The organism is Limnothrix sp. CMB-01, assembly GCF_055193175.1.
This window is the reverse complement of record NZ_CM143720.1, coordinates 2,202,227-2,259,897: the sequence shown is the minus strand read 5'-3', so window position 1 is coordinate 2,259,897 and position 57,671 is coordinate 2,202,227. Positions and strand designations below refer to the sequence as shown.

General features: G+C 54.2%; 54 protein-coding genes (1 of these 54 cut by a window edge). 30 read left to right on the top strand and 24 right to left on the bottom strand.

Features of this window, described 5'->3' with window-relative positions:
• The first annotated feature begins 181 nt into the window (after positions 1-181).
• The 11 genes from ACZA91_RS09570 to ACZA91_RS09520 all read left to right on the top strand — a co-directional run bounded on the left by ACZA91_RS09570 (position 182) and on the right by ACZA91_RS09520 (position 10,482).
• Positions 182-1,501: an ABC transporter substrate-binding protein gene (locus ACZA91_RS09570; protein WP_463186420.1), complete on the top strand. Its 1,320-nt coding sequence runs from the start codon at positions 182-184 to the stop codon at positions 1,499-1,501.
• Positions 1,502-2,050: 549 nt separating this feature from the next.
• On the top strand, positions 2,051-2,389 hold the full coding sequence (locus ACZA91_RS09565) for an NADH-quinone oxidoreductase subunit K (protein WP_190526815.1): 339 nt from the start codon (positions 2,051-2,053) through the stop codon (positions 2,387-2,389).
• A gap of 422 nt (positions 2,390-2,811) precedes the next feature.
• Complete coding sequence (locus ACZA91_RS09560) at positions 2,812-4,422, top strand: cation:proton antiporter (protein WP_463186419.1); 1,611 nt, start codon at positions 2,812-2,814, stop codon at positions 4,420-4,422.
• Complete coding sequence (locus ACZA91_RS09555; protein ID WP_190355600.1) at positions 4,416-4,802, top strand: Na+/H+ antiporter subunit E; 387 nt, start codon at positions 4,416-4,418, stop codon at positions 4,800-4,802. Before ACZA91_RS09560 ends, ACZA91_RS09555 begins: the two co-directional genes overlap by 7 nt.
• A gap of 57 nt (positions 4,803-4,859) precedes the next feature.
• Positions 4,860-5,114, top strand: a complete 255-nt coding sequence (locus tag ACZA91_RS09550; RefSeq protein ID WP_099531615.1) for a hypothetical protein — start codon at positions 4,860-4,862, stop codon at positions 5,112-5,114.
• A gap of 2 nt (positions 5,115-5,116) precedes the next feature.
• Positions 5,117-5,413 carry a monovalent cation/H(+) antiporter subunit G gene (locus tag ACZA91_RS09545; protein ID WP_463186320.1) on the top strand — a complete coding sequence of 99 codons (297 nt, stop codon included), beginning with the start codon at positions 5,117-5,119 and terminating at the stop codon, positions 5,411-5,413.
• The gene (locus tag ACZA91_RS09540) at positions 5,410-6,141 is read left to right on the top strand and encodes a hydrogenase subunit MbhD domain-containing protein (protein WP_463186319.1); all 732 of its coding nucleotides are present in this window, start codon (positions 5,410-5,412) and stop codon (positions 6,139-6,141) included. Before ACZA91_RS09545 ends, ACZA91_RS09540 begins: the two co-directional genes overlap by 4 nt.
• Positions 6,141-6,803: a Na(+)/H(+) antiporter subunit B gene (locus tag ACZA91_RS09535; RefSeq protein WP_099531672.1), complete on the top strand. Its 663-nt coding sequence runs from the start codon at positions 6,141-6,143 to the stop codon at positions 6,801-6,803. The genes ACZA91_RS09540 and ACZA91_RS09535 overlap by 1 nt, the downstream gene beginning before the upstream one ends.
• 463 nt (positions 6,804-7,266) lie before the next feature.
• A complete protein-coding gene (gene ovoA / locus ACZA91_RS09530) occupies positions 7,267-8,775 on the top strand; it encodes a 5-histidylcysteine sulfoxide synthase (protein ID WP_463186317.1) in 1,509 nt (502 codons plus the stop codon).
• A 32-nt stretch (positions 8,776-8,807) separates the two neighbouring features.
• Positions 8,808-9,833 (top strand): L-histidine N(alpha)-methyltransferase, encoded by a 1,026-nt coding sequence (gene egtD / locus ACZA91_RS09525; RefSeq protein WP_463186314.1) that lies wholly within the window; start codon positions 8,808-8,810, stop codon positions 9,831-9,833.
• A 196-nt stretch (positions 9,834-10,029) separates the two neighbouring features.
• Positions 10,030-10,482, top strand: coding sequence for a DUF29 domain-containing protein (locus ACZA91_RS09520; protein WP_190534287.1), 453 nt, complete (start codon positions 10,030-10,032; stop codon positions 10,480-10,482).
• A gap of 136 nt (positions 10,483-10,618) precedes the next feature.
• On the opposite strand, the gene galE is transcribed toward ACZA91_RS09520, so the two are convergent.
• A complete protein-coding gene (gene galE / locus ACZA91_RS09515; protein WP_099531619.1) occupies positions 10,619-11,629 on the bottom strand; it encodes a UDP-glucose 4-epimerase GalE in 1,011 nt (336 codons plus the stop codon).
• A 34-nt stretch (positions 11,630-11,663) separates the two neighbouring features.
• Between galE and ACZA91_RS09510 the strand changes: the two genes are divergently transcribed.
• The gene (locus ACZA91_RS09510) at positions 11,664-12,923 is read left to right on the top strand and encodes a glycosyltransferase family 4 protein (RefSeq protein WP_463186418.1); all 1,260 of its coding nucleotides are present in this window, start codon (positions 11,664-11,666) and stop codon (positions 12,921-12,923) included.
• A 719-nt stretch (positions 12,924-13,642) separates the two neighbouring features.
• Positions 13,643-18,235 (top strand): PAS domain S-box protein, encoded by a 4,593-nt coding sequence (locus ACZA91_RS09505; protein ID WP_463186313.1) that lies wholly within the window; start codon positions 13,643-13,645, stop codon positions 18,233-18,235.
• A 110-nt stretch (positions 18,236-18,345) separates the two neighbouring features.
• On the opposite strand, the gene cysE is transcribed toward ACZA91_RS09505, so the two are convergent.
• The gene (cysE, locus tag ACZA91_RS09500; protein ID WP_463186311.1) at positions 18,346-19,197 is read right to left on the bottom strand and encodes a serine O-acetyltransferase; all 852 of its coding nucleotides are present in this window, start codon (positions 19,195-19,197) and stop codon (positions 18,346-18,348) included.
• Positions 19,198-19,286: 89 nt separating this feature from the next.
• On the opposite strand from cysE, the gene ACZA91_RS09495 reads away from it, so the two are divergent.
• A complete protein-coding gene (locus tag ACZA91_RS09495; RefSeq protein ID WP_463186308.1) occupies positions 19,287-19,433 on the top strand; it encodes a hypothetical protein in 147 nt (48 codons plus the stop codon).
• A 453-nt stretch (positions 19,434-19,886) separates the two neighbouring features.
• Positions 19,887-21,758, top strand: a complete 1,872-nt coding sequence (locus ACZA91_RS09490; protein WP_463186306.1) for a sensor histidine kinase — start codon at positions 19,887-19,889, stop codon at positions 21,756-21,758.
• On the opposite strand, the gene adhE is transcribed toward ACZA91_RS09490, so the two are convergent.
• The 6 genes from adhE to fabD form a co-directional block, all read right to left on the bottom strand.
• On the bottom strand, positions 21,755-24,388 hold the full coding sequence (gene adhE, locus ACZA91_RS09485; protein ID WP_463186304.1) for a bifunctional acetaldehyde-CoA/alcohol dehydrogenase: 2,634 nt from the start codon (positions 24,386-24,388) through the stop codon (positions 21,755-21,757). The two genes, ACZA91_RS09490 and adhE, sit on opposite strands and share 4 nt — an antisense overlap.
• Positions 24,389-24,568: 180 nt before the next feature.
• Positions 24,569-24,781: a hypothetical protein gene (locus tag ACZA91_RS09480; protein WP_463186302.1), complete on the bottom strand. Its 213-nt coding sequence runs from the start codon at positions 24,779-24,781 to the stop codon at positions 24,569-24,571.
• 12 nt (positions 24,782-24,793) lie between these two features.
• Positions 24,794-24,916 carry a hypothetical protein gene (locus ACZA91_RS09475; RefSeq protein WP_255512379.1) on the bottom strand — a complete coding sequence of 41 codons (123 nt, stop codon included), beginning with the start codon at positions 24,914-24,916 and terminating at the stop codon, positions 24,794-24,796.
• Positions 24,917-24,926: 10 nt separating this feature from the next.
• Positions 24,927-25,208, bottom strand: coding sequence for a hypothetical protein (locus ACZA91_RS09470; RefSeq protein ID WP_190355880.1), 282 nt, complete (start codon positions 25,206-25,208; stop codon positions 24,927-24,929).
• On the bottom strand, positions 25,205-25,498 hold the full coding sequence (locus tag ACZA91_RS09465; protein ID WP_190355879.1) for a type II toxin-antitoxin system RelE family toxin: 294 nt from the start codon (positions 25,496-25,498) through the stop codon (positions 25,205-25,207). The genes ACZA91_RS09470 and ACZA91_RS09465 overlap by 4 nt, the downstream gene beginning before the upstream one ends.
• Positions 25,499-25,684: 186 nt before the next feature.
• Positions 25,685-26,563, bottom strand: coding sequence for an ACP S-malonyltransferase (fabD, locus tag ACZA91_RS09460; RefSeq protein ID WP_463186298.1), 879 nt, complete (start codon positions 26,561-26,563; stop codon positions 25,685-25,687).
• Positions 26,564-26,781: 218 nt separating this feature from the next.
• Here fabD and ACZA91_RS09455 point away from each other — a divergent pair, with 218 nt between their 5' ends.
• From ACZA91_RS09455 to ACZA91_RS09440, 4 genes are all read left to right on the top strand, one after another.
• Positions 26,782-28,128 carry an efflux RND transporter periplasmic adaptor subunit gene (locus tag ACZA91_RS09455; RefSeq protein ID WP_463186296.1) on the top strand — a complete coding sequence of 449 codons (1,347 nt, stop codon included), beginning with the start codon at positions 26,782-26,784 and terminating at the stop codon, positions 28,126-28,128.
• Positions 28,128-29,333, top strand: coding sequence for an ABC transporter permease (locus ACZA91_RS09450; RefSeq protein ID WP_463186294.1), 1,206 nt, complete (start codon positions 28,128-28,130; stop codon positions 29,331-29,333). Before ACZA91_RS09455 ends, ACZA91_RS09450 begins: the two co-directional genes overlap by 1 nt.
• Positions 29,334-29,649: 316 nt before the next feature.
• Positions 29,650-30,870: a sensor histidine kinase gene (locus ACZA91_RS09445; RefSeq protein WP_463186292.1), complete on the top strand. Its 1,221-nt coding sequence runs from the start codon at positions 29,650-29,652 to the stop codon at positions 30,868-30,870.
• A gap of 6 nt (positions 30,871-30,876) precedes the next feature.
• The gene (locus ACZA91_RS09440; RefSeq protein WP_099531630.1) at positions 30,877-31,515 is read left to right on the top strand and encodes a response regulator transcription factor; all 639 of its coding nucleotides are present in this window, start codon (positions 30,877-30,879) and stop codon (positions 31,513-31,515) included.
• Positions 31,516-31,572: 57 nt separating this feature from the next.
• Here the strand turns inward: ACZA91_RS09440 and ACZA91_RS09435 are convergent, their stop codons facing one another.
• Both ACZA91_RS09435 and ACZA91_RS09430 read right to left on the bottom strand, forming a co-directional pair.
• Complete coding sequence (locus tag ACZA91_RS09435) at positions 31,573-32,451, bottom strand: class I SAM-dependent methyltransferase (protein WP_190534254.1); 879 nt, start codon at positions 32,449-32,451, stop codon at positions 31,573-31,575.
• A gap of 170 nt (positions 32,452-32,621) precedes the next feature.
• Entirely contained in the window at positions 32,622-33,446 is an 825-nt protein-coding gene (locus tag ACZA91_RS09430) for a DUF3800 domain-containing protein (RefSeq protein WP_190534251.1), read from the bottom strand.
• Positions 33,447-33,620: 174 nt separating this feature from the next.
• Here ACZA91_RS09430 and ACZA91_RS09425 point away from each other — a divergent pair, with 174 nt between their 5' ends.
• A complete protein-coding gene (locus ACZA91_RS09425; protein ID WP_463186417.1) occupies positions 33,621-34,589 on the top strand; it encodes a transposase in 969 nt (322 codons plus the stop codon).
• Between the two features lie 78 nt (positions 34,590-34,667).
• Here the strand turns inward: ACZA91_RS09425 and ACZA91_RS09420 are convergent, their stop codons facing one another.
• The 3 genes from ACZA91_RS09420 to ACZA91_RS09410 all read right to left on the bottom strand — a co-directional run bounded on the left by ACZA91_RS09420 (position 34,668) and on the right by ACZA91_RS09410 (position 39,939).
• Positions 34,668-38,105 (bottom strand): class I SAM-dependent DNA methyltransferase, encoded by a 3,438-nt coding sequence (locus tag ACZA91_RS09420; protein WP_190535411.1) that lies wholly within the window; start codon positions 38,103-38,105, stop codon positions 34,668-34,670.
• Positions 38,106-38,292: 187 nt separating this feature from the next.
• Complete coding sequence (gene psb29 / locus ACZA91_RS09415) at positions 38,293-39,039, bottom strand: photosystem II biogenesis protein Psp29 (RefSeq protein ID WP_099531634.1); 747 nt, start codon at positions 39,037-39,039, stop codon at positions 38,293-38,295.
• Positions 39,040-39,243: 204 nt separating this feature from the next.
• Complete coding sequence (locus ACZA91_RS09410) at positions 39,244-39,939, bottom strand: hypothetical protein (protein ID WP_463186288.1); 696 nt, start codon at positions 39,937-39,939, stop codon at positions 39,244-39,246.
• A gap of 118 nt (positions 39,940-40,057) precedes the next feature.
• Here ACZA91_RS09410 and ACZA91_RS09405 point away from each other — a divergent pair, with 118 nt between their 5' ends.
• Positions 40,058-40,555, top strand: a complete 498-nt coding sequence (locus ACZA91_RS09405; protein WP_099531636.1) for an HNH endonuclease — start codon at positions 40,058-40,060, stop codon at positions 40,553-40,555.
• Here the strand turns inward: ACZA91_RS09405 and sbcD are convergent.
• The 5 genes from sbcD to psbH form a co-directional block, all read right to left on the bottom strand.
• On the bottom strand, positions 40,552-42,009 hold the full coding sequence (gene sbcD / locus ACZA91_RS09400) for an exonuclease subunit SbcD (RefSeq protein WP_463186286.1): 1,458 nt from the start codon (positions 42,007-42,009) through the stop codon (positions 40,552-40,554). The genes ACZA91_RS09405 and sbcD overlap by 4 nt on opposite strands.
• Before the next feature lie 84 nt (positions 42,010-42,093).
• Positions 42,094-42,363 carry a DUF3146 family protein gene (locus ACZA91_RS09395; RefSeq protein ID WP_099531638.1) on the bottom strand — a complete coding sequence of 90 codons (270 nt, stop codon included), beginning with the start codon at positions 42,361-42,363 and terminating at the stop codon, positions 42,094-42,096.
• Between the two features lie 88 nt (positions 42,364-42,451).
• On the bottom strand, positions 42,452-43,153 hold the full coding sequence (gene pth / locus ACZA91_RS09390) for an aminoacyl-tRNA hydrolase (RefSeq protein ID WP_463186284.1): 702 nt from the start codon (positions 43,151-43,153) through the stop codon (positions 42,452-42,454).
• A 157-nt stretch (positions 43,154-43,310) separates the two neighbouring features.
• The gene (locus ACZA91_RS09385) at positions 43,311-43,643 is read right to left on the bottom strand and encodes a TatA/E family twin arginine-targeting protein translocase (RefSeq protein ID WP_099531640.1); all 333 of its coding nucleotides are present in this window, start codon (positions 43,641-43,643) and stop codon (positions 43,311-43,313) included.
• Between the two features lie 490 nt (positions 43,644-44,133).
• Positions 44,134-44,337 (bottom strand): photosystem II reaction center phosphoprotein PsbH, encoded by a 204-nt coding sequence (gene psbH / locus ACZA91_RS09380; protein ID WP_099531676.1) that lies wholly within the window; start codon positions 44,335-44,337, stop codon positions 44,134-44,136.
• Positions 44,338-44,669: 332 nt separating this feature from the next.
• Here psbH and psbN point away from each other — a divergent pair, with 332 nt between their 5' ends.
• The gene (gene psbN / locus ACZA91_RS09375; protein ID WP_099531641.1) at positions 44,670-44,810 is read left to right on the top strand and encodes a photosystem II reaction center protein PsbN; all 141 of its coding nucleotides are present in this window, start codon (positions 44,670-44,672) and stop codon (positions 44,808-44,810) included.
• A 94-nt stretch (positions 44,811-44,904) separates the two neighbouring features.
• Here psbN and ACZA91_RS09370 read toward each other — a convergent pair whose 3' ends face one another.
• On the bottom strand, positions 44,905-46,671 hold the full coding sequence (locus ACZA91_RS09370) for an alpha/beta hydrolase (protein ID WP_463186282.1): 1,767 nt from the start codon (positions 46,669-46,671) through the stop codon (positions 44,905-44,907).
• Between the two features lie 299 nt (positions 46,672-46,970).
• Entirely contained in the window at positions 46,971-48,539 is a 1,569-nt protein-coding gene (locus ACZA91_RS09365; protein WP_463186280.1) for a DASH family cryptochrome, read from the bottom strand.
• A gap of 152 nt (positions 48,540-48,691) precedes the next feature.
• On the opposite strand from ACZA91_RS09365, the gene ACZA91_RS09360 reads away from it, so the two are divergent.
• Positions 48,692-49,273, top strand: a complete 582-nt coding sequence (locus ACZA91_RS09360; protein ID WP_190355867.1) for a pyridoxamine 5'-phosphate oxidase family protein — start codon at positions 48,692-48,694, stop codon at positions 49,271-49,273.
• Positions 49,274-49,328: 55 nt separating this feature from the next.
• Here ACZA91_RS09360 and ACZA91_RS09355 read toward each other — a convergent pair whose 3' ends face one another.
• Both ACZA91_RS09355 and ACZA91_RS09350 read right to left on the bottom strand, forming a co-directional pair.
• Positions 49,329-50,021, bottom strand: coding sequence for an HAD-IA family hydrolase (locus ACZA91_RS09355; protein ID WP_190535397.1), 693 nt, complete (start codon positions 50,019-50,021; stop codon positions 49,329-49,331).
• Positions 50,022-50,184: 163 nt separating this feature from the next.
• Positions 50,185-50,529 carry an ArsR/SmtB family transcription factor gene (locus ACZA91_RS09350; protein ID WP_099531646.1) on the bottom strand — a complete coding sequence of 115 codons (345 nt, stop codon included), beginning with the start codon at positions 50,527-50,529 and terminating at the stop codon, positions 50,185-50,187.
• Positions 50,530-50,983: 454 nt separating this feature from the next.
• Between ACZA91_RS09350 and ACZA91_RS09345 the strand changes: the two genes are divergently transcribed.
• From ACZA91_RS09345 to ACZA91_RS09335, 3 genes are all read left to right on the top strand, one after another.
• A complete protein-coding gene (locus ACZA91_RS09345; protein ID WP_463186276.1) occupies positions 50,984-51,679 on the top strand; it encodes an MBL fold metallo-hydrolase in 696 nt (231 codons plus the stop codon).
• A 78-nt stretch (positions 51,680-51,757) separates the two neighbouring features.
• Positions 51,758-52,399, top strand: coding sequence for a rhodanese-like domain-containing protein (locus tag ACZA91_RS09340; RefSeq protein ID WP_463186274.1), 642 nt, complete (start codon positions 51,758-51,760; stop codon positions 52,397-52,399).
• Positions 52,400-52,633: 234 nt separating this feature from the next.
• Positions 52,634-53,551: a sulfite exporter TauE/SafE family protein gene (locus tag ACZA91_RS09335; RefSeq protein ID WP_463186416.1), complete on the top strand. Its 918-nt coding sequence runs from the start codon at positions 52,634-52,636 to the stop codon at positions 53,549-53,551.
• Positions 53,552-53,609: 58 nt separating this feature from the next.
• Here the strand turns inward: ACZA91_RS09335 and ACZA91_RS09330 are convergent, their stop codons facing one another.
• Complete coding sequence (locus ACZA91_RS09330; protein WP_463186272.1) at positions 53,610-54,431, bottom strand: HEAT repeat domain-containing protein; 822 nt, start codon at positions 54,429-54,431, stop codon at positions 53,610-53,612.
• Positions 54,432-54,756: 325 nt separating this feature from the next.
• Here ACZA91_RS09330 and ACZA91_RS09325 point away from each other — a divergent pair, with 325 nt between their 5' ends.
• Entirely contained in the window at positions 54,757-54,900 is a 144-nt protein-coding gene (locus tag ACZA91_RS09325) for a chlorophyll a/b-binding protein (protein WP_099531648.1), read from the top strand.
• 99 nt (positions 54,901-54,999) lie between these two features.
• On the opposite strand, the gene ACZA91_RS09320 is transcribed toward ACZA91_RS09325, so the two are convergent.
• A complete protein-coding gene (locus ACZA91_RS09320; RefSeq protein ID WP_463186270.1) occupies positions 55,000-55,227 on the bottom strand; it encodes a hypothetical protein in 228 nt (75 codons plus the stop codon).
• Between the two features lie 306 nt (positions 55,228-55,533).
• Here ACZA91_RS09320 and ACZA91_RS09315 point away from each other — a divergent pair, with 306 nt between their 5' ends.
• The 3 genes from ACZA91_RS09315 to ACZA91_RS09305 all read left to right on the top strand — a co-directional run.
• A complete protein-coding gene (locus tag ACZA91_RS09315; RefSeq protein ID WP_463186268.1) occupies positions 55,534-56,592 on the top strand; it encodes an N-acetylmuramoyl-L-alanine amidase in 1,059 nt (352 codons plus the stop codon).
• Between the two features lie 148 nt (positions 56,593-56,740).
• Entirely contained in the window at positions 56,741-57,316 is a 576-nt protein-coding gene (locus tag ACZA91_RS09310; protein WP_463183248.1) for an IS607 family transposase, read from the top strand.
• Positions 57,219-57,671: the 5' portion of an RNA-guided endonuclease InsQ/TnpB family protein gene (locus ACZA91_RS09305; RefSeq protein WP_463186415.1), read on the top strand. The gene runs 726 nt beyond the window's last position; the window shows 453 of its 1,179 coding nt (coding positions 1-453); its start codon is at positions 57,219-57,221; its stop codon lies beyond the right edge, outside the window. Before ACZA91_RS09310 ends, ACZA91_RS09305 begins: the two co-directional genes overlap by 98 nt.

Genomic DNA, 57,671 nt, shown 5'->3' with positions numbered 1-57,671 from the left:
TCATTCGATCAACTAATCTGATCAATTAATTTGATCAACCCAGGAGCAAACTCAGGGCCGAGACTCCTGGGCGATCGATTTGCTCGATCGAGCCAGAACGGGCTAAGACTAGGCCGCATTGGGTTTTCCAATTCTTGAGGAGTGAATGACCATGACTGCGATGCCCGAGCATCACGACCCCATGAAACCACAATTGACCTCGCGAGCCAGACAGCCGCGTCGCACCTGGCCCGCCCTGATGGCCGTGGCGGCCTTGACCAGTTTGCTCGGAGCCTGTGCCGGACAGCCCAACACATCCCCCGCCGGAGGCAGCCCGGAAGCCGCTGCGCCGGCCGATGGGCTGAAGTTGGGGGCCCTGTTGCCCACCACAGGCGATTTACAGTCGATCGGGCAACCCATGTCAGAGGTTTTGCCCCTGGCCGTCGAAACCATTAACGCCTGCGGGGGTGTGAACGGCAAACCCGTGAGCCTGGTGCTGGCCGATGACCAAACGGATCCGACCGTGGGCGTGGAAGGGATGACCAAGCTGGTGGAAGTGGACAAGGTGGCCGGGGTGGTTGGCTCCTTTGCCAGCAGTGTTTCCGGCGCGGCGGTGGATGTGGCCGTGCGCAACAAGGTGATGATGATTTCGCCCGGCAGCACCAGCCCCGTATTCACGGAACGGGCGAAAAAAGGCGAATTTCAAGGATTTTGGGCCCGAACGGCCCCGCCGGACACCTACCAGGCCGAGGCGCTGGCCAAGCTGGCCTTTGAGCGGGGCCACAAGCGAGTTGCCACGATCGTGATTAATAACGATTACGGCGTGGGCTTTGAGCAAAAATTCATCGCTGCGTTCAAAAAACTAGGCGGCACGGTGGTGAACGAAGCCAAGCCCACCCGCTATGACCCCAAGGCGGCCACCTTTGAATCGGAAGTGAACGCGGCCTTCAGCCAAAAACCCGACGCGGTGGCGGCAATTCTTTATGTGGAAAGCGGGGCCCTGTTGTTGAAGGCGGCCTATGAGCAGGGCCTGAGCAAGGGGGTGCAAATCATGCTGACGGACGGCATGAAAACGGACGACCTGGCGAAACAGGTGGGAATGGGATCCGATGGGAAACCGATTGTGGCCGGGGCGATCGGGACAGTGCCCGGAGCCGACGGTGAAAGCCTCACGGCCCTGACGGAGTTGGTGCAACGGAAGCTAAACAAGGCCCCCGCCGCTTTTGTGCCCCAAACCTGGGATGCGGTGATGTTGATGGCCCTGGCAGCCCAGGCGGCCGGCGAAAACACGGGCACAGGGATCCAAAGCAAGATTCGGGAAGTGTCTAGCGGCGACGGGGAAGCGGTTACCGATGTCTGCAAGGGGCTGGAGTTGCTGAAAGCGGGCAAGAAGATTAACTACCAGGGCACAAGCGGCAACGTGGACATTGACGAGAACGGCGACGTGGTGGGGAACTACGACGTTTGGAATGTGGAGAGTGACGGCAAGATTTCGATTAAGGGCAAGGTGAAGCTGCAATAGGGGGCGATCGAATCTCGTCAAACCCAATCAAGCTTCAACAAACTTCATATCACTGGGCACTGAGTGCCACTGGGGCGATCGAGCAGGCTGCAATGGGCCACTCGATCGCCCTATTGATTGCGGTGGCGTGCTTCCTGTCCCTGCCCCTTTCCAAACAGCACCCATTGATCCAGATTCAAATAGGAAAATTCAATCAAACAATTAAGTTTTTATGTCAGTCTCTAATTGACCAAGGCGATCAATCCTCAAGCGCTCCATAGTATAGTCGTTAAGTCAGTACTAAAAAAGAGTAATCAGATCATCTGGTTACAGCAACACCCTATTTAATTTGAATGGGCTAAGTAGGCCCAAGCCGTTTTTCATCGCCCTGGACATTTCCAACTTCTTTGCCCAGGCATTCCGTCAGAATATGATCGGATTGTTTTGTCTCAGCAATCTGTGCAACTTGCTCTAATCAATCTGTTCAATCTGTCCTAAGTCATCTTTCATTGCATTGGTTTGCTTTCAGAATTGCTGATTCAAATGACCTTCACCATAGAGTAATGAGCCATGTTAGAAGGATTTATTTTTGCCACTATTTTATTAGGATTTTTCGGGATGGTTTTAAAGAAAAATCTAGTCATGAAAATTGTCTCAATGGATGTCATGAGCACAGGTGTCATTGCCTACTATGTGCTTATAGCGGCGCGATCAGGTCTATTTACACCCATTTTGCAATCACCTCCCCGTGATGTGACCTATGCAGATCCAGTGCCCCAAGCGGTGATTTTGACGGCGATCGTGATTGGCTTTTCCATCCAAGCACTGATGCTGGTGGGCGTGATGAAGCTAGCGCGGGATAACCCAACCTTGGAAACAGCTGAAATTGAAAAAAACAATCAGCGATAGGCCGCTTACTGGTTTTTAAATCGATCCTCAATCAGGGATTTATCCAGATCAACTAGCAACTAATTTTCAGTTAATTGCGTTGAAATTAGTTTCAAGTAACTCATCTGAATTGATCCTGGTTTCATGGCTCTTAATTGGGTCGCCTATGGGTTCAGGTTTAAGTTCCAATTAACTTTGGGTTAAGTCTGAATTCACCCCTTGGTCAACTGTCCCGTTGGCCATTCATCACCCCACAAATGCTTGCTGAGTTGAGCGGCGTTGCTCGCCCAAACTCCGTCAATTCTCAGCATCTTCAATGGCTCAACGATGGTTCAGATGGCGCGATCGCGCACTGAGCTAATCCTCCCCTAGATTGAGTCGCTAATAGCCCCTTGATGGCTCATTCACCACCCCCAGAAGCCACCATGCTTGCATCTTCTATCTTGGAACCTTTAACCGTTGGCTGGGTTGTTTTTTCCCTGATGGTGGGGTTTGTAATTGCCCTGCTGCCCAAGCTCGATCGAGTCTTGTCCCTGCTGGTCGCCGTCACCTCAGCGGTTTATGCCGGGCTACTGTTAACCGCCAATGCTCCCTTACCGCTAACCCTCTTGGATCGGTTTGGGGTGACTTTGGTTGCCGATTCCTTGGCGGCTTTTTTCATTTTGACCAATGCAATCGTCACCCTCGCAGTCTTGTGCTATTCCTGGCAAAGCCCCAAAAAAGCTTTTTTCTACAGCCAATTATTAATGCTCCATGGCAGCCTCAATGCGGCATTTATTTGTGCTGATTTAGTCAGTATTTATATTGCTCTAGAGGTTAGCGGCATTGCGGCTTTTTTGCTCATTGCCTATCCCCGCAGCGATCGCTCCATTTGGGTCGCCCTGCGCTATCTCTTCATTAGCAATGCTGCCATGCTGTTTTACCTGGTGGGGGCAGTTTCTGTTTATCAACATCAACATTCCTTTGCCCTAGCAGGTCTTGCCAAGGCTCCACCGGAGGCGATCGCCCTTATCTTTTTAGGACTACTGGTGAAAGGTGGGGTTTTTATCTCCGGTTTGTGGCTACCGCTCACCCACTCAGAATCAGAAACCTCCGTTTCAGCCCTGCTTTCGGGAATTGCCATTAAAGCCAGCATTTTGCCTTTGTTACGCTGTGCCTTGGTGTCTGATGATTTGGATTTAATTGTCCGGATCTTTGGGGTCGCAACAGCCCTTTTAGGGGTTAGCTACGCCATGTTTGAAAAAGACACCAAACGAATGTTGGCTTTTCACACCATTTCGCAGTTGGGGTTTGTTTTGGCCGCGCCCTTGGTCGGTGGATTTTACGCCCTTACCCATGGTTTGGTGAAGTCCTGCTTGTTTTTATTGGCGGGTTCTTTACCCAGCCGCAACTTCAAGGTTTTAAAAAGTCAAACGATCGATCGCACCCTTTGGGTTGGGTTGCTGCTGGCTAGTTTATCGATTTCTGGGTTGCCCCTTTTGGCTGGCTTTGCGGCCAAGGCCTTAACCCTGAAAGAACTGCAACCTTGGCAAACCATGCTGATGAATGCAGCCGCGATCGGGACAGCCATTTCCTTTGCGAAATTCATCTTCCTCAAACCCGATGGATTCCCATCCTTTGGCAAGGCGATCAACAGTGACCAAGGGGCGGGTCAAATCACAGCCCATGCTCTGCCACAACCCGAAGTGGCCGTCATGGCTAGCGCAGCATTAGCTCCATCAAGTTTGGCTACCCAAAACCTAGATTTTTCTGGTACGAGTGCTGCCTATTTGGAACCCAAAGCAGCCGCCACCACTCCCAAATTTGGGCTTTGGATTGCTGTGAGTTTGCTACTCGGAAGCCTGGTGCTGGCCAATGGTTTTTATGGAGCGGCTTACACGGTGGATAGTGCCAGCAAGGCCGGTTTAACCATTGCCGCAGGCTGGCTGATCTATTGGGTTGTGATTCGTCAAAGCACTGTGAAATTACCTCAGGTGGCCGAAGAATTTGATCACCTGGTGGGGGCCATGAGTTTAACGTCTGTTGTGCTGTTTTGGATGGCATTGTCATGGTAAAGATCGGCCGGCTCGCAATTATTTTATTTCGCCTTCTGATTTGGTTGTTGCTAACAGCCGATGGCAGTGGGGTCAACCTCGCGATCGGGATTGTGGTTGCTGTGCTTTTGCCGCGTCAATCCTTTGCGCCCGATCGCCTCAAAGATTGGCTCACCGTTTTCTGGAAGATCGTGACCGCCATTCCCATGGCCTATATCGAATCCATTGAAATTATGTTCCGTCCCCATCGTCGGGAAAGCATTGTTTGGGAACAGGTTCCTCAGCGGCGATCGACCCAACTAATTTTTTTGGACATCTTTCTCATTACCTTCACCCCCAAAACCATCGTTTGCCGATACGACAAAGAAACCGGCTATGCCGTTCACAAAATTGATCCCTAGAGTTTGATTGCTTCGCCGTGACTGCTCAACTTCCTGACTCAGGTTGCTCAATTCACCATGACCAATGCCATTTTGATTGCCGCCATTTTGGCTTTGTTAATTCCAATTTATAAAGCCTGCACAGAAGAAGACGTTTGGCAAAAGATGTTGGCCCTGTCGAGTGTTTCCAGCAAGGTTTCAATCGCCATTTTGCTGGTTTCAGTGCAGCGAGATGATTGGTCGATCGGGGTCGTAGCCGTGATTGTGTTGAGCGTGGGCAATGCTGGATTAATGCTGCTGGCTAACGTTTTGAAACGAATGGGAGAAGCCTAAACATGACCTGGACAGAACTGTCTTTGGTTGATGGCATCAGCAATCTTTGTTTAGTGGGCGGGATGGTGTTTTGGTTTTGGGGCACAACCCAATTACTCACCCGTCGATCGGTGCTTTTTAAATTACACGGCTTATCGGTGTCGGACACCTTGGGATCTTTGGCGATCGTGTTTGGATTGTTATTAAAGATTCCCAATGAGTGGCCATTGCTCATTTTGGCCATGATTTGTTTGGCCGTTTGGAACACCATGTTGGGCTATGTTTTGGCCTACTGCTCCACCAGCGGAGATCAACCATGAATGAGTTGAACTGGGTTAATGACCTGCCAATTTATGTGATCACTGCGTTGTTGCCGCTCTCGGCAGCGATGGTAATTTTTCAATCGAATCCTTACCATGCACTGGTGATTCGTGGCATTTTGGGCGCTTTGGCGGCGGCTGTTTATGCGGTTTTGGGTGCTGCTGATGTGTCTTTAACGGAAGCACTGATGGGCACATTACTGGCAATTACCCTATATGCAATTGCTGTGCGATCGTCCTTGGTTTTGCAGTTAGGATATCTAGAAGATCCAACCATCGTTACCCCGCCTCATCTACTGCATTTAGACCCGGAAACCCACGCACCTGACTTAACCCAAGAGTCTGCCAATGGGGAATTAGATCCCACGGTGGTGGAATGTTTAGCAAATACATTCAAGCCCTTTTACCTTCGCATTGAATTGGTTCCCTATCCTAGCCTGACGGCACTCCAGCGAGCCTTGGGCGATCGGGAAGTTCATGCCATCTATGCGCCCACATTCAGTCTTTTAAGTGCCCCTGAAGACTCAACAGCACCTCAGCCCCATTCCGGAAAGCCACAACTCATCACCCGCGTTCAACGGCTCTACGAAATTATGCGGGAAAAGCCTCTGTCAGACTTGGCCACCATTACTTATCAGTCAGCACATCAGTCAGCCAATTTATTAGCCAATTTATCAACTGATTCGTCAGCCAACGTCACCCTTACCCAGGAGCGCAAACCCTCATGATTAAGTGGATTTATGTACTGGCAGGCTTAGCGCTCTATTGCAAAATGGTGTTGTTTCCCAACTATGCGCCAGATGTGATTGGAGCTGAAATTGTGCAGGCAGTGGTGACCGATAGCGGGGTTCCGAATGCTGTTTCGGGGATCATTTTTCGCAATCGGTTATACGACACCATTTTTGAGGTGGTGGTTTTTACAATTGCAATCATGGGATCGCAATTTCTATTGGCCAATGAAAATCCATCCTGCTCAATTCAACGCTTGGTGGATCAACCCTCGATCGTACTGGCGCGGTTAGGAGCCACGATCGCCGCCCTGGTCGCGATCGAGCTAGGAATTCGCGGTCACCTCAGCCCCGGCGGTGGTTTTGCAGCGGGCGTGGCGGGGGGCACTGCGATCGGCCTAGTGACCATTACCGCTTCGCCAGACTGGATGCAAAATCTTTATCAACGCTGGCGAGCCGCCACCTGGGAAAAAATTTCCGTGCTCGTTTTCATCGCCTTGGCTGTCGTCACCTTAGTTGGATATGAATTGCCCCACGGTGAGTTAGGAACCCTTGCCAGCGGCGGTTTATTACCGGTTTTAAACTTCTTGGTGGCGGTGAAAGTGGCCTTGGGATCTTGGGCGGCGCTGTTAGTTTTTATACGCTACCGTGGACTATTTTAGGTTTGGCTTTTACAGTTGAGTGATCCGACTGATCGTTTTCTGTGATGCTGCTGGCCGCCCCGATCGACCTTGGGAAGGGATGCTCAGACATGACCTGTAAAACGAATTGTTGACAGCGATTCTTCAAGGGAATTTCAATCACACTCTGTGAAGAAATGTTCAATCACACTTTGTGAAGAAATAGATCCCATAACGCTGAAGAATTGCTGAAGTTCCCCTTCAGGATCCAAAATCAGACTGAGGATGGAAACACAATTCCCCAAATCTTTGCCCTTGCCTCATTGAAATCCTAATTGGGCAAGACCCGCTGCAAAGCAAGCGACCTCAACCGATCCTTCTGGATCGGTTTTGACCGCAATGGGGAAAATTCAGTCTTGATTTTCAAGGGATGGCTCGGGTCATTGCCCAATGCTAAAACCATTGGAGATCAGATCATTTGAAATCGTCATGGTGATCTAGCCATATGACTGTTGCAACCAATCCGGCTGACATTCGGATGAATTCAGCCCCAACTGTGCCACGGTTAGACCGTTGTTGCTCGCAGGAACTGCTGCATTATTTTCAGGATGCCTGGGCTTTAGAAGATAAGCTGCTAAGCAGTTTGGCAGAGCCAGCAACCTTTTATTTACGACCAGATCCCCTACGCAACCCGCTGATTTTCTACTTAGGACATTCAGCGGTTTTTTATGTCAATAAATTAGTGCGAGTTGGTCTGTGGTCACAACGGCTGAACCCAGACTATGAGCAGTTGTTTGAAATCGGGGTTGATCCTAACACTGCTGCGGAATTGGATGCCGTCATTGGCGAGATTCAATGGCCAGAAGTGGCGGCTGTTTGGGACTATCGCGATCGGGTCAAGGCCACGATCGAGCAAGTGATTCAAACTGTTGATTTTGAATTGCCCATTCACCCCCAACATCCCCTTTGGGCCCTGTTGATGGCGATCGAGCATCAGCGGATTCACATTGAAACCTCTTCGATGTTGTTGCGCCAATTACCCCTCGATCGCCTGCGATGTCCGGCCGATTGGTCGATCGCCCCAACGGATTTGCCCGCGCCGCAAAATTTCATGCGCCTGATTCCCGGCGGCACAGTCACCCTCGGGAAATCCCCAACCGATCAAACCTATGGTTGGGATAGTGAATATGGTCGCCGCCCAGTGGAAGTGCCCAGCTTTTGGGCGAGCCAATTCCTCATCACCAACCAAGAGTATCAAGAATTTGTGGCAGCCGGTGGCTACCAAAATGCAGCCTACTGGTCGGCCGAGGGTTGGCAATGGCGCGAAATGCATCAGGTTTCCCACCCCAAATTTTGGATTCCGCAAGGCGATCACTACCGGTATCAATCGACCTTTTTTGAATGTGATTTGCCCCTCGCCTGGCCCGCAGAAGTGAATTATCACGAGGCGATCGCCTTCTGTCGCTGGAAGGGTGAAGGCGTGCGATTGCTCAGCGAGGCGGAATGGAATCGTGCATTGCAATGGTCAACAACAGAGGCACAAAACCCTGCGCAAGGTCATGATTTCCAGCCTTGGAATCAGCAAACAGATCCCCACTTCAATCGCCCTTTCATCCAAGATCTAGATCAAGATTTCGGGCAAGACTTTGGGCAAGCTTTCGGGAAAAATTCAGGCCCCATTGCTGAGTTGCCTCCCAATTTGCACTGGCAATGGATCTCACCCCGAGCGGTCAATTCAAACGGGGCGATCGCCCAAGGACTTGCGGATTTGCGCGGCAATGTTTGGGAATGGATTGCTGATGCTTTTAATCCATTACCCGGCTTTGAACCTCATCCCCTTTATGAGGATCAGTCAGCGCCTTTTTTTGATGAAGATCACCGGATGATGCTGGGTGGTTCTTGGGCCACCAATGGCTCCATGGCCCTACCATCCTATCGCAATTGGTTTCGACCTCATTTTTATCAACATGTGGGCTTTCGGATTGCCCAAGGAACAAGTGATTTATGCAACTAGAAAGCCGGTCTTCGTCTGTTCAATCGCGCCCGATGAACGCCGCTGAAATGGTTGATGCGGATATTCGATCGGGGGCGATCATTGTTTTGAATCACAGCCACGCACCCGCCACCCCAGAAGGGGCAGAGGTGATCCAAGGCTTGAGCAAAACCCCTAAGCAGTTGTCTCCCAAGTATTTTTATGACGATCGGGGATCGCAACTCTTTGAGGACATTTGCCAGCTTCCGGAATATTATCCAACCCGTACAGAAGCTTGGATTTTGCAAACCTATGCCACCGAAATTGCTGCAATCACCGACAGCCACGAGCTGATTGAATTGGGCAGCGGCAGTTCCACCAAAACTCGCTTACTGTTGGATGCCTATCGATCGCTCTGGGCCGATCGCCCCGACACTTGCCACTATCTCCCGGTGGATATTAGTGGCGGCATTTTACACAGCAGCGTGGTGCAACTGCAATCGCAATATCCTGAATTTTGGATCCAAGGGTTGTTAGGAACCTATGACCAAGCCTTGGACTATTTAGCCCACAGCAATGAGCGATCGCGCCTGCTGTTTTTCCTGGGCAGTTCGATGGGAAATTTCTCCCCCACAGACTTCAACAGCTTTGTCGATCGCGTGGCCCAATCGCTCAAGCCCGGTGACTATTTCCTGTTAGGAGTTGACCTCGAAAAAGACCTGGAAATCCTCAAGGCAGCCTATAACGATTCTCAGGGAGTGACGGCCGCCTTCAACTTGAACATGCTGGCTCATTTGAACCGGCGTTTTGGGGGCAATTTCGATCTCGATGCTTTCAGTCACGAAGCGGTTTATAACACCGCAGACTCGCAAATCGAGATGTATCTCCATTGTCACCGCGATTGCCAAGTGCAGTTCGATCGCCTGAATTTTGTCGCCAACTTCCAAGCCGGGGAGTCGATTTTGACGGAACTTTCCCGCAAATTCCGGCTCGATCGCTTGCCCCAACAGCTCGCAGAGCGCGGCCTCACCACCGTCAAAACCTGGAGCGATCCACAGCAATGGTTTGGACTGCTGTTGTGTCAAGCTACCAGCTCGTAGATTCTTGTTCTCCTTTCTTCAAACGTCAATCAAGCTCATGTGATTGATAGTCTAGTTGACAGTCAAAACTATCAATCATCCATCGAGACTTGATTGGATCCCCAAGGAAGTCAAGGCATTTTCTTAGGCGAACTGCTAAATTGAGAGGGTGAACGTTTTTGCCCTCTCAGTTTGCTTGTTTCCGTGAGGTACAGCGATGACAGTGGCCCGGGACAATTTGGCAACGTTGTATGAGTGCGATTACGCCCTTTGGTTAGACGCAACAATCGAACAACTGCGCCGCCGTGACTACGGCAATGTGGATTGGGATAATTTATTAGATGAATTAGAGTCAATGGCCCGCAGCGATAAACGTGCCATTAAACATAATTTGGTGGTGATTCTTGTGCATCTTTTAAAGTGGCAATTTCAGCCTGAGATGCGATCGGGAAGCTGGGCAGGAAGCATCACGGAACACCGAACCCGAATTCAGTCCCTATTAGACGATTCCCCTAGCCTCAAAAATTTCCTAACTGAGGCCCTAGATTGGGCCTATCCCAGAGCACGTCGGCAAGCCAGTGATGAAACAGAATTACCGATCGAACAGTTTCCAGAAGCTTGTCCCTACCAACTTTTTGAGGTATTAAACGAAAATTTTCTACCCCAATAAGCCTCTTTCAAAAAATCAAGCCTCATCCGCATTGACCTATTTTTATCCTCTGATTTCATCTGATTTCAACGGAGAAAAATTGGGCGGCTTTCATTGGGTAACTGACTAAAAACTGCTGGATAGAAGCTGGCTGGCATTATTCAGTGCCGTGGCGGCGTTGATGCCAGTGCCAAGCATGGGACACGATCGCCTCTAAATCTGGGTACTCCGGTTGCCAGCCCAAAACCGCCTGGGCCCGATCGCTGCTGCTGACCAACACGGGCGGATCACCAGCCCGGCGATCGCGCTCCACCACAACGATCGGGCGTTGGGTCACCTGGCGAGCAGCAGCGATCGTTTCCTTCACGGAAAATCCGTTGCCATTACCCAAATTAAATGCCGTGGATTCGCCGCCGTTCAGCAAATATTCCAACCCCAACACATGGGCGTGGGCCAAGTCGTTCACATGGACATAATCCCGAATGCAAGTGCCGTCGGGGGTGGGGTAGTCCGTGCCGAAAATGGCGATGTTGTCCCGCTGGCCCAGGGCCGCCAGCAAAATCAGTGGAATCAGATGGGTTTCCGGCTGGTGATCTTCGCCCAGGTTGCCGGAGGGGTCGGCTCCGGCAGCGTTGAAGTAACGGAAGATGACCGATCGCAATCCATAGGCCAGGTCAAAATCCCGCAGCATCCGCTCGACGGTTAATTTAGACTCCCCATAGGGATTAATCGGCTGTTGGGGATGATCTTCGGCAATTTTGGGGGTTTGGGGTACGCCATAGGTGGCCGCCGTGGAGGAAAACACGAAATGGGGCACTTGGGCCGCCACCATGGCTTCCAACAGGGTCAGGGTTCCCACCACGTTGTTGCGATAGTATTTGGCGGGATTGGCAACGGACTCGCCCACGGCAATGTAGGCGGCGAAGTGTAGCACGGCTCCAATCTGGCGCTGGGCAAAGAGTCGATCGAGCAAGGCCCGATCGCCAATATCACCCACAATCAACTCAGCCTTCAGCACCGATTCCACAATCTCGCGGTGGCCGTAGCCCAAATTATCCAGCACAACCACCGGATAGCCGGCCTGTTGAAGCGCTAGAACGGTATGGGAGCCGATGTAGCCAGCGCCGCCGGTCACGAGAATGGTGGGTTTTGAGCAAGCGTCGGTCATGGGGGGCAGCGACGGGAATTACGGGGCGATCGCCATGAGAATTTTAGCCATTTCTTCTACCTTTCCTTATCCGCCCAGCAAAGGCGGCACGGAAATTCGGACTTACAACCTGCTGGCCCGTTTGGCCCAGCGCCATGCGGTCACCATTGCCACCCAGCGCCATCCTAGTGTCACCGATGACCATCTGGCCGCGCTTCGGGCAACTGTTCAGGAGGTGATGGTGTTTCCGCTGCCACCGGATCCGGCCGCCAGCCGCAGTCCGCGCCACTTGGCCCGCAAGGTGAAGCGGTTTGGGCAATCTTGGCTGAGGGGCACGCCGCCCAATGTGTTGCATCGCTTTTCGCGGCCGATGCAGGCTTGGATTGATCAACAAATTGCGGCCGATCGCTTTGATGTGGTCACCTGCGAGCACAGTGTGAATGAAATCTATGTGCGGCCCGATTGGCAGCGGCGCTATCCTAAGCTGCGATCGATTGTGGATGTTCACAGCTCCGTTTACGGTTGGGCCAAGGGGCATCTGGATTTGGGTGCATCTCCCCACCCCACACGCGATTGGCTGTATTTGCCCTTGCTCGCCCGCTACGAGCGCCGCTACGCCAACAAATTCAGCGCGATCGTCACCACCACCCCCGACGATCGGGACTACATGGCCCAATTTGCGCCCCAAGTGCCCGGTTTCGTCATTCCCAACGGGGTGGACTTGGCCCTGTTTCCGCTGCGCGATCGGGATCCCGGGGGTTATGAATTGGTGTTTGTGGGCGCAATGGATGCCACCCACAACATCGATGCGGTGAAGTTTTTTGTGAATGCCGTTCTGCCACCGCTGCGATCGACCTATCCCGCCGCCACCTTTCGGATTGTGGGGGCTCGGCCCAGCGCTGAGGTGTTGGCCCTGGGCGATCGACCTGGCGTAGTGGTCACTGGCCCTGTGGATTCCATGGCCGCCGAGCTACATCGGGCCTCCGTTTGCGTCGTGCCCCTGCGCACCGGGCTGGGCATCAAAAACAAAACCCTCGAGGCCATGGCGGCCGGCGTACCCGTGGTGGGGAGCGATCGGGGACTCGAGGGCTTGACGATCGACCAACCGCCCTTAGCCTTACGGGCCAACCAACCCGCTGAATACATTGCCGCCATCGGTCGGTTGTGGGAATCTACGGAGTTGCGGGCCCAACTCTCCCAAGCGGCCCGCGCCTACGTGGAGCGCGACTTTAGCTGGGACCAAGCCGCCCAACATTACGAAGCTGTTTTACAAAGCTCCCCACAACAGCCAACTTTCACCTCTTTTTCCCTATAAGGGCGATAGGGTCAACTTCGGCGGCCGGCTTCAACGGCCAGCAACATTGTCAGCAATCAATGATGGAATTAGGTATTAATAATGATCAGTAGTCAATGATTTAATTCATACTCTGGTGATAGTTTATACCCAAATCCTTCTTGATTGAATTTGATCGCTTTTGCCCCTTGGAATACTTTAGGAGAATCGCAGGGAATGCTTAAATAGAATTATCAACCCCACCAGCTCAAGAATTTTCAACGATTGCTCAATCATCACGGTTAATTTTTAAAAACAGAGCAGGATTCCCGGAACAATTGCGGTTCACAAAGGAAGGTTTCTAAAAGGCTTCAAGCATTAAGGCTAGGGCTGAGATCAAGATTTGAACAGGAATTTGGGTTGAACCTAAACGGATTTCAACCAAACTCAAGTCAGATCTAAAACATAGATCTAATTTGTTCAAGACGTGAGAAAATTCTGTTGACTGAAAAATTCAGCATCCTCGATCAACAGACCGCCCCGCTAGCCAGATCAGTCAATGCTGAGGGATCAGCCAAACGCTCATGGAGCAAATTTTGATCATTTTGTGATGGTCAAGCCATGGTTCTCAGTCATTATCCAAACCTGATGTTCAAACCCTTTTAGGTATCTTGCAAATTGGCGTTCCGGGTTCTGGGTCAACGCTCGGCCGATGGTGATTCAGTGTTTAAGGGAATGGATCCCCGCGTTCTTTACATCCAATGACCAACGTTGCTGCGGCTAATGCATCACCCTTTTTGGGCCAATTATTGGTCTTGGAACCTGATGAAACGGATCAGTTAAAATTTGCTCGCTGTTTTCAGCACTGGCCCTGGCTGGGTGAAGGGCATGTGGTGGCTTCCATGCAGGCGGCGATCGCCCATTTGCGTCGGCAACCGGTCGAGATGGTGTTGCTCAATGGCTGTGCGATTCCCCCGATCGAGGCGGTCTTGGAACCGTCGGCAGGGACTGAAAGCTGTCCCGCCAAAAAGCCTGAAGACTTGGCCGATCGCAGCCCCCAGCCCAGCGATCGCCCCGTAACCCCGATCGCGCAGGATCAACCCGACCTCCTCGACCAAGCCGCACCCAGCTTTCGGGAACTCTTGCAGCTCATGGAAGCCCAGGCGGTTCTCTGGCTGGTGATGGTTCCAGCGGATGCCGCAGATGTGGCCCTGGCACTGGTGCAACAGGGCGCGGCCGATTATGTGGTGAAAGATGCCGCTGGAGCCTATCTCAAGCTATTGCCAATTACCTTACAAAAAAGCTGGCAAACCTATCAGCAACAGCGCCAATTACAGTGGCTGAATCATACGGTTCAAAGTTTACCCGATGGTGTGTATGTGGCCGATGCCGGTGGGCAATTACTGTTTACCAATGACGCGCTAAAAGCAATTTGCGCGATCGAGCAGCAAAACCTGCAAGGGCAACCCATCACTACCCTGGGCCAGCCCGCTTTGACCCGTTGGGTGCAACAACAGGCCCCGATCGCCTCCGATCTACAGCAACCCTATCACCGCCGGGATGTGGAATTAGCCATCCAGCAGCCCGATCGGCCAGCCCTCAGCATGTTGCTCTCGGAAACCTTTATTGATGATGGTTGCCAAGCCATTCGGGTGGGCGTGCTGAAAAATGTGCATTTTCTGAAGGAAGTACAGTCTTCAATTCACAATGTTCAAAGCAGCTTAAATAGCATTATTCAATCTCGAACCAATCAGCTTCAGGAGGCGATCGGGGAGTTACATCGCGAAAACCAAGAACGTATTAAATCAAAAATTTCGCTGCGCCTCAGTCGCGATTTTATTAATCGTCAACAGGTCTTTTTACGATCTGTTATTGACAACAATCCCAATTTAATTTTCGTCAAAGATTGGGAGGGTCGGTATGTGCTCGCCAATCAAGCCATGGCGGATTATTACGGAACCACCGTTGATGAACTGCTGAACAAAACTGACGAAGAACTACTAGGGCCCTCGGAAGCCAATGCTCGGTTTTTGAGCGAAAATCGCTTCGTCATTGAAAATCGCCAGGAACTCTTCTTGCCTGAGGAAATGGTGATTCGCCGCAAAATTGCTCAGTCAGATGTTCAGCCAGACTCGATCACCTCAGGGGAGCAGGATGATGCCCTCCTCGATGCTTCCCCAGAATCTGACTTAGGAACCAACACCCTAGGAACTGCCTTGGAAATCAATTTATCGGGGGCTGGTGGTTCCTCTGGGGCAGATTCCGGCAACGGCCAAGTTGATGATCCATTTGGAACAAATCCAGACATTCAATGGCTGCAATGGCACAAGTCACCGATTTTTCTGCCCGCCAAGGGTGAATATGGAGTCTTGGGGGTAGGGGTTGATATTACGGCTCGCAAACAGGTGGAACTGGCCCTGGCGGAACAGGAAAAAAGTCTTTCGACCCTGGTGGCCAATTTGCCCGGCTATGTTTATCGAGTGGCTAATAATCCTGAATACTCCGCGCTTTTTGTTAGCGATGGGGTAACGGCCATCACGGGCTATGAAACTCGTGAATATTTAGTCGATCGCACCACCAGTTGCGGTCAAGAAATTCACCCCGAAGATGCCGATCGCGTTTGGGAAATTGTCCAGGCCGCCATTCAAAAACAAGAACCCTATGAGTGCGAATATCGCATTCTCACCAAGTTTGCTCAAGAAAAGTGGGTTTGGGAGCGGGGTAGCGGTGTTTATTCCGATGAAGGAAAATTTCTGTTTTTAGAGGGATTCGTCACGGATATCAGCGATCGCAAGGCTGCGGAACAGAACCTGCGCCAACTGAGCGATCGCCTGCAAGAGTCCCAGCGGATTGCCAAGCTCGGCAATTGGCAATTCAACTTAAATAGCAACGCACTCTATTGGTCTGATCAAGTTTTTGAGATTTTTGAAGTGGATGCACAGCAATTTGGTGCATCCTATGAAGCCTTGATGGCCGCCATTCATCCTGACGATCGGGAAATGGTCGATCGAGCCTATAAGCGCCACTTAGTCAATCATGAACCCTATTCCGTCACCCATCGCTTGCTGTTGGCAGATGGACGAATTAAATATGTCCATGAGCAATGCGAAACAACCTATGGCGAGGATGGCACGCCCCTTTATTCCCAAGGCACGGTGCAGGATGTTACCGATCAACATTTGGCAGAAATGGCCCGAGAGCAGGCCGAAAAAGCTTTGCATCAAGTGATTGAAGGCACGGCCACGGTGACCGGAGCACAGTTTTTCCCCAACTTGGTGCGGCATATTGCGGAAGCCCTGAATGTGGATTATGTGGTAGCCACGGAATTACGGGACGATCGATTACAAACCCTTGGTGTTTGGGTTGATGGTCAACTGGGCGACAATTCCAATTTGGACTTGGAAAACACACCCTGTTCCTACATTTTGGAACATGGCGAACTCTATTGTGAAACCGACGGACAGTCCTGTTTTTCCATTTCCCGTTCCCTCTTTCCTGGAGCAGTGAATGGGCTGTTGGGCGTTGCTTTACAGGATGATCAAGGACAGGCGATCGGCAGTCTTTGCATCCTAGATCAACAACCCTTTTCTGAAGAAAAACACCAACAAGCCATGGCCCTTTTGCGGGTGTTGGCCTCCCGGGCAGGGGCCGAACTTCAGCGCAAACAGGCCAACGATGCCTTGGAGCAACTGAACCAAGACTTGGAAGCGAGGGTGTTGCAGCGCACCTTGGAACTGCAAGCTCAAGAAGCGCAACTGAGGGATTTGTTTGACAATGCAACGGATTTAATTCAACGAATTGATCCCCAAGGGCAAATTTTATTGGTCAACCGGGTTTGGAAAGAAACCTTGGGCTATGGCGATGAAGATTTAAATGATTTGTCGATCTTTCAAGTTGTCCATCCTGCGGACTTAGAGGACTACCGCCAATATTTAGATCGCCTTTGCGCCGGGGAAGCTTCTTTAGATATTGAAACTCGCTTTCTCAGCAAAGATGGCCAGGAAATTTTGTTGGAAGGAAATGCCAACTGCGATTTTCAAGAGGGAAAACCGATCGCCATTCGCAGCATGTTTCGGAATGTGACTGAGGGCAAACAAACCCGCAAAGCACTTCAGGAATCGCAGCAATTCTTGCAAACGGTTTTGAATACATTTCCGCTCTTTGTGTTTTGGAAAGATCGCAATTCGGTTTACCTGGGGTGCAACCAAAACTTTGCGGCGGCGGCGGGGCTGCCTTCACCGGAGGCGATCGTGGGCAAGACAGATTACGACTTGCCCTGGGGAGTCAGCGAAGCCGAGCTATACCGAGCGGACGATCGGGAAGTGATTGAGTCTGGCATGGCCAAGCTACATCTCATTGAGTCCCAAAAACAACTGGATGGCTCCCTGATCCAGATTGAAACCAACAAGGTTCCGCTCCGGGATTCGTCAGGAACGGTGATTGGGGTTTTGGGCATCTATCAAGACATTACCGATCGCCAAGCGGCGGAATTACAGTTGCAGCGAACGAATCAACAACTGTTGCGAGCAACGCGCTTGAAAGATGAGTTCATGGCCAATATGAGCCACGAATTGCGCACGCCGCTGAATGCCATTTTGGGGATGACCGAAAGCCTGCAAGAGGAAATTTTTGGGCCAATTACGCCCCAGCAAGACTATGCGCTCAGGACGATCGACCAAAGCGGCACACACCTGCTGGAACTCATTAACGACATTTTGGATATGGCCAAGATTGAGTCTGGCCAAATGGAGTTGGATTGGTCAATCACGGACTTGGTGCCCATGTGTCGATCGAGCCTGGTTTTTATTCAACAGCAGGCCACAAAAAAACGGATTGAACTGAACCTCAACAGCCCGGAAAACTTGCCCAATCTGTGGGTCGATGAACGACGACTGCGCCAGGTGTTGATTAATTTGCTGAGCAATGCGGTGAAGTTCACGCCGGAAGGGGGCAAAATTACCCTTTCGATCGCCGTGACCAGCGAATCGTTAACCGCCGCCTCGGAATTTGTGCGATCGCGCTCTCTGTCCAAAATGCATCTCCAGGGCCTGGTGCAGCAGCCCCCAGCCCCCACCGCGCCCGCCAACCAACCCACAACCTTCGTGCGCATTGCAGTAGCCGATACCGGAATTGGCATTGCCGCCGAAAATTTACCCAAGCTCTTTCAGCCCTTCATCCAAGTGGACGGGGCCTTGAATCGCCAATATGACGGCACGGGATTGGGTTTGGCGCTGGTGAAGCAAATTGTGGAACTGCACCAGGGCTGTGTGGATGTGGTCAGCGAAGTGGGAGTGGGCAGTTGCTTCACGATCGAACTTCCCCTGCTGCCCCCGCCGCCCCACCAGATCCCCTAGGCAAGGCGCAAATCAGCAAGGCGCAAGACCGCCAGCCGGACGGCATCCGACCCCGACGAGATCGACATCAACCCAGTGACCAGCCCAAGTGCTCAGACCGATCATTCGCCCTAAATTCCAGCCCCATCAAAGAACTCTTCCAAGGCTCGATCGCTCAACCGGCAACGCTTTCCCGCCGGGTCATCACCACTCACAAGATTGAGCTGGCTCAGTTGGCGTTGGGCCGCCGTCACCTCCGCGGCCACCTTGGCAATCCGTTCCCAATCGCAAAGGGTCAAGTCTTCGCAAGGGCGCTCCGGCGCACCCACGGCCACCGGCACTTGGGCCCGTTCCGCTTCCATTTCCTCAATCCGCCGCTCCAGGGTTTCGATGCGATCGAGCAGGGCCCGAATCGCCTGGGCTTCCGAGTCCGGCAGCTTGCCATGCTCCAGTGGATCTACCCGCACACCCGATCGATAGACCACACGACCAGGCACACCCACCACCGTGCAATCGGCAGGCACATCCCGCAAAACCACGGAACCAGCCCCAATGCGCACATTTTCGCCAATATTCAGATTGCCGAGCACCTTAGCCCCAGCTCCCACCACCACGTTGTCACCCAAGGTGGGGTGGCGCTTGCCGCTTTCCTTGCCCGTGCCCCCCAGGGTCACGCCCTGGTAAATCAAGCAATAGTCGCCCACAATCGCCGTTTCACCAATCACAACGCCCATGCCGTGATCGATAAACACGCCTTGCCCGATCGTTGCGCCCGGGTGAATTTCAATCCCGGTCAACAGTCGTCCAATGTGGGAAATCAGCCGAGGCACAAAGGGTAATTGGCGCTGTTGCAGCCCATGGGCCAGCCGATGGAGGATCAACGCTTGCAACCCCGGATAGCAAAAAAGCACCTCTAGCCAATTGCGGGCGGCGGGGTCACGATCGAAGATGATGCGAAAGTCAGCAATGAGAGCGTTTAGCACGGTTGGGCGGCCTGAAAGCTTCAAGGTTGTGTTGCATCGATTACAAAATCACTTTTAATCCTACTGCCTACCGACCGAGACGCGGGGGGGTGGGGCCACCGAACCCCAACCGAAGCATTGGGGAATATATTTTGGCTCAGGTTTTGGCTCAGGCCCCAGACTCCACCCAGCGCCATACTCCCCGGGAATCGGTTGGCGAACTGGGCGATCGGGACGAAACATTTCAGTTGCGGTAGCCATGACCCATTCAGCGTTACCAGAATTGCGGTTTTTAGGGTCAAGGTTTGGTAAACTTTGCGACTTTCAAGGCCTTCAAATACGGACATTTGGATACTGATCACGTTGCCGATCGCACCCAATTAGGTAATCAACTGATGGATTATATTGTTGATTCTTGATTGCATTTCTTAACGCCATTTCAAGAAAGCACCTGATAGATTGGGATCGACTTTGACGGCTGCCTTAGCCTTCCAAAACTACACAAAAAAGATAGTGAATTCACGTTTCATCCCTCATGAATCGTTAAATTTATCCATCTTTCAGGGTTTGCATCAATCCATTGAGGTTACAACCAAGCATAATCAGCCCACGGCGTAGGGCTGTTGCGGTTGGAGCTGCCCTAAAATTCGTAATCAATGAATTTTCCACTGCCCTCTCCTCACTCGACGGCAGCGATGTCCCACTCCACGATGAAGATCCAGATCAAGGGGCGATCGCGCTGGCTCGGCCATTGGCAACAACGCATCAGCAATTGGCACTTCAGCCAAAAGATTGCGTTGGGCTATATCTTGGCGATCGCCACGGGGGCCGTTGGCTCCTTGGCCGGCATCGCCCTGGCGGATCATTTCCAAGGGCGCGGGGTGGCCCAACTGCACGACGCAACCACACAAGTTCAATTACTCAGCGATTTACGCAGCAACTTGCAGGCGGCTCGCCTCGCCATTGATGAAGCGGGGGATGATGAAATTCCCGTCGCACAACGACAACTATTCCAGCAGGACGCGATCGCGGCCATCCAAACAGCCCGCGACTTAGCCAACGAACTCACCGCCTATCTCAAGCAAAATCCCCAATGGCTGGCCGATCGCCCCGATCGCCTGTTGCACTTGGCCAATCAAAGCGTGGCGGATCTTCAGGAATATGCCAATCAGCAAATGCTGATGCAGCAGGCGGACGAGGCCAATCAATCGGCCGCCCAGAAGGCAGCCAAAGAGGCAGCGGAGGCCCTGGAATGGAAAGCGCTGGCCGGGGCCGATCGCGCCCTGTCCCGGCTGGTGATTATGGCCCATGGGCAAGCGGAACAGGCGGAAGTTTTGCTCGAAGAGGCCCAAGGTCTGGAAAAAGGCGTTGTGATCCTGAGCCTGTTGCTGTCGGCGGCGGTGGCAGGGGTGATTGCGATGCGAGTCACGCGGGCGATCGTCAATCCCCTGGTGCGGGCGGCCACGGTGGCCCAAGGGGTGGCGGAAACCGGCGACTTCAGCCAACGGGTGGGCATCACCAGCCAAGACGAAGTGGGATCCTTGGCCCAGGCTCTTGATACGTTGATTGAGCGGGTGGCCGAACGCAATCAAGAGTTGGCGGATGCGGCGGATTTTGCCAGCTCCCAAGCCCGCACCCTCTACAGAACTCTGATGGATTTGCGCCGCACCCAAGCGCAACTGATCCAAACGGAAAAAATGTCGCTCCTGGGGCAGGTGGTGGCCGGGGTGGCCCACGAAATCAATAACCCCACCAGTTTTATCTACGGCAACCTGATCCATGTCACGGAGGGGGTGAGCCATCTGCTGGAGTTGCTGACGCTGTATGAGGCGGGTCATGGCCCCCACAGTCCAGAGATTCGATCGCTCGTGGAACAGTTGGATTTGGAGTTTGTGCGGGAAGATTTGCCGCAACTGATGGCTTCCATGCGATCGGGCGCGGAACGCATCCGGGCGATCGTTCTGTCGTTACGGTTGTTTGCCCGTTTGGATGAGGCGGAGGTGAAGGCGATCGACCTGCCCCAAAGCCTGGATAGCGTGCTCACCATTTTGGGGTCGCGCCTCTGTGCCCAAGCTCACCGCCCGGCCATTGTGGTGCAGTTGGACTACGGATCTTTGCCCCCGATCGAGTGCTATGCGGGTCAGCTCAATCAGGTGTTAATGCACATTTTGACGAACGCGATCGATGCGCTGGATGAGGCCTTCCGCCAACAGCCCGATCGGCTCTTGACCCTGAAGCTCACCACCCGCACCCTTGACCCGGATTCGGTCAGCTTGGCGGTCACCGACAGCGGCTTGGGCATTCCCGTCAGTGAACAATCGCGGATTTTTGAGTTGTTTTACACAACCAAACCCGTGGGCAAAGGCTCGGGCATGGGTCTGGCGATCGCCCAGCAGGTGATTGTGGAAAAGCACGGCGGCACGATCGATTGCGAATCGGGCGATTGGGGAACGACGTTTACGCTGAAGTTACCGGTTCGACTCGCGATCGCCGATCCAGCCCAACCGCAAGCAGCCCCTTTAGCCGCAGACGATCAAGCCCCGATCGAACCACTCGCGGGCGACGGCTCAACCAGGCCCTAGGGAGTCGTCACCGGTTCCGGCGCTTCCGGAGCCGACAACAGCGGCGAATCTCCGTGATAGGCCCGCAACAACAGCGTTTTCAGCTCGCTGATCATCGGGTAACGGGGATTCGACACCGTGCATTGATCGTCAAAGGCGCGATCGGCCACATCGTCCAACTTCGCCAAAAACTCCGCCTCGCTAATTGACGTGGCTTCCCGGATCGATCGGGGAATTCCCACCTGCTGCTTCAGCGCCTCGATCGCCCCAATCAGTCGATCGATCTTCTCGTCCTCCGTCGTGCCCCCCAAGTTCAAATAGTCCGCAATCCGGGCGTAGCGCCACTTCGCATTCGGATACTTGTATTGCGGGAACGCCGCTTGCTTAAAGGGCGCGTCCGTCGCGTTGTAGCGAATCACGTGGGAAATCAACAGCGCATTCGCCAGGCCGTGGGGAATGTGGAACGCGCCGCCAATTTGGTGGGCGATCGAGTGGCAAATCCCCAAGAAACCATTGGCAAAGGCCATCCCCGCCATCGTCGCCGCGTAGTGCATCTTTTCCCGCGCCTTCGGGTCCGCCGCCCCATGCTCGTAGGCCGAGGGCAGATATTTGAAAATCAGCCGAATCGCCTCCAGGGCCTCACCGTTCGTGAACTCCGAAGCCAACACCGACACATAGGACTCCAGGGCGTGGGTCAAGGCATCAACGCCCCCAAAAGCCGTCAGGGCCCTGGGCATATCCAGCACCAATTGCGGATCGCAAATGGCCATGGTCGGCGTGAGGGCGTAGTCCGCCAGGGGGTACTTGATCCCCGTGCGCTCGTCCGTCACCACCGCGAAGGGCGTGACTTCCGACCCTGTGCCCGAGGTGGTGGGAATCGCCACTAGGATTGCCTTTTGGCCCAAAGGCGGCAGCTCATACACCCGCTTGCGGATGTCCATGAACCGCATCGACAGCCCCTCGAATTCAATTTCGGGATGCTCGTACAGCAACCAGGCGATCTTGGCCGCGTCCATCGGGGAACCGCCCCCGATCGCGATGATCGTGTCCGGATTGAACGATCGCATCTGTTCCAAAATCCGGTTCACCGTTCCCAGGCAAGGATCCGGCTCCACATCGTAAAAGGTGTCGTACTTCAGGCCAATGTCATCCAGGACGCTTTCCAGACCCGCCGTGATCCCCAGGTTGTAAAGGGGTTTGTCGGTGATGATGAACGCCCGATCGCGCCCGGCCAGCTCCCGAATCGCCACCGGCAGCGAGCCATATTTGAAGTAGATTTTCGGCGGAATCCGGAACCAGAGCATATTTTCCCGTCGTTCCGCCACGGTTTTGATGTTCAGCAGGTGGCGCGGTTCCACGTTCTCGCTGATCGAGTTGCCGCCCCAAGTGCCGCAACCGAGGGTGAGGGACGGATCGAGACGGAAGTTATAGATATCCCCGATCGCCCCTTGGGACGAGGGCGTGTTGATCAGCACCCGCGCCGTTTGCACCTGATCCTCAAACTGCTTGATCCGATCGCGGTTGTCCGGCGACGTGTAGAGCACCGCCGTGTGGCCCCGTCCGGCAAACATCACCAGCGACTCACTCAGTTCCACCGCCTGGGCAAAATCCGCCGCCCGATACATGGCCAGCACCGGCGACAGCTTTTCGTAGGAGAACGGTTCCTCTGGCCCCACCACGCTCGCCTCGCCCACAATCAGGCGCGTACCCGGTGGCAGTTGAATATCGGCCATCGCCGCGATCTGTTCCACCGATTGACCGACGATGTTCGGGTTCAGCCGCCCATCAATCAGGATTTGCGCGCCCATGCGGACTTTCTCTTCGGGGTTCAGGAAATAGGCCCCCCGATCGCGAAATTCCTGCTTCACCTGTTCATAGACCGCATCCACCACCACCACCGATTGCTCGCTGGCGCAGATCATGCCGTTGTCAAAGGTTTTGCTGAGAATAATCGACGACACGGCCATTTTCAGGTGCGCCGTTTCGTCAATCAGGGCCGGCGTGTTCCCCGCGCCCACACCCAGGGACGGGTGACCGGACGAGTAGGCGGCACGCACCATGCCCGGCCCGCCCGTGGCCAAAATCAGGTTCACATCCGGGTGCTGCATCAACTGCTGCGACAGGGGCACGGTGGGCTGATCAATCCAGCCGATGATGTCCGGCGGGGCCCCGGCTTCCACGGCCGCTTGCAAAATCACCCGCGCCGCCTCGATCGTGCAGTCCTTGGCCCGGGGGTGGGGCGAAAAGATAATCGCGTTGCGGGTTTTCAGGGCAATCAAGGCCTTAAAAATCGCCGTCGAAGTGGGGTTCGTGGTGGGCACAATTCCCGCCAAAATCCCCACGGGTTCGGCAATGCGCTGAATGCCAAAGGCCTTGTCCTCTTCGATCACCCCGCAGGTTTTCTCGGCTTTGTATTTGTTGTAGATGAATTCCGAGGCGAAGTGATTTTTGATTACTTTGTCCTCGATCGTCCCCATTCTCGTTTCGGTTACCGCCAGCTTGGCCAGGGGGATGCGGGCCGCGTTGGCCGCCAAGGCTGCTTTTTTGAAGATCAAATCCACCTGCTCTTGGCTGAAGGTGGCATAGGTGCGCTGTGCGGCTTTGACCCGCGCAATTAGGGCTTCGAGTTCGCGATCGTTGGTAACGGTCATAACGCACCTCGCAGGAATGGCGTTCTGTTTTTACGCTAGGTTGATCCCCTTGTTTTGGTTAGATTTGTTGACAAGTTTTTAGGTTTTGCTCACCCGAATTGCAACGAACCTTTACGAAGTCTCACAGAACGCTCGGCCGCCGATCGCTCAAAACCATCATTTAGCTCGGTGACCATTCCCCTAGTCCAACAGGCCCGATCGCTCCAAAATCCATTGACTCCACAGGCTCGATCGCTCCAACACCACCTGACGGCGATCGGCATTTGGCCACAGCACCGGCCAATCGGCTAACCACTGAACAATCTGCCGCTGAATCGCCACCAGCTCGATCGCCACCGGTAAATCGGTCTCGGGGGCTGCCCATTCAATAAACCAACCACTTTCCCGCAGCAAACTGGAAATGAGCTACCCATGATCAGGATTTTTGCCAAAGGATTTGACCCGCGCCAAATTTGCCGCAATGCCACCTAAACGCACCGCCAAACTATCACGCATATACCGATCGCGCCGCCTTAGAAAATCATTCATGAATCTCAGCTTATGACTCGGGCTGTTCTAGACCCAGGCGATCGTAAGCATCCGCCAAACTCAAGCGCGATCGATCCGTCTTGCGCTCTTGCAACAGGGCCATCAGTTCTGGATTTTGCGTAATTTGCTGAACCTCCGTGGTCAAATCCTCGGCCGAATTTTGCAATCGCTCAACGGAGGTCAACACAAATTCGCGACCATCGGGCAGCTTCAAAAGCAGAACATCATCTTGAGCTTGGGCAAAGAGATTCAGAAGAAACTGAATAACATGGGTTAAATGAATTACTTTCATAGGTCGTAAGGCTGATTACGGATAAAGAGTTGATTATTGAATTTCCTGCCCACAGCTTCGATAGCTACAACTCGAACAATTTCTTCAACTGAATAAAAGACCCGAAAATTACCGATTCTGAGTTCCCAATCAGATAAATCATTAGTTCTTAAAGGCTTTCGATTACGTGTTTCAACGGTCGGCTCATAAGTCAACTGCTGAAATATTTCATCAAGAACCTCTTTCTGTTCATGTTTTTTAAAAACACGTAAGTCATCTAGAGCGCTTCGGGATATTTCTATAGTGTACATAGGAATTTAAAAGTGCAATCTGAAAATCACCCATCCCTATTCATCGAGAAATTCTGGGTTAAGTAGTTGAGCGATTTTAAGGGTTTTACCGTGTAGATGGCTGCCCCTAGCGATCGGAGTGAGAGCCAATTGCCAAGCATCACTAGACAACCAGCGATCACTCCATCACGTCACCAGCAAGCAGATTTAAGCGATGTCGGCGAGGGCGGCAATGTTGACCAGGGCGGTGTTGGGGCAGGCACGCTTCAGCAAACCCGTCAGGACTTTGCCCGGCCCCACTTCGATCGCCTCCGTGCAGGCCACCTGGTTCAACATCACCATCGTTTCCCGCCAGCGCACCGAACCGGTCATCTGCTTCGAGAGCCGTTCTTTCAAAGCTGCGCCGCTGGTTTCCGGGGTGGGGTCAGTGTTGGAGAGCACCCCGATCGCCGTGTCCGTAAAATCCGTAGCCGCCAAAATTTCGTTAAATTCCGCCGATGCTTCCGCCATGTAGGGCGAGTGGAACGCGCCGGACACGGCCAAAGGCACAGCCCGCTTGGCTTTGACGCTGCCCAGGATCGCATCCACCGCCTCGGGCGTTCCGGAAATTACCACTTGGGCATCGCTGTTGTCGTTGGCCAGCACCACACCCTCGGTAGCGGCGATCGCCTCGGTTAGGGCCGGGCGGTTGAAGCCAATCATGGCCGCCATCTTGCCGCCGGAAGCCGCTTGCATCAACTCCGCCCGCCGCTTCACCAACTTCAGACCCGCTTCAAAGCTGAAGGCCCCGGCCGCGTAGAGGGCCACGTATTCCCCCAGGCTGTGACCCGCCACCAAATCAGGCGATTGACCGGCGGCTTTCAGCGCATCAACCAAGATCGCCTCGATCGCGTATAGGCAAGGCTGGGTGTATTGGGTTTGGGAGAGTTGCGCTTCGTCGCCGTTGCAGACCTCCGCCACCGACCAACCCAAAATTTCATCCGCGATCGCCAACTTCGCTTGGGCGGCCGGCGAGTCGAGCAAGTCGGCAGTCATGCCAACGGCTTGGGAGCCTTGGCCCGGGAACATCCAGAGGGTTTTTGCCATTGTGTTTGTTGTGCTTCGCATCGGTATAGACAAGGTGCTTATACCAAGCGGCCGGCCCGTTGCGCTAGCGGGGAATTTCCGGCAATCCGCCCCTGATGGCGGCCGCTGGGAAATCGTGACTCTAGTCATGGGCACTGATGACCGGCGGCAGTCGTCGCGATGGGGGCGATGTTTTTAGAGTGATGGCGTGGCATTTGATCCCGGTTTGGGCAACGTCGATGCAACCTGCGATTCGGTTCAAGTTTCAGCAATGGCGGCTGTGGGCCGGGGGCCTCGGGGCCCTGGGCCTGTTGGGTACGATCGCCCTGGTGATCCCTCACCCAGCGCCTGCCCCCAAGGTGGATCTCGCCCAGGACACGGCCGTTGTGCGGCGGCAAGATTTGGTGGTGCAAGTCCAGGCCAATGGGGTGGTGCAGCCCCTGCGTAAGGTCAACTTGGCCCCCAAGGAGGCCGGCAAGGTGGCGGCCTTGTTTGTGCGCGAGGGCGATCGAGTGCAGCCTGGGCAAGTGGTGGCCCAAATGGACGGCGAACAACTGCAAGCGCAGGTCAAACAATCTCAAGCGGGCCTGGCGCGATCACAGGCGGAATTGCAACTGAAACTCGCGGGGAATCGCCCTGAAGACATCACCAAAGCCCAAGCCGAGGTGCAACGGCAGCAAGCCCAGTTGCAAGAGGCCGAAGGAAAGTGGCAATTAGCCACCCAAAAACTGCAGCGCCGCCAGCTTTTGGCCAGCGAAGGCGTACTGAGTCAAGACGCTTTGGATGAGACCTTAACCGAAGCCCGCAACGCCAGCGCCACCGTCGAGCAAGCCAGAGCCAGCTTGGCCACCGCCGAACAGGAATTCCATAAACAGCGCCAGGGATTTCGCGCCGAGGAAGTTGCCCAAGCCCGGGCCCAAGTCGCAGAAGCGCGATCGCAACTGCAAGTCGTGCGGATCCAGTTACAAAACACGCTGATTCGATCGCCCTTTGGAGGAGTCATCACCCGCCGATTTGCCGATGTGGGGGATTTTGTCGCGCCCACCACCACCGCATCCAGCAGTGATGGGGCCACCTCTGCCGCCATTGCCGAACTCTTCAGTGGTTTAGAAGTCGAAGCCAAAATTCCCGAAACCGCGATCGGCCAAATTCGCCAGGGCCAGGCCGTCGAAATTCGCAGCGACAGCTATCCCGATCGCACGTTTCAGGGGCGGGTCAAGCGCATTGCCCCCCGAGCTGTGCCAGAAAACAACGTCACCACCTTTCGCATCAAAGTTTCCCTGCAAACGGGCCTGGACATCTTAAAAGCCGGCATGAACGTCAAATTAGCGTTTTTGGGCCAGCCGATTCGGAATGCGCTGGTGATACCGCTCGCGGCCCTTGTCACCCAAAAGGACGGCCGCAAGGGCGTATGGCGGGTGGTGCCGAACCAGGAAGCACGCTTTCAAACCGTGGAAATCGGTGCAGAAAGTGGCAGCCAAGCCCAGGTGCGATCGGGCCTGCAAGCGGGCGATCGCATTTTGCTGAGTCCCCCGATCAATCAAGTGATTCCGGGTGTTGATAATCCCGAAGGAAGCGGCTTCTAATGAACCCTCTAGATACGCTCAACATGGCGATCGGCACCTTGGTCAGCCATCGAATGCGGAGCCTGCTGACCATGCTGGGCATCGTGATTGGCAATGCTTCAGTGGTGGCCACCGTGGGGCTGGGTGAAGGGGCCCAACATTTCACCGCAACTCAGGTGGAATCCTTGGGTGCAAACTCCCTGTACGTTTTTTTGAGTGAACAACAAAGCAAGGAACTGACCGGCGAAGTGCCGCGCTTGCTGCTGTCCGAAGCTGACTTGATTGCCGCCCAAGCACCGGCCGTCCAATGGGTGTCACCGACGATTTCGAGTTCCTTGGCGATCGGCCATCGCAGTCGCACCATGACGGCAACGGTGCAGGGAGTCACGCCCGACTTTCTCAAGGTGCGGAATATTCGCATGGCCCAGGGGATTTTTTGGGACGAGGCCGCCCAACGCCAGGATCGCAAGGTGGCGGTGTTGGGTGGGGAGCTGGCCCGGAAACTGTTCGATCGCAACAACCCGATCGGCCAAGAAATCCGAATTAACTATCAGAGCTTTCAGATCATTGGCATCATCCAAAGAAAAGGCGCATTTCTCGGTGTGAATCCCGATGCCAATGCCTTCATTCCAATCACAACCATGGCCCATCAAGTCGTAGGGCGACGAGTTCCCCAAGGACTGCTGATCGATGAAATTGAGATCACCGCCCGCGACCAAGCCCAAATTCGATCGGCTGCCTTCCAAGTCACGAATCTGTTGACACGCTTGCATGGCAAACAGGATTTCTCAGTGGTGGCGAATAAATCCATTCAGGATTTGTTAGGGCAAATTACCAGCGCGTTGGGGACAATGCTCACCTTAATTGCGGGGATTTCCTTGCTGGTGGGCGGCATTGGGATCATGAACATCATGCTGGTTTCCGTAGCCGAGCGCACTCAAGAAATTGGTCTCCGCAAGGCGATCGGCGCTCCCCCCCAGGCGATCTTGCAGCAGTTTTTAATTGAAGCCACGATCTTGGCCGTGGCCGGTGGCGTTGTGGGCATTTCCCTGGGCGCTGGCGGCATGGCCCTGATCGGCACCTTGACTCCTTTCAAGCCCACCGTCCCTGTACAGGCCATGGTGGTGGTCACGGTCATTTCTGGAAGCATTGGTCTGGTTTTTGGCGTGGTTCCAGCTCGTCAAGCGGCCCAGCTCGATCCGATTACGGCCTTGAAAACATCCTAGAAAAATACAGCTTTTACCTAACACAATGGGTACGCCAGATCGCAGATGCTATGAAGCAATTATTAGGTGGGCAGTGCCCACCCTACGGACTTCCCCCCTTCCTAAGGAGGGATTGAGGGGGGATCCTCGATCAACGGCAGATCGGAGCAACCATTCTGGGGTGGGCCCGACAGGCCACGATCCCCCCTGCCCCCCTTACCAAGGGGGGAAATTGGCAAGTTTGCTTATGCATCGTTATCCCAAATTGACATCGCTTTAAATCCCTTTGAAGCCCTTTGAATTATTCTCCAGTGGGAATTACTCACTGTATTTCAGGATGAAAGCTCTACGCAGCTACTTTGGTTCCTCTTTCTTTAAGTTACGGCCCATGATGCGCTATGCGGAATGGGTCTTGCTCTTAATGTATGGCTTGGCCTATGGCATTGATTGGTATTTTTATAAATTGCCGACCTTGCCCGATTTATTCAGCAAGGTTTTGGTGTTTGTTACCATCTTTTGGCTGCTAAGTTGGTTTTTTCCAATCAAGCAACCTCACTGGGTACGCTACACCTATATCGGACTGGAAATCTCGCTGGTTCTAGTGGCGCAACTGTTACTAGTCGATTTGCATTTGCTTTTATATTTGATCTTAATCAAAAGTTGTTTTTTGTTTAATCGAAAAACCATTGTCTATCTCGTGGCAGGATCAGGAATTAGTTACTTACTCTGTATCTGGTGGACGATTCCTGTTATTGAAAAATTGTTTATTGAAACCACCCGATCGCAACAGTGGGAGGAGATTTATAAACCACAGGCGATTATTTTATCGAGTTCGGTGGAATATATCAGCATCAGTGCGTTGGTGATGGTGATTGGCTTTTTGATCATGGCTGAGCGTCGCAGCCGCCAACGATCGGAAGCCCTGGCCCAAGCAATGGAAACCCTAGCGGCGGATTTGGAGCGATCGCGCATTGCCCGTGAAATTCACGACTCCTTGGGCCATTCGCTGACCACCCTTCGCCTACAACTCGAGTTAGTGCAAGTGATGCAAGGGCGCGATCGCGATCAGGCAGCTACCGCCCTCAACCATGCACAAACCTTAGCCAGTCAATGCTTAGAGGCGGTACACCAAGCGGTTCAAACCACCCGTGATCCCTCTTTTCAGCTCGATGTGGCCTTGCAGCGGTTAATCAATCAAATTCACAACACCCAATCCCTGGTGATTACCTCAAGACTGAACCTACCGGCGATCGATATCCAAACCAGCCATCAGGTTTATTGCATCATTCAAGAAGCCTTAACCAACGTGCAAAAACATGCGCGGGCTTCGAGGGTAGATTTGCTGAGTCACTACACAGCATCCACGCTCAATTTGGAAATTATGGACAATGGCCAAGGCTTTGATCCGGGCGCGGCCACAACTGGTTATGGATTGCGCGGCATACGAGAACGAGTGCAGCTTCTCGGCGGGCAGTTTGCGATCGCCAGCACACCGGGAACAGGCACCACCCTCCGCATCACAATTCCCCGATCATGGGGATTAACCCCTGAGGATTGAGCCGCTATGATTCGGCTGCTATTGGTTGATGATCAAGATCTCTTTCGGCAGGGCTTGGCCACGTTGCTAGCCCTAGAAACGGATCTCGAAATTGTGGGTCAAGCGGACAATGGCCAGACGGCGATCGCCCTGGCCGAGCAACAGCAACCCGACATTATTTTGATGGATATTGAAATGCCCATTTGTAATGGAATTCGGGCAACGCAGGAAATTCATCAGCGATTTCCTTGGATTCGCATTTTGGTGCTGACCACGTTCGATCGCGAGGATTATATTTGGCAATCACTCCAGGCAGGAGCTTTGGGCTATATCCTCAAAAACGCCCCTTCCAAACAAGTGGCCGATGCAATTCGCAGCGTCCACCATGGCTATAGTCAACTAGGCCCGACGATCGCCCCGAAAGTTTTCGCGCATTTAACCACCCATCCACCAACCACCCCGGCTGACCTGACCCAGCGTTTTAGCGATCGCGAATTGGCGGTGCTCAGGCTGCTGGGCGAGGGCAAAACCAATCAGGAAATCGCCCAGATTTTGTATTTAGCCCACGGCACTGTCAAAAACCACATCAGTCGCATTTTGAGTGAACTACAGGTGACCGATCGCACCCAAGCGGCCCTCTGGGCCCAACAGCACTACCGACGCTGAATACCTAGCCCCTTAGCCCGCCGACTGAGCGGGCCACGATCCACCGCTCATTGGCCTTTAGCGGGGGATTTCCGGCCAGGGCAGGGGGCGGCTGTCGTTGCTGAGGTCGGAAGCCTTGAGGGCCACGGGGCGACCCTTGAAGGCCACAAAGGTGGCCCGATCGCCCGTCCCCGATCGCCGCAATTGCTCGAATTTTTCCACCAGCGGCGAGTGACATTCGTAAATCGATGTAAAGCCACAGTGCTGCATCAGGTTAAACAGCGACGGGCGCGTTAACCAAAAGCTGTAGTCGTTGTCCAAAGAAGCCCAAAGAATTTTCAGGCGATCGTCCGTGGAAGCTTCCGGCGCGTGTTCCACATAGCGACAACCGGCCAGGGTCAACCCGGCGTAGTCGTGCTGCTCTTCGGCGGTGCGGCTGACGTGGGTATCGACGATCGCCAGCTTGGTGCAAACGGAGCCGATTTGCTCCATGAACCGAAACACGTCCGGCGCGTCCAGGTGGTAATAAATCCCCAAGCACAGAACCACATCAAACTGGCCGTAGCGCTCCACGGACAGGTTGCGCACGTCGTCGCAGTAAAAGTCGATGTTGCTCAGGCCCAGGCTTTCTTTCACAAAGCGCGCCTTGGCCAAATTGGCTTCGCGCCCTTCAATGCCCACCACCTGTGCGCCCTGCATGGCCAACTCCAGGCCATACATCCCCTCCAAACAAGCCAAATCCAGAATCCGCAACCCTTCCACAGAACCGCCGCACCAGTCCATGACAATTTGGGTCATGCGGCGCAGCTTTGGTTCCGAGGGGGTCGGGGTTGGGGCGATCGTGTAGCACCCGTCAGCAAGGCGCATGTTGTGGTTCGTCCAGTCACCAAACTCCGCAATGACTTGGGCTTTGGCGGCTTCAAGGGCGGCGATCGCGTCGGGGCTACTCACGGTCATGGACAAGACATAGCAACATCGCCCTCAGAATATCGGCATCGCGGCTAGGGGTTTGGTGCGCATGTGCCAACTTGGGCAGTTGCAACGGTTTTCCGTCGTCACATCCCAGGTCAGCGCGGTAAAATAGAGAGCGAGAGGCGAACGTCGGCTCCATGCCGTGTGTTTAGGTTTTACCTAGACCTAGCCTCTCTCATTTTTTCAGCCGTTAGCGGATTCCTATCGCTGTACCACTCTCCATAATCTTTATGGCGTTTATCGTCTAGATCCATAATCAGCCGATATTTAGGGGCAAGCGGTTTAAAAAATCGATCTTCTTCGCGCTCATAGAAGCGTTGCAGCGCCCACAAATAGTAATCAATAATTTGCAAGCCTGGACTCTGAGACGGGTATGTTGACTCGATTGAAATTAACCCGTTAGCGCTAATATTCCACCTGGATTCAAAGTTTTTGCGAGCTTGGTTAATTGCTTGTCCTAGTGCTTCTTCGCGGGCTTCTTTGCCGCGTCGTGCAATGGTGATGTTAATGAAATTCGCTTTGTGCAGTCGATCTTTAAATAGGCGCTTAATCAAGTCATCGTAAATCGAATTTTGTTGCAATTTTTTATTCAGGTTCTTGAAATTATCTTGCGCTCGTTGGGCAATTTCAATCTTGCTACGAATTGCAACATAGATTTTGACATCGAAGGACTGCATTAATTCAAAAACTTGCTCTCGAATTTCTGCATAGTCATCTTTTGCGTGAAAGGTGACTACTGTTTTTTGGGCTTGCGGTTGCATGGAGGGAATGTCTTTGTAGCGCGGATTATTTATTAATGCCAACCGCAAGCTCTCCAACTCCCTAGCAACGACTTCAGGGTCAGCAATCTGGGCAATGCCTACCATGAAAAACCGAGAAGCCCCTGGCTGACCAATGATCACTCGCCCTTTTTTATTAAAGAACGTTAAATCGCCTGCTTCATCAACAAAGTAGTGGTGTGTTTCCGAATCGATAGTCATGAAAAAAACGCTTGAAGATTGACTCACTTCAAAGAGCTTGGATGATGAAAAGCTCAATGACTAGCCATGTCTGATGTTACCAAGAAGCAGAAGTGTTGAATGACAGATTCAGGTTATAAAAAAGGGGTAAGAAGATGTAATTCTTACCCCAAACAATCAAAAAGTAATACACCAATGTTACGCTCATTCTCTCAAATCGTCAAACCTATTCTCAAAAGCTTACCTGAGCATGATTACCCAGTGCTCAGCAGTCGGAGATTTTTTGAGATCTGGTTGACTTTCATTCTTGATCAAGGTTTGATGAGCATGAGAGACCTATTTTTCAAGCTCAATCACACCGGTATCTCAGTAGACATATCAACGTTTTCCAAGGCTTGTAAAAACCGAGATAATCACCGATTCTGCCGCATCTACACTCAGCTAATCAGAACACTGAAACAGCGTCATCATCCCGATGCCATGATGCTAATGCCCATTGATTCCACCGTTGTGACTCTCACTAGCCGACTGTTTTGGCAACAGAGTTATCATCGAGTCAAACTCTTAGCAGGCTTCAATCAGCAACAAGGGTGGTCAAGCGAATGCCTGATCCATTTTGGTCAAGGGCATGATGCCAAATTTTCTGGCTACCTGCCGAGTATGATTCCTGAAAACGGGATTGGGATTATGGATCGGGGTTTTGCTGATTGGCATTTCATTGATGAGTTGAGTGAAATAGGAACTTATTTTGTGGTGCGAATCAAGAACAATATGAAAGTCAATCTGAATCATGACCGCTATCGAGTAGTCACCTTTTGCGATTTAGAAAGTCGATGTGAATTTCGTTTAGCAACGAATTTAGTAGACTTTTCAAATGAAGAGATTGGAGAACTATATCGAAAGCGCTGGCAGGTTGAGTTGCTATGGAAGTTCTTAAAGATGCATTTAAAATTAGATCAGCTCATTACGAAAAATCAAAATGGCGTAGCAATACAGATCTACATGGTCTTAATTGCTTATGCCATCTTGCAGTTAATAGAATTGCCGCAATTCTATAGTCAGACGCTACTAGATAAATTGCGATATTTGCAAGTTGTACTCGGTCGCTATGGCTCAATCAGTCATTGGAGCTATGATTTACTGCCAGAAACTCTTGTTGCCTAGAGTATGAAGTTTTGTGTTTAGATTCAACACTGCTGACCAAGAAGCTATATCTCAACATATTGATCGATCACGGTCGTTCTAGGCGATCGGGCTGGGGGCGGCGTAGTGCCAGGTATTTTCCTGTTGGATGGCGAGGCCGAACCATTCGAGGCGATCGAGATTTTCGCGAATAACTTGTCTGCGTTTATCGGTGATTTTGCCTTTGAATTGGGCGGCGATTTGCTCGATCGACCAGTTGCCGGGGTTGCTACGCAGCAGGTCGCGGATGGCGGCGAGTTGGGCCTTCGGTTGGGTGGGCCAGGGCTGTGGCTCGGCGGCGGGGGCGATCGGCGCGGGGCTGTCGATGAGGTTGGCGATCGCGGTTTGGGTGGTTTGGGTGGCGGGGGCTTGGTAGTCGGGCCGCAGCCAGCGAATGTGGCCGTTGCGTTCTTCGGCGGCGCGTTCGGCGTTGAGTTTCACCAGCCGTTCCAGGATTTGTTCATCGAGGCTGTTGGCGGGTTCCTCCGGTAGGGACGCACAGCCCTGCGCCCGTTCCCATTGGGGGATCAGGTCGTCCCAACCGTAGGCGCGGAAGACGGCGCGATCGAGGTCGTCGTGAATTTGTTTGAGGGTGGAGACGAGGGCGCGATCGTTCAGTTCGCGGTCTTTGTCGGTGAAGGGTTGACCGGCGCGGAGTTTTTCGAGCAGGTTATACATCCCGGTGATGGTGATGTCGGGGTGGTTGGCCTGCACGGTTTTGCGATGGGTATCGAGCCGATCGCCCAGTTCCCGAATTTCTTGTTTGAGGCGATCGTCTGGATCAGGAAACGGAAACGGATCAAAGCAAGTTGTTTTAACGTAGACCGGACGATCTTCCAGTCGCCCACCAACCGCCAAAGCCCAGCGAACATGAATAGCACTAGAAAGAATTCCTAAAGCGTAGGAATCTTCTAGGGCAACGATCAGAATCTTGTTGTCACAAATAATATCTCGATCAACAAAAGAAAAAATTCGATGCTTTGCAGTTTCGACCGTTACAACATATCGTCTCAGATTGCTCAAAGCCTGTCTGATTGTAATGTTCGATCGACGATATAGCCACCACTCCTTCTTGAGTTTTGGATCGTTATTTGCCTCTCTTGCTGGCTTGACATTATTCAAGAGCCATTCATAGGTACGTGGATATTTTGATTGCAGCTCTCCTTGGGACAGTCCAAATGCATCGATCACAACTAGGTTTCGAGATTTCCTGAGAAGGTCTCTGCCATTCACATACCTTTTAATTAAATCCGGTTCAATCAAGCTTCTTTGCGAGTCCCTCAGCAAGAACCCCTTTCCACCGAGCATAATGCCTCGGCTGGCAAGTCCTTCATTCGATTTAAGAGAAGCAATCTGTTCCAAGTCAGAATCATCACGCAGATTACTAAAAATCGCCTGAGTGTCTTTATATTCAATGACAACTTCTGAAAAGTCTCGGTCTGGCGATTCCGTTTCACTGACAACTGAACCCAAACTCTGAGTTGTCGGATTTAGCTGACAGGCAGTCATCGCAATGCGGACATCAGCACCATCATCAACCCAGGGATGATCAGGGATCACAAATTTTAATTGCAGATCTGGCGCTTTTTGAAATTGCTTTTCAAGGACACATCGTAATCTAGGTTGATTAATACTGTTGGTTGTAATTAAGCCAAACGTGCCTGTTTGATTTTTAATAGCAAGATCGGCTGCCTTGTGCCACCAATACATGACAAAATCAACTGTGTCGGGCACATCTGCATAGACTTGCCGAAGAGTTTCTGTATAGCCATCGCCCAGCTTTTCGCGCATTCTGGCATTGCCAATGAAAGGCGGATTAGAAACGATGTAATCGCTTTCTGGCCATTCAGAGGGACGTGCATTTCGATAGCGATAGATTATGACTTGATTCGTTAAATCAGGAACTTCCTGTCCTGTTACTGGGTGAGTCATCATCTGTCCACCCCAACGAGTCCGCACCTGCCCCGTTTTCAGGTCAATATCTGGCTCTACCCCGTCATAAGTCAACACCGCGTCGCGACATTCAATATTGTCAAACGCTCGTAAAACAGGCATGGATGGCTCTGCATTACCAAATCGCTTGAAATGCCACTGCAAATAGCCAATCCAAATCACCAATTCAGCAATTTCCTTTGCCCGAGGATTAATTTCAATCCCTAAAAATTGCGACGGATTCACCTGTTCTAAGACATTCAGTTGCACCTCTCCCGCCACATCCACCAGCCGCGTCAAAACCTCCTGCTCCAAACCCTTCAGCAAATCCAACGACACATACAAAAAATTCCCCGTTCCACAGGCCGGATCGAGAATCCGAATCGATCGCAACTGCTCCAAAAAACCCTGAATTTCCGCCACCGCCTTGGCCACCGCCGTCGCACTGCCATCCAACAGCCGCTTCACCTCCAGCTCGATCGCCTCCCACTGCGATCGTAACGGCTCCATCACCACCGGCCGCACCAACCGCTCCACATACGATCGCGGCGTGTAGTGCGCCCCCAACCGGCTGCGCTCCGCCTTGTCCAGCGCCCGTTCCAACAACGTGCCAAAAATCGCTGGCTCCACCTGGCTCCAATCCTTGGCCGCCGCCCCATACAAAATTTCGAGCTGTTCCTTGGGCAGGGCGATCGCCGTCGCATTCTCAAAAAAACTGCCGTTAAACTTCAGCACCTTCTCGAACCCGAAGGAGCCACCCCGATTCATCGTTTCCCACAGAGACTCGATTTCCGGTTGGAAGGTCGCCGGGTTGGGAATCCAGCGATCGCGCAGGGCCTTGGTGAACACCTCCCCCTTCAGCAGCGCCACATCCTCCGCAAACATCGTGAAAATGCAGCGCATCAAGAAACTCGCCGTCACCTGGGGATCGTGGCCCTGCTCCTCCAGCCAGCGCGACAGCTTCGCCAACTCCGCCGCCACTTCCCGCGTCACCCGCGCCCGCAGCTTTTCGGGGTTTAGCGCCTGCGGATCGGTGAAGATTTTGACAAAGCGATCGAACACCTCCGGCTGGGCCAAGTCCGCCAGGTTGACCGTTTCCCTCGCCCCATAGCCGCCATATTCGCCGCTGAACCCTTGCCAAATCTCGAAATGGGAGCCGATGTCACACACCATCAAAAATGGCGGCAACGATCCCAGCATTCGGTTGTAGGCGTAGGACTTCGCTTGGTTAAAGGCCTTTTGCAGGTTATCGCGATAGATCTTCGTGCCCCGTTTGCCATGGCCCTTGGCTGAAGAATCGCTGCCCTGTTTGGCTTCAATCAGGAAACAACCGGCCTTATAAAAATCCGCAAACCGCGTGGATTCGGCCCTATCGCTGTAGAACTTAATATCTTTATCGAAGCAGTAGGGATCGCCGGGAACCGTTCCCTTCGGCGGCGGCTCTTCGACCCCCAATGCGCGACACCAATCCCCAAAAAACGATTGATAATTCGCCCGTTCGTTGCCTTCCGAGCCTTGCCATTTTTTCAGGAATGCCGCAACGCGATCGCGATCGTCCGGGGTCATTGGGGAGTTAGGGCCGAAAATACCTATCGCTTATCTTACCGATCTGAACCGATCGCCTGGATTGCCAACCGTCACTCGCAACCGATGCCATCAGGCTGGCCCTTGAAAACCCGGAAGGGGCCCAGAAACCATGCGTGGTCTAGGCCCCTCCATTAGATGCGCGGGAAGTTGGGCAATGCTGAGGAACTTAGCTGGGGTCGGCAGGCGAAGGGGCAGCATTCGACTCACTGGCGGCTTCGCTGGCCGCTTTGGCTTCGGCGGCGGCGGCTTTTTCCAGGGCCCGTTGTTCGCGCTTGCGGCGTTCGGCCTCTAGCATGTCTTCGTAGGTGATCCGAGCCTGGGCGATTTTCTCCAGGTTGCCGCGATAGAGTTCCAGATCCTTTTGCAGCTTCTCGATCGGGAGGTTGAGGGTTGTCCCTAGGCGATCGATCCACGCTTTGATCTGCTCGGCATTGCCAGCCAGGTCAGAGGTGGTGGACTCCAGCAGGGTATATAGCCCAATCCCAAACAGGCGGCTGTATTTGAAGGGTTGACCATTGGCGAGCACATCGGCGGCTTCGCGCAAGGCCCCGCCACTGCCCTCGGCCCGGTTGAGCGCGGCGGCCAGGTCGTCGGCACTGGCAACCTTGGCCGCTTCCAACAGGCGATCGGCCCGGTGGCGATAGTCGTCCACGTTGCCGCTCACGGACTGACAGAGCGCGTTGAAGATGGAACCCAAGTCCCGATCGGGCTGGTAGCCTGCCATGAAGCGATCGAACGCCGTCACCACCCCGAGGGCATAGATGGACTCGAAGCGGAAATCGACGCTGACGGAGAGCAGGTGCATTTCCACCATCAATTCCTCAACCACTCGTCGGTAGATCGCGTTGATCGGCCGTTGGTGGAGCGAATAGAAGGTGCGTTTGGTTTCTGAAACGGTGCGGATTTCGTTCACGGGAGGCGCGTTCTATGGCGATCGGCTTGTCTATTTTCAGGCCGGGCCGGGCCTTTGCCAACGGGCAACCCTTTCGCGATCCCCGATGGCCTGTTGTCGTAACGCTGAATTGCTTTTGGATTGCTTTTGGATTGATCTTGGATTGATCCTGAACTGATCTTGAATTCGCCCAACATCCCTAGAGATGGCCCCTAGAGACGGCCCTTAAAGACGGTAGGTGAGCCAAGCCACCCGATCGGGTGTGGATTGGGTCAGGTCAGGCCGCGCCAGTCGCCAGGTTTGGCCGCGGGCTTGGCGTTGCAAGTAAACCGAAAAGGGCTGCGATCGGTGCTTTTGGGCCTTGGGTTGCGGTTGTCGGGAGGCGGGGGATCGATCGCCCTGGTTTTCCCGAGCATGGCTCGAATCTTGGCTCCCCGCTTGGCTCCAATCGTAAGTACCGCTCAGTTGCCAGCCGGGTTTGTCGTTGATGGTCACGGCCTGTTGGGTTTGGATGCGCAGGCGATCGATTCGTAATCCTGGTTCCGCCGCCAAGTCATCTAGGGTAATCACCGGGCGATCGGCCAACATTTGTGGATCAAGGTGGCGACCGGCGGCCAGCGGGGAATCGCCCAACTCTTGCAATAGATCGGTCTGGGTTTGCAGCAACTGCAACGCCACCGCCCGTTGCACCACGGCCGTTGGTGGCCCGTCCCAGGGCAGCATTCCGCAACCGCCCAAAAGCAAACTCAAGACCAAACTTAAGACCAAACTGAAACTCAAACTCAGAAATCCCGAGAGCAAGCCCCGTCCCCAGGGCGATCGCTCAGTGGTGGCGATCGGCCATCTTGGTTTGCGGGCCGCCGTTACGCGATCGGCGGTTTTTGTCCGGAATCCGCCGCCACAGAACGATGGGTAATCCATGGGATCAGCAAACCACACCCCGAGTCAGTTGTGCTACTATCAGTCCCAATTGGCTCCGACGCTTCGCAAGCTTTGTTTGCAATTCTTAATAATTTGCAATTAATTGCGGTTTTGTCCGATGGGCAAAGTACTTGTGCTCAACGCTTCTTATGAGCCGCTCAATATTACCAGTTGGCGGCGGGCAGTCGTTTTATTGCTAAAAGGCAAGGCGGAGCAAGTCGAGCATAATGGCCGAGTGGTTTACCGCAACATTCCGTTGCCCACCGTGATCCGTTTGCGTCATTACATCAAGGTTCCCTACAAAGAGATTCCCTTAACGCGGAAAAACATATTGCACCGAGATAGCCACTCCTGTCAATACTGTGGCTACACGGGCGATGATTTGACGCTGGATCACGTTGTCCCCCGATCGCGCGGGGGCGGTGAGCATTGGGAAAATATGGTCACGGCCTGTGTGCGCTGCAACATCCGCAAGGGCAATCGCACCCCCAAGGAAGCCAACATGCCTTTGCGCCAGCCGCCCCGCCGTCCCCACAGCAGTCTCTACTTTGAAGTGACGAAGCATGTGAAGAGCGGCGTACACCAGGAATGGCGCAAGTACGTGATTGGTCTCTAAAGCAGTCTGAGTTGACCCGATCGGTCGATGGCTGGAGACTGAACGGCTCGATCGGGGCCATTGGCGCTGGGTGAGGTCGGCTCGCCATCGTCAGCATCGGTGGCCAGCTCGGCGGTGGATGTCACTGCTGGGTTCTGGTCTGGGCTGGATTCTGGATCTGGGCAATCTGGATTGGCAGTCTGGGCCGTGGCTGGCTCCGGCAGATTCACCACGATGGCCGGACTGGCATAGCCCAAGAGATCTCGGGCGGCCTCGATCATGTCGTCGGCCAGGTTTTTTAAGTCCGATCGCTCTCCCAAATAGGCCTCTAGGGCTAACAGCGGATCAAGGGTGGTGGCATCCAAGTTGGGCAGGCGAGGGCGTGCCAGTTGGCTCATCAACTCCGCTTGCAGGCTGTAGGTGTGAGCGGCGGCTAGTCGATCGCGCACGGCCGCCAGCTCGATTTGGTGAAGCTGTTCTGCCCGCACACGATAGACCAACCGAACGACGGCCCCTTCAATGGCCGCCGGGTCGATCGCCCCGAGCAGTTCCGCCAACGGATTGTCGCAGTCAGCCAAATCCACCCGCAATGTCCGAAACGGTCGGGCCGGCAGGGGGCAAAATTCCCATTGTGTTTGGCGCTGTCCCCGCTCTCCTGGCTCGATCGTTACTAATACATAGCCCTTTTCTTCGTTTTCCTCGCTGAAGTCCACCCGCTCAATGCTGCCGGGATAGACCACCGGGGGCTGATTATTGGGGTTCAGGTTTTGGTGTTTGTGGACATGGCCCAGGGCCACATAGTCAAACTCGGGGCGCGTGATGGTGCTGAGGGGAATCGAGAAGCCTTTGCCCACGCCCAACATCCGCTCGGCTCCCAATTGCGCCCGATCGCTCATCAGGTGGGCCAACAAAATGGTGGGTTGGTCGGGATCGAGCTTCCGAATTTCCCCTTCCAGGGCCGCTTGGAGCCGATCGAGCAGCAGCGCCCCCACTTCCGCCAACGACAGGCCCTCCGTTTGCCGCTTGGTGAGCAGGGTCGATCGGGTTAACCAAGGCAAGGTCAGCACCTGCACTGGCCCCTGGCTGGTTTCCAGTCGATGCAGCGCCAACGTGTCTCCCACCACAAAGCCCGGAACCCCCAGCGTGCGGTAAATGCAAAGGCTAGCTCCTCCGCGGCCTTGGGCATGTTGGTCATGGTTTCCCACCAACAGCACCGTCGGAATTTGCGCATCAGCCAGCCGCCGAAACTGTTGTGCAAAGGCTTCTTGCACCATGGGCAGCGGCGTAGCATCGGGAAAGGCATCGCCCCCAAACAACACCAGATCCACCGGTTCCGAAATTGCCCGATCGATGCAACGCTCCAAGGCCGCCGTAAAGTCCAGCAGCCGAGTGTTTAAACCCGTTTGCGGATCAATGCGCCCATGGCTGAACCCGCTGCCCATGTGAATGTCGGACAGGTGCAGAATTTTGACCATGGTTCGTTGCTCCGTTGTTGAACAATCGCGGGAAGGAATTCTGCGGGCAAACTTCCGAAAAGTCAGAAAATCCTGAGGCAGTGCCTAGAGCCGGGCCCGGATGGGGAAGGAATAATCACCGCCCGCTTCTAGTTGGTAGTCGTGGGTTTCCAGAAATCGGGCCAGTGGTTCCCGAATCAGGGCCCGCCCCATGGACGGCTGAACCCGCAACCCGCCTTGGCGAAAGTGCCAAACAAATTCCCAGGTGAATTCCCCGGCGCTGACTTCGCCTTCTAGTTTGCCCTCATTCCAGGACTGGCGGGTAATGCGCACAAGGGCGATCGTTTGGGGCAACGGATTTTCTCGACGACTCACGGCACAGGCCGACAGTGCGGAATTAGTAGATGAACCGTGGACAGGCGGGCAGGGTCAACAGGATGAGGCTAGACCGCTGGACACTCGGCTAGGAAACCGGTTGCGGATCCTGCGGGGCCCGATCGGGCGTTTCCGGTGTTGCGGGCGCGGGGGCCGGTTTGGGCTTGGGTGGAGCCACATCGCGATTGTTATACAAGCTGGCGGCTTTGGCCACGCCATCTCGGAGCGATCGCTCGATCGTCTCCACGCTCAACCGCAACAGGGCTTGCACCGTAGGTTGTTCATCGGGCGCAAACTTGCCCAACACATGGGACACCGTTTCGCCGCTGACCACCCGGGGCCGCCCAATGCCCAACCGCAAACGCGGAAAATCCTGAGTTCCCAAATGGGTGATCGTGGACTTCATGCCATTGTGACCGCCGGCCGAGCCGGTTTCCCGCAGCCGCAACCGTCCCAAGGGCAGATCCATATCGTCGTAGATCGTGAGGACTGATTCCGGTGGCAGCTTATACCAATCGATCGCGGCGCGGATCGCCTGGCCCGATCGGTTCATATAGGTCAGGGGTTTCAGCAAATAAATCTTGCCAAAGGGCGATCGCCCCTCTCCCGCAAGGGCATTGAACCGGCGATTTTCGCTCAGGGGAATGCCCCACACCTTCGCCAGCTCATCAAGAACTTCAAAGCCAATGTTGTGGCGGGTGCGATCGTACTTGGGTTCTGGGTTGCCCAGCCCCACAATCAGCTTCGGAATTAGGGGTTCTGATGACGATGCGGATTGGCCTTTGGGCATGGCTTTGGAATCGACTTAAGCGCAGACGACTTCAAGGGTTAATCAACAGAACGCCAACCGGAAATAGTCCAACCGGAAGCAGTGCAACCAGAAACACCCCAACCGGAAACAATCCAGGCGGAAACACTCCGGCCGGAAGCGATCCAACCGGAAGCACTTAAACCGGATCGACCGAATCCACCGCATTGGTTTTGGCGGCTGGGGCCGGTTCCGCTTCGGCGGGGGTGACAGGGGTGGCCGGCTCCGAACTGGTCAGGGCGGGTTGCACAGGCGGCTCGATCGTGGCGGTCATGCTGGTGGAAGCGGGAGATTCGGCCCGATCCATTTCTCGCTTCAGTTCCGATTCAAATTCCCGCGAAGCTTCCTGGAAGGATTTCAGAGTCTTGCCCAGGCTGCGGCCAATTTCCGGCAACTTTTTCGGGCCAAAGACCAACAAAGCGACAACGCCAATCAAAAACAACTCTGCTGGGCCAATGCCAAAAATGTTCATGGGGCGATCCTTGCAATGGAAATGACCGGGGCGATCGCAAGCAAACGATCAAGCAACAACACTGAAACAGAACCAATCAAACAGACCCAATCCACAAGCAGGAGCTAGCGAACGAGAACGAATAGCTGGCTAGCCACTGGTCAACACCAATCATCGAACAGTAATTTGCAAATTTGCACGTTCAGATTATTCCATCCCAAGGCCCCGTCGCGTAGGCATCGGGTCGGCCTGACTCAGGAACAAGCCAAGATTGGGGCCCATGGGCTGGCGAATGTTGCCCATAAAAAAGCCCGGATACACCGGGGCTGTGGGACTGGGCGATCGACCAGTTGATGACTTAACTCTCAAAGATTTGTAGAATCCAACGCTCAGAACTCAGCAATTCTCTAGCCGTTAGTTCCTCAAACCAGTCGATCGGGCGGGCCATTCTTGGGGTGGAAATCTGAAATCTGTTGATGCAGACTCATCACCCCAATCAATTCACCCAAATCTATTGACCCAGCGACTTCCAATCGACATTAACGCCTTCAATCAAGATCGAGGTGTTGTACACCTGCAAGATGATCAGCAGGAACACAAAAAACAACCCCATGAAAACAGCCATCAGCGGGGTCGTCCCCCAGCCGGGAGCCACCTTACCGTATTCCGCATTTAACGGGCGCAAAATGTCGCCCAGGCGAGTCCGTTGAGCCATCTTATCCCTACCGTAGTGTTTCGCAACAATGGAGTCTTGCAGCCGTTGAAGCAACTGGGCGTTGCCGTTGATGTTGCTTTTTATTAAATAGTGCAGCAATTGCCGCACGAATGCAGCACGCCGCCAATGCTATTTGATTGGGTATTCTATCAAACGGCTGTGCCTGCTGTTTGGGGAGTTCCGTGGGGATGGGCTAGCGGTGGCCCGGGAACTAGGGCTAGCGGGCAGTGGGCGATCGGGTGGACTCCCTGAGAAGTTTGCGATTTTACTTAACTAATTGTTACAATTTGCGAGAAATGGGCTAGCGGCCCGGCCATCGAGACCCTTAAACCATGCTGGAAGACAACTCTGCTTTAACATTGGGAATTGCCCTCGGCACGATTTTGGTTGCCATCACGGGGTACTCGATTTATGTGGCTTTTGGCCCGCCGTCTGAGAATTTGTCGGATCCCTTTGAAGATCACGAAGATTAGGCCCAGAGGCCAGAGGATTGAGCTAGAGGATTGAGCTTGCTCGTCCCATTTCCCTGACGATCGCCCCAAATCACTCGCCATGGCCCCCATTTCTTCAGCGGGACTGGATGGGTTGATCGGGCCGGTGGCGATTAGCGATCCATCGGGAATTTTTGGTTGGCTTGTGGGCCACAGGGCGCGGCAACTGCTCGATCGACAGTTGACTCAGCAAATACAGCGGCAACTCTGGCTGAGAAACGGAATTGGCCCATTGGGGGGTGAGATGGTTCGCCATGGTGTGATCGTTCCCCAAATATCGCTTCAAAAAAGCCGTGATGAAGGCTTTCGTGTAGTCGCGAGCCAAGTCCGGCCGGGGCCCCACCAAGCTAGCCGGGAGCTGCACGGTTTCATCGCCCGTGGCCCCCAGCGTTGAAAAATGTGTGCCGCCTCGCAGCACCAAAAGATACTTATCCGCGATCGACATTTGGGCAAAGGGGCGCAACTGTTCCGACAAGGGCAGGGCGATCGGGTCATTACTAGCCGACAGAATCGCCGTGGGCACTTGCAGTTGGGCAATCCCTTCACGCCCAAACAGACTGGAAGTAATTGGGCTGATGGCCACCACGGCCTTCACCCTGGCATCTTGCAGGGATAGATAGTCCGTGTCGGGCGTGGGGCGCACCACCAAAGCCCGACATTGCAACAGCAGCGACGTATTCCAAAACAAGTCGTCGGAGGCGCAGTCGGTTTTCAGCCGTTTGAAATTCAGCGGGGCCCCGGCACTGGCCAGGGCGGTGTATCCGCCAAAGGACTGCCCCACCACGGCCGTGCGATCGAGGTCAATGGCCCCGGTGAATCCTCCGGGAGCTTGGGGATTGGTTTCCAGTTCATTGAGAATGTCGCGCACATCGGCCGGCCGCGAAATAAACTCCCTGGGGTCGGCGGCTTCGCTGGCCTCGCCGTTAATTAGGGCTTGGATGTAGCGGCTGTCGCTGCCGGGGTGCTCCAGCAGGATGGCAATAAAACCATGGGAGGCCAAGTGTTCGCCCAGGTAACCATAGGTGCGTCGATCGGATCCGAGACCGTGGGAAATGACCACCACGGGGCGATCGCCCGTCGCAGCCAAGGGCCAGTAAAGATCGGCCGCAAAGGGACGACGATCGCGCGGCTGAATCACGCGGTTGGTTTTGGCGGTCGCATAGGGGCCCGGTTGTCGCAACTCAAAGGGGGGCGGCGTAATGGGAGAGCCAGCTTGGGCCGCAAAGGCCGTTTCCACGGCGGTGGTGGCTTGGTCTTGGTGAATGGTGGTTTCCTCAATTTGTCGCCACAGGCTCAGGGCTTGGGCCAAGTCCACTCGCATACTGGGAGTGGGATAGTAGCGCAGCAAATTTAGGGGGGTTAGCCCTTCCGGGTCGGCGGCGGAACGGACGATCGCAGCACGCAGGGCCGGCACGCTTTGTAAATTGCGCCCGGTGCGGATCACTTGGGCCAAGCGCCGCAGAATAGTTTCCCCTTGAGGCGCATTGAAAAATTGCGACACGGCCAACAAATTGATATCCAGGCGATCGGTCAGGGCCGATCGCACCTGAGCCAATTGATCGGGAGTCAGAAACCGGGTGTAGAACTCCAGCTCATCGGAAATTTCGCCGGTCGCCACAAAGTCTTCCAGGGACTTCATTTCGATCGACAGGCCCAAGGCCCCAAAGGTCAGCTCAATCCGCTCGGCGGCCTGGGCCAAGGCGGGCGTGAAACCACCGGCCAGCAAACTAGCTCCCAAGGCCACCAGCGATCGCCCCAACCGCCGTCGCAGTCCGTAACCGGCAGGACTGACCCGATCTTGCTGGGTTACTTGGGTTACTACCGTTGTCATCGATCGCTCCATCACCCTCTCACCTCCAAATCTTGCCCAGAATTACTCGCCCAGAATTACTCGCCCAGAATTACTTGCCCAGAATTACTTGCGCCGCCATATCTATCCCAAGTCCCTGGCCCCACATTACTGCTCCAGAACATCCATGACCCCCTTGCTGTCTCAGCGCATGTCTGAAACGTGTCTTTTGAGCAGGGCCAAGCATCAACAAATCCAAGCATCAATCATCATGGGGCAAGGGGCTTGAGCATCTTGTTTGCCTCGATCGATGAGACCTGCAAGCTCGCAATTTGGGTCTTTGAAACAGCCTCCTAAGGTCGTCGGGGGCGATCGCGCCGGGAACCCCGATGGGCCGGCTTCGATCGACCCGCAGCACCCTTCCCGATCGCTCGGTTATAAAGGGCTTCATTCTCCGCCGCCGACTCAAACAAATCCACGATCGCCCCTGGATAATCACGACCAATTTTTACACCAAATCGCTCCTGTTCCACGGGCAACAAAGTCCAGGGATGATGCACTTTACCGGCGGGCAATTGGCGCAATTCCGGCAGCCAATGTTTCACGTATTCTCCTTGCGGATCGTAATCCTTGGCTTGCTTCAAAATATTGAAAAAGCGAAACCCTCTTGCATCATTTCCCACCCCGGCCGTGTAGTTCCAATTCCCCCAATTGCTGCACACATCATAATCAATCAACCAAGATTCAAACCACTCGGCCCCCATTCGCCAATCAATTCCCAAATTCTTGGTTAAAAAGCTCGCCACATTTTGACGACCCCGATTCGACATGAACCCTGTGGCGCGGAGTTCTCGCATGTTGGCATCCACCAAGGGATAGCCCGTTTGCCCATCACACCAAGCGGCAAAGGCCGCCGCATCCTGTCGCCAAGGAATGGCAATTCCTTGCAAACCCGTTACCCGAAAAACTCGATGGCGATGTTTGGCCACAATCCAGCGGAAATAGTCGCGCCACAGCAATTCAAAAATGAGCCAATAGGTGGATTCATTGCGAATCACTTTCTGTTCATAGGCTTGCACTTCGGCCCAAATTTTCCGAGGTGAAAGACAGCCCAGCGCCAACCAAGGCGAAAATTTCGATGCATCATTGGGCTGCAACATGCCGTTGCGCGTTTGCTTATAAACCCGCAAATGATCGCCACCCCAAATGTATTCCTGAAGCCGCTGGAAACCGGCCTGTTCACCACCCGTAAACGCAATCAGCGCCAAGGGGCTGGGTTCCAGTTCCACCAACCCCCAATCGGCCAAACGGGGCAATTCACCGGGGTTCAGGCCCGGCGGCACAGATGGCAGGCGATCGGGCGGGGGCAAGGGAGGATCAATGGTCGATCGCGCTTCAACGGTTTTCCGAAATTCCGTAAACAGCTCTGGAATTTGACCAACTTCAAAGGGCAAATTATCCGGGTGATAGAGCGTGTGGCCCCAATAAACCTTGCTTTGAATGTTTTCCTGAACCGGCCTGGACGCTTCTGGAGCTTTCAGGGCTGCTTCGAGGGCCAATTCAACCGCTTGTTCTTCAGTTCCCACCTCTTCGTGATAATAAATAGCCTGTGCTCCATATTCCGCTGCCAAGGCCGGTAACACCACTTCTGGCAGCCCCGATCGCACGATTAGATCACTGCCCTTGGCTCTCAAGGCAGCTCGTAGATCCGCAACGGATTCCAGCAAAAATTGAGCGCGGAAGGGGCCGGTTTTGGGAAAACCAAAGGCAGTTTCCGCAAACTGTCGCGGATCAAAACAATAGACCGGAATCAATGCCTGATGATTTTCGGCAGCAGCCAAGAGCGGTTCATGATCATGGAGACGCAAATCAGTACGAAACCAAACGATCGCGCAGCTAGCAGATGGAGAAGCAGCAGCCATTGAATCACCTAGGGATAACCTAAAATCGAGGGATGGGGGAAGGTGCTGGAGAATTCACGCCAGCCTGTAAATTTCAAATGCTTAAATTCTAGAGAATTTCAGAGAACTTCAGAAAAATTCAGAAAACCCTAGAGAAGTTTAGAGATAACAAAATGGCAAAATTTTACGAGCAAATCACACCGGAACTGGCCGCTTTTATTGAACAACAGAAGCTGTTTTTCACAGCATCCGCTCCCCAAGAGGGCCGAGTGAATGTGTCGCCCAAGGGGATGGATACTTTTCGCTGTTTTGAACCCAATTTGGTGGGTTATTTGGACGTGACGGGCAGCGGCAACGAAACCGCAGCCCATGTGACGGAAAACGGCCGGTTAACCCTCATGTTTTGCAGCTTTGTGGGCGCACCGTTGATTTTGCGGCTGTATGGCCAGGGGCGCGTGATTCGGCCACGGGATCCCGATTGGCAATCCTGGCTCGATCGATTTGAGGCCCTGCCCGGCACACGCCAAATCATGTTGCTGTCGGTGGAGTCGGTGCAAACCTCCTGTGGGTTCGGGGTTCCGTTGTTTGACTATCAGGGCGATCGCACCCAGTTGGTGGAATGGGCGGAGCGCAAAGGCCCCGACGGTCTGCAAGCCTATTGGCAAGCAAAGAACCAAACCAGCATCGATCGGCTCCCCACCTACCTGCTCAGTGATCAAGTAACCAGTGATCCAGCAAACGAAGCAAACAGTTGAACCGCAACGCGCCCGATCGCTCGCCCCGTTTCTTGAGCAAACCGCTAGCAAACCGCTAGCAAACCGCCGCCGGAACCCGAGCGGGCAATCCCCAATCGGCCGGCTCAAAGGCCTGCAAGGAGGGCAAGATGGCATCGGCCTGGGCCACACTCGATCGCTCCAAGGCCGGATCCGGAATCGCAATCACCGACATCCCCGCCGCCCGGGCCGCCTCAATGCCCGCTGGCGCATCCTCAAACACCAAACAGTGGCGCGGGTCGGCCCCCAATCGTCGAGCCGCTTCCCGAAACAGATCCGGCGCGGGCTTGGCCTGACGGACTCCCGGATCATCACTCAGCACCGTGCAATGAAACAGGCGAAACCAATCCCGATGAGGCGCGGCCTTCCAACCAAAGGGGCCACGGCTGGAGCTGGTGGCGATCGCCTGGGGAACGCCCGATCGGTGCAGGTGATGGGTCAACTCCACCGCGCCCGGCATCGGTTTAGCCACCGGTTGCCACTGGGCCACCAGAGATCGCCGCTGTTGCAACATTTCCTCGGGACTGATGGGCAACCCCAACCATTCCACCAAAATCGCCGATGACGTGTGGGCATCGCGCCCGGCGATGCGTCCTCGCACCGCTGGATCGTAAGCACAACCGTAGCGATCGGCGATCGCCCGGTTCACCGCTTCATTAATTGATTCCGTATCCAGCAACAAACCGTCGAGATCGTAGATAACGTGGGTGATGCGAGGGCGAGCTACCATGGCGAAATTTCGAGGGGCGCGATTTCGAGGGACTGTCTGAACGGTAGCAAAAATTGCACAATCCCCGGTGATTGCAACCCACTTTTACGAAGAATCCATGGTGAGCTAATGGCGAGCTAATGGCGAGTTAATGGCGAGTTGGTATAGCAATTCGATCAGCCGATTACTGCACCCGAAAACTGGCGATCACCTGTTGTTGCTGTTCCAAGCGATCGCTCAGTCGCCGCCAAATTAATTCACAAAGATCAAAAATCAGCGGATCCACAATTCGGTAATAGGCGCTGGTGCCTTGGGATTGTCGAGCAACCATGCCCGCCTGAGACAAAACTTTTAGATGCTTGGAAGTATTAGCCTGGGTCAGGCCCGTTGCTTCCACAATTTCCGCCACATTTCGGGGCCCCTCCCGCAAGCAGCACAGCACTCGCAATCGATTGCGTTCCGACAAAACCTTGAGATAGTCCGCGACGAATGCCAGTGCGTCTAACTCATGGTCAAGGGTATTAGCCATAGAACTCGATGTCCAAGCGAAGGGAAAAGGAGAGTTGCGGAGGGGTGCCATGGATGCAGAATCAGGGCTTGACCAAGGGCAGCAGCGGACAGGGCAGGAGAGATCTCCACGGGATGTTAAGAATTCTGATCCCCTTGCGAAGGCAACTCTACCCCATTGGATGGCTCAATTGTCCCTGAAGGAAAGTATTGGGCAAAATCAAGGCGATCGAGCATTCTGGTGGTAACCCGATTCCAGTGAAGCTGGGTGACGACTGGCCCCCCAGACTAACGGAGCTGGGGAAAAAATGGGGGCGATCGGGTGGCAAATTCAAAATATGAGTATATAGTTATATTAATCCAGCAAGCATGAAAACCCCAGAACTGATCTTGGGTCATCTTGGATTATCTGCCGCCGCTTGCTCCTGCAATTTGCCTCCTAGTTTGCCCAACACCCTTAACTTAGGAACTGCCCTATGTTGTTTCGGCAATTGTTCGATCGGGAAACGAGCACCTACAGTTACCTGATCGCCGATCAGGACAGTCGCCAAGCGGTCTTGGTGGACTCGGTTTTGGAACAGGTCGATCGAGACTACAAACTGATTCAGGAACTGGGCTTGACCCTGGTGGCTTGCCTAGAAACCCATGTCCACGCGGATCATGTGACCGGGGCCGGTCGGTTACGCGATTTGACCAATTGCCAAGGAATTGTCCCCATGGGGGCCAAGGTCGCCTGCGCCGATCGCGAGTTGGACGATGGCGAAGTGTTTTGGGTTGGCTCAGTGCCCATTCAAGCGATCGCCACCCTGGGCCACACGGACAGCCACCTAGCCTATTTGGTGAATCAAACCCATTTGCTCACAGGCGATTCCCTGCTCATTCGCGGCTGTGGTCGCACGGACTTCCAAAGCGGCAATGCCGAACAGCTCTATCAGGTGGTGACCGAAGTGCTGTTCGCGCTACCGGATGAAACCTTGGTTTACCCGGGCCATGACTATCGCGGCTGTTCGGTTTCCACGATCGGGGAAGAAAAACGCTGCAATCCTCGGTTTGTGGGGCACGATCGCGCAACCTTCGTGACCCTGATGCAAAATTTGGGGCTGCCGAATCCCCAAAAGATGGCGGAAGCCGTGCCCGCCAATCAACAATGTGGGCAACTGGTGACGGCCTGAACGCGCTGTTCGCCCTGGAGGCCCTGAGTTTTCCTCCTTTTTCTCCCTGTTTCCAAAATCTTCCCAGGATTTAGATCAATGACCCCTGTTCAACCTGAAGTGAATTCCCCGTCTACTCAACCGCCCGCAACCCAACCTCAACCGATGACGGTCGATGATTTTGTCCGGACACCTGAGCCGCTGCCTGTGGGGCCAGTGCGCCAGCGGGTTTCCGTCACTGAGCTTCAGGCTTGGTTGGCCACCAATCGGGCGATCGTGGTGGATGTGCGCGAGCCGGGAGAATTTGCCGGGGAACGCATTCCCGGGGCGCTGTCGATGCCCATGAGCAAGTTGGATTTGCAGGCAGTGCCGGTTTCTCAGCCCGATCGCTGGGTGGTGCTCTATTGCCAAACGGGAAATCGATCGACCGAAGTGGCCCATCAATTGGTGCAAGCGGGCCGCACGCCAGCGATCGACCTGATCGGTGGTCTTCAGGCTTGGAAGGCTGCGGGTTTGGAAGTTTTGGTCGATCGCCGGGCCCCGATCAGCTTGATGCGACAGGTGCAAATCGTGGCCGGTTCCTTGGTGTTCACGGGCACGGTGCTGGGTGCGTTGGTTTCCCCCTGGTTCTTGCTGTTGAGCGGGTTTGTGGGGGCTGGGCTGATGTTCGCGGGCATCACCAACACCTGCGCTTTGGCCATGCTGCTGGCGAAGTTGCCCTATAACCAGCGTTCTGCCTAGGCAACAAGCAGCGAAACTGCACGACAACAGACCTCAAAAACAAGCTTCAGAAACAAGCTTCAGAATCTGCCAATTGCCAGGCGAAATGGATCAACTCCGATCGCCCATGCAATTGGCCGGCTTTGCAGTGGCTTTCCAAAATTCTCAGTCGATCGATTAATCGCGATTGATTGGGATCGCAATCAACCAATTAAGGGTCACTTCTTAAGGGTTAATCAACGGTTTATGGATAGTTTGATCTGGGCGATCGGCCATGGCTTGGCGGTGGTGATTGGCATTGCCCTGGGGCTGTTGGGCGGGGGCGGCTCGGTGTTGGCCTTGCCAATTTTGACCTCGGTGATGGGCGTGCCGGTGAAACCCGCGATCGCCATGACGTTGGCCATTGTGGGAACCGTGAGCCTGTTGGGAGTCATTCCCCATTGGCGGGCGGGGCGGGTGCGCTGGCGGGTGGCAGCAATTTTTGGGCTGTCCACGGCGATCGGGGCCTTTGGGGGCGCTAAGTTGGCCACCCAACCTTGGGTTACGCCCCCCATTCAAATGATGTTGTTTGTGGGCATGATGCTGTTGGCAGCGATCGCCACGATTCGTCGCAGCAGCACACCAGCCCCGACGGATCGATCACCAGAGTCGGCCCTGGCAACCTATCCCCAGCCCGTTTGTCGCTATTGCTGGCTGTGGCTGCTAACGGAGGGCATCGGCGTGGGAATGCTGACCGGGCTGGTGGGTGTGGGGGGCGGTTTCGCGATCGTGCCGGCGTTGGTGCTGTTGGGCAATGTGCCGATGAAACAGGCGATCGGCACGTCCCTGGTGATTATTGCGGCTAACTCGATCGCGGGTTGGGCAGGCTACGCGGGCCACGTGGCGATCGATTGGCCCCTGACCGTTTCGTTTACGGGGGCGGCGGCCCTGGGAACGTTGCCCGGAGCCTATCTATCAAAATGGGTACCCGCCGATCGCTTACAGCGCTGGTTTGGTTATTTTCTGCTGGCGATCGCCTCGCTGGTGTTCTTGCAAAATTACCGAACCTTACTGGGGCCAAGTCCCCAAACCCAGCAACCACTAACCCGCCCCCTGTCGCAACTGAATCGTTCCCATCACCCCCAACCGGCCAGCCGACAGACGTTCGCCCGATCGGCCCGCCTCCGGTCATGAAACCGCCCATTCATCGACATTGGGACGCGATCGCTCCGTCCAGTGCTGTTGACTGGCCCTACAACAACCCATCCATCAAAACCAAAATCCGGCGGCCCTCATCCGTCAGGGTTTGGCCGTCGGGGGTGGCGTTGGGATGTTCTGCCAACCCTTTGAGCGCAATCAGTTTCAAGCTATTTTCCGCCTCCGTTTGGGCGATCGCCTCCGCCCCAGCCAAATAGCCGATCGCCCCCACATCCCCCATCAGGGCCCGCCGCAACTGTAAATCGGGCCCCCGCAGGGCGGCCACCAGTCGCTCGCCCCATTGGTCATCCCCCGTGAGCTGATACAGGGCCCGCACAGCCGCGTATTGCACTTTGGGCACGGAATGTTCCGTGAAGGGGCGAATCACGTCGATCGCCCCCTGAGCCTGCAAATTCCCCAAGGCTTCCAGCACCGCATCGTAGGGCTGCACCAAGTGGGGCTGGCCCGGCGCAACCACCGCCGCCGCCACGCCGCCATCCAACAGGGCCAACAAACCGGAAACAGCGCGATCGTCCGCTAACTGCCCGAGGGATTGGGCCGCCGCCTCCCGCACGTAATAATCGGGCGAAGTGAGCGATCGAATCAGGGCCGGAACCGCCGAGCGATCGGCCAATTTCCCCAAAGCCCGCGCCGCGTTGCGCTGAAGCGGCAAGCCTCCCGCCTCGGTGCGATCGCCCTCGTAATCCAAGGCTTCAATCAGCGCCTCAATCACGTCCGGCTGCGAAACCCGAAACCGCCCCACCCACCAAGCCGCGTAGTAGCGCAAGCTGGCATCTTCACTACGCAAATTGGCGATCGCCTCTTCCAAGGTCAACGACTTTGCCGAAATTTCCCCATCCACAGCCACAATCCCCACCCAACTCAACAGCAGCGAAATCCAGCCCCCAAGGGGCTACTTTCCGGGCAACTCTTTGGGAATGAATTCCCGCGAACCATTGTCCCACAAAGGATTGGGCAAACGTTGAGGCTCCATGAGTCCAGGGCGATTTGGGGGGAAATTACGGCAGGCCAGCGGGGCAGCAGGGGCAGCAGTAAGAGTTTTTACTCATGGATTCGTAACGAAACGTTGCAGTAAACAAAAAATTGCGTTAAATTTTCTATAGAGCAACTTGACACCAGGACGCTCACCCAACTCGACTTCTATCTATTCGCTCGAAACCCCTTTTTGGAGGTCTTCAACCATGACTGAGCAAAAGGCTAAATACGGCTTCACTGCCTTCGCCGAAACCTGGAACGGTCGTCTGGCAATGCTGGGCTTCGTGATCGGTATCGCTACGGAATTCATCACCGGCCAAGGCATCCTGTCGCAACTGGGCCTGCTGTAATTGGCTCGATCGAGTCTCAGCCTGGTTCCCTCGGCAAGATTCTTGGTTCAAGACCGCTGACGCATCATCGATGTCATGATCTAGCCGCTCGGGCGATCATCATCGACAGTCAACGGCAAGCATCCGCAAACCTTTGATTGGGTTTGATTCAGCAATCAAAAACCGCACGGTTTCCACAAGCCGCTGCGGTTTTTGCCATTTCAGCCCTGAGTTGCCGATCTTGCCCCCCTCCGGCCTTAAATTTCCTTCAATACAGCCTTTACCTAGAATCATTGGCACGCCATATTGCAGATGCCATGAAGCAACAGTTTGGTGGGCAGTGCCCACCCTACGGGCGACTACGGGCGACTTGCCCCCTCCGGCCTTAAATTTCCTTCAATATCTTGGGTTTGGATCCTGGGTTTATTTTTGCAGTATGAGTTTTTGGTATTTACTGCGGTAGTGGCTCTCAATATCAGTTTCGATCGCCTGGCCACAGTCTCTCGCAAAAGCAAGATGCTAAGATTGCGCCAAACTTCCAGGCTGCTGCTTGAAATTTGACCCTTTTGGCTGATTTTGGGCAGCTTGCTCGATCGCTCCGCCACCAACCCCAATTTTGTTTCCACATCAGCGATCGCTAGAGATCCCGTGATTATGCTGTCGAATCCGCGCAAGGTACTGCGTTACTGTTTGCTGGTGTTAGCGGCGGCACTCTTGATTGCGGTGGGTGCATCTACTTCCGATGGAGTTTTGCCGCCCGATGGCCGGGCCGAAGCAGCCCTGAAATACGCCAAGACCGCTGATCCAACTCAGCAAATTGGGTTGCCCGGGTTTGCAATTTCTAATTATTTAGCCACGGGATCCCTGTCGCGGCGGGACTATGAAGATCGCCCGACCGATCGCCCGGTGGATACGATCGTGATTCACCACACGGCCCTGAGTGGGCGACGGCTCTCGATCGCCCAAGTGGCGCGATCATGGCAAAACGACCCGGCCGAAGTCAGCGCCCATTTTATTGTGGGGATGCGCGGCGACATTTTAATGACTGTGCCACCCAGCAAAACGGCCTTTCACATCCTGAAGCAAGCAGCCTATCCCGATCCGCAAACCAACCGCCCGGTGAATTGGATCAATATGCGATCGATCGGGATTGAGTTTCACTACGACCCAGACAGCGAACGCCCCAGCCGTGAGCAAATTGTGGCCGGTGGGCGCTTAATTGGGGCCTTGCTGAATGCCTATCCTGATTTGGACGTGGCCCGCATCATCGGCCATGGGATCCAAAACTTTTCGGAAGGAGGGCGCAGCCGGGCCCTGAGCGAGCCAACCTATCTGTTTTTGATGCCGAATGCCCAGGTTGCGCCCAATTTCTTGATTTTGCTGAACAGTGCGGCTGAAATTTCGCCCCGACTGGCCAGCGCGATCGAGCAAGCAGGCGGCGTGAGGCAACTGGCCACCCAACTTCAACAGCGGACGATCGCGGGGCAGCGCCTAACCTTTGAAATGGAAACCACCTGGAAACAGGATTCCAACATGCCCATTTCCCCGATCGGGCCCCAAACGGCGATCGCGGAAGCAACCCGACTGGCACGCGAGCTGACCGGAACTGCCAGCGAACCGCCCAAGCCCACGCCGGAACCGCCGCCCCTGCTGGATCTCACGCCGCGCTTGTTCCTGGATTCTGACTTTAAGCCGAATAACCCAACCCAGTAGCCAGCCTCAATCTTGGGGAGACCAGCTTGAGGAGACCAGCTTGGGGAAACAAACCGCTCAATAACAGCCGATTCAAAGGCAATCAAAAAGGGGTTGATCAACAGTAATTAATTTACTAACATTCGCTAACGTATGCCAATATTTAGCTATGGCATACATCCCTCTTAGAAAAGCGGTCGAATTTCTGGGATTGCATCCAAATACGCTAAGAAAGTACGCAGATGAAGGGAAGATCGAGACCATCCGAAACGAGGCGGGCCAGCGGCTTTATAACGTCGAGTCATATGGACGCAAGGCAACTCGATCTACTGTCGTTTGCTACTGCCGCGTCAGTTCAGCCAAGCAACGAGACGATCTCGCAAGACAAGTCCAGTTCATGCGCGATCGCTACCCCGATGCCGAAATCATCCAAGACATCGGATCAGGTCTCAACTTCAAGCGGAAAGGATTGCAATCCCTACTGGTCAGACTCATGCGCGGCGATCAGCTCCAAATTGTGGTTGCCTGCCGCGATCGGCTCTGCCGATTCGGATTCGAGTTGTTCGAGTTCATGGTTCAACAAAACGGTGGCGAACTCATGGTTCTCGACCCATCTGTTCACTGCCCAGAATCCGAACTCACAGCGGATCTGCTCGCCATCCTTCACCTCTTCTCTCGTCGAATGCCCGGACTCAGAAGCTACCGCAAGGCGATCCAGGAAGATCCGAGTCTTCCTAACCCCTGATCAAAAAGCGCTCCTGAAGCAATGGTTTGGTGTTTCGAGATACGTCTACAACACCACAATCAAACATCTTCAGGAACCGGGAACCAAAGCCAATTGGATGGCAGTTGCGCCCATCATCTTGGGTGCGCTACCGGAGTGGGCTAAGTCAGTTCCCTATCAGATCAAAAAGATTGCGGTCAAAGATGCTTGCACTGCCGTTCGAGAAGCCAAGAAAAGCTTCAAAAAAGACGGACAAATTCGCAAATGTCGCTTCCGTAGTCGCAAAGATCGACAACAAACGATCTACATCCCCAAATCGGCCATCAGTGAAAACGGTGTCTATTACACCATCTTGGGAAAAGCAGCCCTAAAAGAA

Coding starts and splice junctions, on each gene's coding strand:
- ACZA91_RS09465 (WP_190355879.1), bottom strand. CDS start 25,498: ATGTACACTATAGAAATATCCCGAAGCGCTCTAGATGACTTACGTGTT.
- psbN (WP_099531641.1), top strand. CDS start 44,670: ATGCTGGAAGACAACTCTGCTTTAACATTGGGAATTGCCCTCGGCACG.
- ACZA91_RS09565 (WP_190526815.1), top strand. CDS start 2,051: ATGTTAGAAGGATTTATTTTTGCCACTATTTTATTAGGATTTTTCGGG.
- ACZA91_RS09475 (WP_255512379.1), bottom strand. CDS start 24,916: ATGAATGATTTTCTAAGGCGGCGCGATCGGTATATGCGTGATAGTTTG.
- ACZA91_RS09370 (WP_463186282.1), bottom strand. CDS start 46,671: ATGGAGCGATCGATGACAACGGTAGTAACCCAAGTAACCCAGCAAGAT.
- ACZA91_RS09445 (WP_463186292.1), top strand. CDS start 29,650: ATGAAAGCTCTACGCAGCTACTTTGGTTCCTCTTTCTTTAAGTTACGG.
- ACZA91_RS09450 (WP_463186294.1), top strand. CDS start 28,128: ATGAACCCTCTAGATACGCTCAACATGGCGATCGGCACCTTGGTCAGC.
- ACZA91_RS09555 (WP_190355600.1), top strand. CDS start 4,416: ATGGTAAAGATCGGCCGGCTCGCAATTATTTTATTTCGCCTTCTGATT.
- ACZA91_RS09545 (WP_463186320.1), top strand. CDS start 5,117: ATGACCTGGACAGAACTGTCTTTGGTTGATGGCATCAGCAATCTTTGT.
- ACZA91_RS09360 (WP_190355867.1), top strand. CDS start 48,692: ATGGCAAAATTTTACGAGCAAATCACACCGGAACTGGCCGCTTTTATT.
- ACZA91_RS09490 (WP_463186306.1), top strand. CDS start 19,887: ATGAAGATCCAGATCAAGGGGCGATCGCGCTGGCTCGGCCATTGGCAA.
- ACZA91_RS09505 (WP_463186313.1), top strand. CDS start 13,643: ATGACCAACGTTGCTGCGGCTAATGCATCACCCTTTTTGGGCCAATTA.
- ACZA91_RS09325 (WP_099531648.1), top strand. CDS start 54,757: ATGACTGAGCAAAAGGCTAAATACGGCTTCACTGCCTTCGCCGAAACC.
- ACZA91_RS09355 (WP_190535397.1), bottom strand. CDS start 50,021: ATGGTAGCTCGCCCTCGCATCACCCACGTTATCTACGATCTCGACGGT.
- ACZA91_RS09345 (WP_463186276.1), top strand. CDS start 50,984: ATGTTGTTTCGGCAATTGTTCGATCGGGAAACGAGCACCTACAGTTAC.
- ACZA91_RS09440 (WP_099531630.1), top strand. CDS start 30,877: ATGATTCGGCTGCTATTGGTTGATGATCAAGATCTCTTTCGGCAGGGC.
- fabD (WP_463186298.1), bottom strand. CDS start 26,563: ATGGCAAAAACCCTCTGGATGTTCCCGGGCCAAGGCTCCCAAGCCGTT.
- egtD (WP_463186314.1), top strand. CDS start 8,808: ATGAACGCCGCTGAAATGGTTGATGCGGATATTCGATCGGGGGCGATC.
- ACZA91_RS09510 (WP_463186418.1), top strand. CDS start 11,664: ATGAGAATTTTAGCCATTTCTTCTACCTTTCCTTATCCGCCCAGCAAA.
- ACZA91_RS09570 (WP_463186420.1), top strand. CDS start 182: ATGAAACCACAATTGACCTCGCGAGCCAGACAGCCGCGTCGCACCTGG.
- ACZA91_RS09425 (WP_463186417.1), top strand. CDS start 33,621: ATGTTACGCTCATTCTCTCAAATCGTCAAACCTATTCTCAAAAGCTTA.
- ACZA91_RS09540 (WP_463186319.1), top strand. CDS start 5,410: ATGAATGAGTTGAACTGGGTTAATGACCTGCCAATTTATGTGATCACT.
- ACZA91_RS09405 (WP_099531636.1), top strand. CDS start 40,058: ATGGGCAAAGTACTTGTGCTCAACGCTTCTTATGAGCCGCTCAATATT.
- ACZA91_RS09340 (WP_463186274.1), top strand. CDS start 51,758: ATGACCCCTGTTCAACCTGAAGTGAATTCCCCGTCTACTCAACCGCCC.
- psbH (WP_099531676.1), bottom strand. CDS start 44,337: ATGGCTCAACGGACTCGCCTGGGCGACATTTTGCGCCCGTTAAATGCG.
- ACZA91_RS09350 (WP_099531646.1), bottom strand. CDS start 50,529: ATGGCTAATACCCTTGACCATGAGTTAGACGCACTGGCATTCGTCGCG.
- ACZA91_RS09410 (WP_463186288.1), bottom strand. CDS start 39,939: ATGGATTACCCATCGTTCTGTGGCGGCGGATTCCGGACAAAAACCGCC.
- adhE (WP_463186304.1), bottom strand. CDS start 24,388: ATGACCGTTACCAACGATCGCGAACTCGAAGCCCTAATTGCGCGGGTC.
- sbcD (WP_463186286.1), bottom strand. CDS start 42,009: ATGGTCAAAATTCTGCACCTGTCCGACATTCACATGGGCAGCGGGTTC.
- ACZA91_RS09365 (WP_463186280.1), bottom strand. CDS start 48,539: ATGGCTGCTGCTTCTCCATCTGCTAGCTGCGCGATCGTTTGGTTTCGT.
- ACZA91_RS09455 (WP_463186296.1), top strand. CDS start 26,782: ATGCAACCTGCGATTCGGTTCAAGTTTCAGCAATGGCGGCTGTGGGCC.
- ACZA91_RS09430 (WP_190534251.1), bottom strand. CDS start 33,446: ATGACTATCGATTCGGAAACACACCACTACTTTGTTGATGAAGCAGGC.
- ACZA91_RS09435 (WP_190534254.1), bottom strand. CDS start 32,451: ATGACCGTGAGTAGCCCCGACGCGATCGCCGCCCTTGAAGCCGCCAAA.
- ovoA (WP_463186317.1), top strand. CDS start 7,267: ATGACTGTTGCAACCAATCCGGCTGACATTCGGATGAATTCAGCCCCA.
- ACZA91_RS09385 (WP_099531640.1), bottom strand. CDS start 43,643: ATGAACATTTTTGGCATTGGCCCAGCAGAGTTGTTTTTGATTGGCGTT.
- ACZA91_RS09520 (WP_190534287.1), top strand. CDS start 10,030: ATGACAGTGGCCCGGGACAATTTGGCAACGTTGTATGAGTGCGATTAC.
- pth (WP_463186284.1), bottom strand. CDS start 43,153: ATGCCCAAAGGCCAATCCGCATCGTCATCAGAACCCCTAATTCCGAAG.
- ACZA91_RS09315 (WP_463186268.1), top strand. CDS start 55,534: ATGCTGTCGAATCCGCGCAAGGTACTGCGTTACTGTTTGCTGGTGTTA.
- ACZA91_RS09550 (WP_099531615.1), top strand. CDS start 4,860: ATGACCAATGCCATTTTGATTGCCGCCATTTTGGCTTTGTTAATTCCA.
- ACZA91_RS09310 (WP_463183248.1), top strand. CDS start 56,741: ATGGCATACATCCCTCTTAGAAAAGCGGTCGAATTTCTGGGATTGCAT.
- ACZA91_RS09470 (WP_190355880.1), bottom strand. CDS start 25,208: ATGAAAGTAATTCATTTAACCCATGTTATTCAGTTTCTTCTGAATCTC.
- galE (WP_099531619.1), bottom strand. CDS start 11,629: ATGACCGACGCTTGCTCAAAACCCACCATTCTCGTGACCGGCGGCGCT.
- ACZA91_RS09420 (WP_190535411.1), bottom strand. CDS start 38,105: ATGACCCCGGACGATCGCGATCGCGTTGCGGCATTCCTGAAAAAATGG.